Annotated in this window: 41 protein-coding genes and 1 pseudogene (1 of these 42 only partly in view); 13 read left to right on the top strand and 29 right to left on the bottom strand. The window is 44.8% G+C overall.

What is annotated here, in order from left to right:
- Positions 1–70: 70 nt before the first annotated feature.
- The 3 genes from AB4Z50_RS08705 to AB4Z50_RS08695 form a co-directional block, all read right to left on the bottom strand.
- Complete coding sequence (locus AB4Z50_RS08705) at positions 71–916, bottom strand: sulfurtransferase (protein WP_441877995.1); 846 nt, start codon at positions 914–916, stop codon at positions 71–73.
- Between the two features lie 265 nt (positions 917–1,181).
- On the bottom strand, positions 1,182–2,342 hold the full coding sequence (trpB, locus tag AB4Z50_RS08700; protein WP_441877993.1) for a tryptophan synthase subunit beta: 1,161 nt from the start codon (positions 2,340–2,342) through the stop codon (positions 1,182–1,184).
- Between the two features lie 180 nt (positions 2,343–2,522).
- Positions 2,523–3,362: an aminoglycoside phosphotransferase family protein gene (locus AB4Z50_RS08695; protein ID WP_441877991.1), complete on the bottom strand. Its 840-nt coding sequence runs from the start codon at positions 3,360–3,362 to the stop codon at positions 2,523–2,525.
- A gap of 584 nt (positions 3,363–3,946) precedes the next feature.
- On the opposite strand from AB4Z50_RS08695, the gene AB4Z50_RS08690 reads away from it, so the two are divergent.
- Together AB4Z50_RS08690 and AB4Z50_RS08685 are read left to right on the top strand one after the other, a co-directional pair.
- Positions 3,947–4,090, top strand: coding sequence for a hypothetical protein (locus AB4Z50_RS08690; RefSeq protein ID WP_441877989.1), 144 nt, complete (start codon positions 3,947–3,949; stop codon positions 4,088–4,090).
- 122 nt (positions 4,091–4,212) lie between these two features.
- Positions 4,213–6,489, top strand: a complete 2,277-nt coding sequence (locus AB4Z50_RS08685; RefSeq protein WP_441877987.1) for a preprotein translocase subunit SecA — start codon at positions 4,213–4,215, stop codon at positions 6,487–6,489.
- 434 nt (positions 6,490–6,923) lie between these two features.
- Here the strand turns inward: AB4Z50_RS08685 and AB4Z50_RS08680 are convergent, their stop codons facing one another.
- Positions 6,924–8,741: a family 43 glycosylhydrolase gene (locus AB4Z50_RS08680; protein ID WP_441877985.1), complete on the bottom strand. Its 1,818-nt coding sequence runs from the start codon at positions 8,739–8,741 to the stop codon at positions 6,924–6,926.
- 355 nt (positions 8,742–9,096) lie between these two features.
- Between AB4Z50_RS08680 and AB4Z50_RS08675 the strand changes: the two genes are divergently transcribed.
- Positions 9,097–10,176 (top strand): NAD(P)/FAD-dependent oxidoreductase, encoded by a 1,080-nt coding sequence (locus AB4Z50_RS08675; protein WP_441877983.1) that lies wholly within the window; start codon positions 9,097–9,099, stop codon positions 10,174–10,176.
- A gap of 423 nt (positions 10,177–10,599) precedes the next feature.
- Here AB4Z50_RS08675 and AB4Z50_RS08670 read toward each other — a convergent pair whose 3' ends face one another.
- Positions 10,600–11,337, bottom strand: coding sequence for an SDR family NAD(P)-dependent oxidoreductase (locus tag AB4Z50_RS08670; RefSeq protein WP_441877981.1), 738 nt, complete (start codon positions 11,335–11,337; stop codon positions 10,600–10,602).
- A 200-nt stretch (positions 11,338–11,537) separates the two neighbouring features.
- Here AB4Z50_RS08670 and AB4Z50_RS08665 point away from each other — a divergent pair, with 200 nt between their 5' ends.
- Positions 11,538–12,140, top strand: coding sequence for a TetR/AcrR family transcriptional regulator (locus AB4Z50_RS08665; RefSeq protein WP_441877979.1), 603 nt, complete (start codon positions 11,538–11,540; stop codon positions 12,138–12,140).
- A 136-nt stretch (positions 12,141–12,276) separates the two neighbouring features.
- On the opposite strand, the gene AB4Z50_RS08660 is transcribed toward AB4Z50_RS08665, so the two are convergent.
- Positions 12,277–13,083, bottom strand: coding sequence for an aminoglycoside phosphotransferase family protein (locus AB4Z50_RS08660; RefSeq protein ID WP_441877977.1), 807 nt, complete (start codon positions 13,081–13,083; stop codon positions 12,277–12,279).
- A gap of 193 nt (positions 13,084–13,276) precedes the next feature.
- Here AB4Z50_RS08660 and AB4Z50_RS08655 point away from each other — a divergent pair, with 193 nt between their 5' ends.
- The 3 genes and pseudogenes from AB4Z50_RS08655 to AB4Z50_RS08645 all read left to right on the top strand — a co-directional run bounded on the left by AB4Z50_RS08655 (position 13,277) and on the right by AB4Z50_RS08645 (position 14,567).
- Entirely contained in the window at positions 13,277–13,573 is a 297-nt protein-coding gene (locus tag AB4Z50_RS08655; RefSeq protein WP_441877975.1) for a hypothetical protein, read from the top strand.
- Positions 13,519–13,869 (top strand): annotated as a pseudogene (locus AB4Z50_RS08650) (FGGY-family carbohydrate kinase); the annotation flags it as partial. The gene AB4Z50_RS08655 and the pseudogene AB4Z50_RS08650, both read left to right, overlap by 55 nt.
- Before the next feature lie 323 nt (positions 13,870–14,192).
- On the top strand, positions 14,193–14,567 hold the full coding sequence (locus AB4Z50_RS08645) for a hypothetical protein (RefSeq protein WP_441877973.1): 375 nt from the start codon (positions 14,193–14,195) through the stop codon (positions 14,565–14,567).
- 247 nt (positions 14,568–14,814) lie between these two features.
- Here the strand turns inward: AB4Z50_RS08645 and AB4Z50_RS08640 are convergent, their stop codons facing one another.
- Positions 14,815–16,554 (bottom strand): ABC-F family ATP-binding cassette domain-containing protein, encoded by a 1,740-nt coding sequence (locus AB4Z50_RS08640; RefSeq protein ID WP_441877971.1) that lies wholly within the window; start codon positions 16,552–16,554, stop codon positions 14,815–14,817.
- A 252-nt stretch (positions 16,555–16,806) separates the two neighbouring features.
- The gene (locus AB4Z50_RS08635; RefSeq protein ID WP_441877969.1) at positions 16,807–19,950 is read right to left on the bottom strand and encodes an ATP-binding protein; all 3,144 of its coding nucleotides are present in this window, start codon (positions 19,948–19,950) and stop codon (positions 16,807–16,809) included.
- Positions 19,951–20,496: 546 nt separating this feature from the next.
- Between AB4Z50_RS08635 and AB4Z50_RS08630 the strand changes: the two genes are divergently transcribed.
- The gene (locus tag AB4Z50_RS08630) at positions 20,497–20,655 is read left to right on the top strand and encodes a hypothetical protein (RefSeq protein WP_441877967.1); all 159 of its coding nucleotides are present in this window, start codon (positions 20,497–20,499) and stop codon (positions 20,653–20,655) included.
- Between the two features lie 337 nt (positions 20,656–20,992).
- Here the strand turns inward: AB4Z50_RS08630 and AB4Z50_RS08625 are convergent, their stop codons facing one another.
- The 15 genes from AB4Z50_RS08625 to deoB all read right to left on the bottom strand — a co-directional run bounded on the left by AB4Z50_RS08625 (position 20,993) and on the right by deoB (position 41,675).
- Positions 20,993–23,485 carry an RCC1 domain-containing protein gene (locus AB4Z50_RS08625; RefSeq protein ID WP_441877965.1) on the bottom strand — a complete coding sequence of 831 codons (2,493 nt, stop codon included), beginning with the start codon at positions 23,483–23,485 and terminating at the stop codon, positions 20,993–20,995.
- A 213-nt stretch (positions 23,486–23,698) separates the two neighbouring features.
- Positions 23,699–27,970 (bottom strand): AAA family ATPase, encoded by a 4,272-nt coding sequence (locus AB4Z50_RS08620; protein WP_441877963.1) that lies wholly within the window; start codon positions 27,968–27,970, stop codon positions 23,699–23,701.
- A 366-nt stretch (positions 27,971–28,336) separates the two neighbouring features.
- Complete coding sequence (locus tag AB4Z50_RS08615; protein WP_441877961.1) at positions 28,337–28,729, bottom strand: sulfurtransferase; 393 nt, start codon at positions 28,727–28,729, stop codon at positions 28,337–28,339.
- A gap of 132 nt (positions 28,730–28,861) precedes the next feature.
- Positions 28,862–29,194, bottom strand: a complete 333-nt coding sequence (locus AB4Z50_RS08610) for a sulfurtransferase (protein WP_441877959.1) — start codon at positions 29,192–29,194, stop codon at positions 28,862–28,864.
- 103 nt (positions 29,195–29,297) lie between these two features.
- Positions 29,298–30,155, bottom strand: a complete 858-nt coding sequence (locus AB4Z50_RS08605; RefSeq protein WP_441877957.1) for an alpha/beta hydrolase family protein — start codon at positions 30,153–30,155, stop codon at positions 29,298–29,300.
- Between the two features lie 135 nt (positions 30,156–30,290).
- Positions 30,291–31,532, bottom strand: coding sequence for a molybdopterin-dependent oxidoreductase (locus AB4Z50_RS08600; RefSeq protein ID WP_441877955.1), 1,242 nt, complete (start codon positions 31,530–31,532; stop codon positions 30,291–30,293).
- Between the two features lie 3 nt (positions 31,533–31,535).
- Positions 31,536–32,639 carry a sensor histidine kinase gene (locus tag AB4Z50_RS08595; protein WP_441877953.1) on the bottom strand — a complete coding sequence of 368 codons (1,104 nt, stop codon included), beginning with the start codon at positions 32,637–32,639 and terminating at the stop codon, positions 31,536–31,538.
- Positions 32,636–33,376 carry a response regulator transcription factor gene (locus AB4Z50_RS08590; RefSeq protein ID WP_441877951.1) on the bottom strand — a complete coding sequence of 247 codons (741 nt, stop codon included), beginning with the start codon at positions 33,374–33,376 and terminating at the stop codon, positions 32,636–32,638. The genes AB4Z50_RS08595 and AB4Z50_RS08590 overlap by 4 nt, the downstream gene beginning before the upstream one ends.
- A 359-nt stretch (positions 33,377–33,735) precedes the next feature.
- Positions 33,736–34,056, bottom strand: coding sequence for a hypothetical protein (locus AB4Z50_RS08585; protein WP_441877949.1), 321 nt, complete (start codon positions 34,054–34,056; stop codon positions 33,736–33,738).
- Between the two features lie 431 nt (positions 34,057–34,487).
- Positions 34,488–35,774, bottom strand: a complete 1,287-nt coding sequence (locus AB4Z50_RS08580) for an NCS2 family permease (protein WP_441877947.1) — start codon at positions 35,772–35,774, stop codon at positions 34,488–34,490.
- A gap of 15 nt (positions 35,775–35,789) precedes the next feature.
- Positions 35,790–36,743, bottom strand: a complete 954-nt coding sequence (locus tag AB4Z50_RS08575) for an ABC transporter permease (protein WP_441877945.1) — start codon at positions 36,741–36,743, stop codon at positions 35,790–35,792.
- A gap of 3 nt (positions 36,744–36,746) precedes the next feature.
- Complete coding sequence (locus tag AB4Z50_RS08570) at positions 36,747–37,817, bottom strand: ABC transporter permease (protein ID WP_441877943.1); 1,071 nt, start codon at positions 37,815–37,817, stop codon at positions 36,747–36,749.
- The gene (locus AB4Z50_RS08565; protein WP_441877941.1) at positions 37,810–39,345 is read right to left on the bottom strand and encodes an ABC transporter ATP-binding protein; all 1,536 of its coding nucleotides are present in this window, start codon (positions 39,343–39,345) and stop codon (positions 37,810–37,812) included. Before AB4Z50_RS08565 ends, AB4Z50_RS08570 begins: the two co-directional genes overlap by 8 nt.
- A 72-nt stretch (positions 39,346–39,417) precedes the next feature.
- Positions 39,418–40,455, bottom strand: a complete 1,038-nt coding sequence (locus AB4Z50_RS08560; RefSeq protein ID WP_441877939.1) for a BMP family lipoprotein — start codon at positions 40,453–40,455, stop codon at positions 39,418–39,420.
- 20 nt (positions 40,456–40,475) lie between these two features.
- A complete protein-coding gene (gene deoB, locus AB4Z50_RS08555) occupies positions 40,476–41,675 on the bottom strand; it encodes a phosphopentomutase (protein ID WP_441877937.1) in 1,200 nt (399 codons plus the stop codon).
- A gap of 142 nt (positions 41,676–41,817) precedes the next feature.
- Between deoB and AB4Z50_RS08550 the strand changes: the two genes are divergently transcribed.
- The 3 genes from AB4Z50_RS08550 (at position 41,818) to AB4Z50_RS08540 (ending at position 44,688) form a co-directional block, all read left to right on the top strand.
- The gene (locus tag AB4Z50_RS08550) at positions 41,818–42,534 is read left to right on the top strand and encodes a Crp/Fnr family transcriptional regulator (protein ID WP_076271627.1); all 717 of its coding nucleotides are present in this window, start codon (positions 41,818–41,820) and stop codon (positions 42,532–42,534) included.
- 186 nt (positions 42,535–42,720) lie between these two features.
- Positions 42,721–43,425, top strand: coding sequence for a purine-nucleoside phosphorylase (gene deoD, locus AB4Z50_RS08545; RefSeq protein ID WP_076271628.1), 705 nt, complete (start codon positions 42,721–42,723; stop codon positions 43,423–43,425).
- Between the two features lie 282 nt (positions 43,426–43,707).
- Complete coding sequence (locus AB4Z50_RS08540) at positions 43,708–44,688, top strand: alpha/beta fold hydrolase (RefSeq protein WP_441877935.1); 981 nt, start codon at positions 43,708–43,710, stop codon at positions 44,686–44,688.
- Positions 44,689–44,752: 64 nt separating this feature from the next.
- Here AB4Z50_RS08540 and AB4Z50_RS08535 read toward each other — a convergent pair whose 3' ends face one another.
- The 4 genes from AB4Z50_RS08535 to AB4Z50_RS08520 all read right to left on the bottom strand — a co-directional run bounded on the left by AB4Z50_RS08535 (position 44,753) and on the right by AB4Z50_RS08520 (position 50,557).
- A complete protein-coding gene (locus AB4Z50_RS08535; RefSeq protein WP_441878037.1) occupies positions 44,753–46,360 on the bottom strand; it encodes an extracellular solute-binding protein in 1,608 nt (535 codons plus the stop codon).
- Between the two features lie 64 nt (positions 46,361–46,424).
- Entirely contained in the window at positions 46,425–47,318 is an 894-nt protein-coding gene (locus AB4Z50_RS08530) for a carbohydrate ABC transporter permease (RefSeq protein WP_339206543.1), read from the bottom strand.
- 43 nt (positions 47,319–47,361) lie between these two features.
- A complete protein-coding gene (locus AB4Z50_RS08525) occupies positions 47,362–48,285 on the bottom strand; it encodes an ABC transporter permease (RefSeq protein WP_441877932.1) in 924 nt (307 codons plus the stop codon).
- Positions 48,286–48,541: 256 nt separating this feature from the next.
- Positions 48,542–50,557, bottom strand: a complete 2,016-nt coding sequence (locus tag AB4Z50_RS08520; protein ID WP_441877930.1) for a beta-galactosidase — start codon at positions 50,555–50,557, stop codon at positions 48,542–48,544.
- 345 nt (positions 50,558–50,902) lie between these two features.
- Here AB4Z50_RS08520 and AB4Z50_RS08515 point away from each other — a divergent pair, with 345 nt between their 5' ends.
- Entirely contained in the window at positions 50,903–53,146 is a 2,244-nt protein-coding gene (locus tag AB4Z50_RS08515) for an AraC family transcriptional regulator (protein ID WP_441877928.1), read from the top strand.
- Positions 53,147–53,384: 238 nt separating this feature from the next.
- Positions 53,385–54,122 carry a class I SAM-dependent methyltransferase gene (locus AB4Z50_RS08510; RefSeq protein ID WP_339206539.1) on the top strand — a complete coding sequence of 246 codons (738 nt, stop codon included), beginning with the start codon at positions 53,385–53,387 and terminating at the stop codon, positions 54,120–54,122.
- Between the two features lie 1,430 nt (positions 54,123–55,552).
- On the opposite strand, the gene AB4Z50_RS08505 is transcribed toward AB4Z50_RS08510, so the two are convergent.
- Together AB4Z50_RS08505 and AB4Z50_RS08500 are read right to left on the bottom strand one after the other, a co-directional pair.
- On the bottom strand, positions 55,553–56,428 hold the full coding sequence (locus tag AB4Z50_RS08505) for a pentapeptide repeat-containing protein (RefSeq protein ID WP_441877925.1): 876 nt from the start codon (positions 56,426–56,428) through the stop codon (positions 55,553–55,555).
- Between the two features lie 266 nt (positions 56,429–56,694).
- On the bottom strand, positions 56,695–57,671 hold the 3' portion of the coding sequence (locus AB4Z50_RS08500; RefSeq protein ID WP_441877923.1) for an ABC transporter substrate-binding protein. The gene runs 79 nt beyond the window's last position; the window shows 977 of its 1,056 coding nt (coding positions 80–1,056); the start codon falls outside the window, past its right edge — the gene reads right to left on this strand; the stop codon is at positions 56,695–56,697.

Genomic DNA, 57,671 nt, shown 5'->3' with positions numbered 1-57,671 from the left:
CCCGAGCACAACACAAAGAAGTACATCGCCACATGAACGATGTACTTCGAATCTCACACTATTATTTCGATTAAGCCTTCTCTTCGTCACCCGTCGCTACCGGATTCTCCTCATAGCTAATCCAATCACTCCAACTTCCCGCATACAAGCGCACTTTCGTGAAGCCTGCTTCCTGCAGCGCAATGACGTTTGGCGTGGCTGTGACGCCTGATCCGCAATACACGATCAGCTCGCCGTTCTTGTCCAGATCATGGAACCGATCGGATTGAGCGGCGACATCCTTCCAACCGCCGGATTCCGTTAGACCCTCTTGCCAGAAACGATTAATCGCGCCTGGAATGTGGCCTGCGACGCGGTCGATCGGCTCGACCTCTCCGCGGTAGCGTGGAGCTTCGCGCGAGTCGATAAGCGTTACTCCCTCGCTGCCAAGCAGCTCCCTAACCTCATCCATTTCAACTAGCATATTGTGCTGCACCGTTGCAAGGTATGTCGCAGGTTGCACGACTTTGTTTTCGGTTGATACAGGCAACCCTTCATTGGCCCAAGCCGAGAAGCCGTTGTCCAGTACATAAACCTGCTCATGCCCCATATACTTCAGCAGCCACCACAGTCGGGAAGCCATCGCTCCGCCTTGATCGTCATAAGCAACCACAATTGAATCGTTGCTTATGCCCGTCCTGCCGAACGTCACTGTCATTGCAAAAATATCGGGAAGCGGATGGCGTCCGCCATATTCCTCGACCTCACCGGATAGATCCTTCTCCAGATCCATATAAACAGCCCCCGGAATATGGGACTCCTCGTACGCTCTGAGCCCCGCATCGGGATCGTCCAAACGAAAACGGCAATCCGCGATGACGAGTTTCGGCTCACCGAGTTTCTCTTTTAGCCATTCCAACGACACGATGTTATTCATTTTGACTCGCCTCTTTCGTTCATTTATGTAATCCATTATGGAACCTTTAGCCTTAGATCGCTCTATTAGCCTTCATATCTATAGTATATGGTGTGATTCCAATCTTCAATGGAGCTCTTCTGCCAATTATATAACAAAGACCGGGAGTCTCTCCACTTAGGAGGCTCCCGGTCTGCTATTCCAAATTCTAGATCACATCGTTATAATCGTGATTGTTTTCATCGTACCGCACCCGATCTTACATGGATGCAGCCGACAGTTGTTATTATTTAATCATCTGAAATACTTGCTCGACATCTTTGTCTCCGCGTCCGGAAAGGTTAATGATCAAGATCTGTTCTTGATCCATCGTTGGCGCCAGCTTCTTGGCATAGGCAACCGCGTGCGCGCTCTCCAAGGCAGGGATAATTCCTTCCGTACGAGAAAGTTCTTGGAATGCTTCCAGCACTTCCTCATTGGTAACCGTCGCATATTCGGCGCGTCCAGTCACCTTCAAATGGCTATGCTCCGGCCCGATACCCGGATAATCGAGCCCCGCGGCGATTGAATACGTCTTCCGCGGCTCTCCTTCCTCGTCCAGCAGTACCAAGCATTTGAAGCCGTGAATCATACCCGGAACGCCTTCCGTTAAAGTCGGTGCTTGATCGGGTTCAACGCCGATTAAGCGAACGCTCGGCTCGTCGATGTAATGAGCGAATGCGCCAATCGCATTGCTGCCGCCGCCCGCACAGGCTACTACCGCATCAGGCAAACGACCTTCCTTCTCCAAAATCTGCTGCTTCGACTCTTCACTGATGACCGCTTGAAAATGCTTGACCATCGTCGGAAACGGATGTGGACCAACCGCAGAACCGAGCAAGTAAAACGTATTTTTATAATTGCGAACCAGATCGCCCAATGCTTCGTCCACAGCGTCCTTCAGTCGACCCTGACCCTTATCAACCGGCACAACAGTAGCACCGAGCAGTTCCATCCGGAACACGTTGAGCGCCTGGCGGCGCATATCTTCAGCTCCCATATAGATGACGCATTCCATATTAAACATTGCGCAAGCCGTAGCTGTCGCAACTCCATGTTGACCAGCACCAGTCTCGGCGATAATCCGCTTGGCACCCATTCGCTTGGCGAGCAGAATCTGGCCAATGGCGTTGTTGATCTTATGCGCACCAGTATGGTTCAGATCTTCGCGCTTTAAGTAGATCTTGGGTCCTCCCCACGATTTGGACAGCCTCTCCGCATACGTGAGCGGGCTCTTGCGGCCAACATATTCACGCAGGTAATAGCTGAGCTCTTCCTGAAAGTCCGGATCTTCACTGAACTTGTAAAATTGCTCGCTCAAATAGTTTAGCACTTCCTGCAATTCCGGTGGAACGAAGCTTCCTCCGAATTCCCCGAAGTACCCCTCTTGCTGCAACTGTTGGTCCATAAGTAAGCGCCTCCATAAATTAAAATGGTAATCTATCAGAACTATATTACCATAATTTTCTGTAATATTTTATATACGTGTATTGTCAGCCGGTAGAATAATAACACTCTAGCTTGCAGTCATGCTCTGAAAATGACATCCAATCGTAAACTTGTCCTTAACCTATTACAGCCCTCTTCGCTAAAGCACGATACTGAGCTTATCCCTAATCAAAGCAACAAGCTTTTCCGCTTGTACGTCTGATAAGGCACCCGATGCGAGCTGACGAGCGGCGACTGGAACGTACCAAGGGAATATTTCATCTTCTGTCACGCCAGACAGCTTGCAATATTCATCGACGAATATACGGTATGCAGTCTCCCGCGAGGATTCAAAGAATGCGTTAACGTCAGGCGGCGTTTCTGGGGGCAACACAGCATACAGGATCGTCACGCATACTTCCGCGATATCCGCCGCCGGGTTGCCGATTACGGTATGCATCCAATCGATCATAACTGGTATACCTTCTCGCAAAATGAGATTATTGACGTTCGTGTCGCCGTGGCATAGCATTCGTTTATTAGGCAACTGATCCACATAAGCATGGAGGGCAGTTATTTCGTCTTCCGTCAGCAAGGAGGGTCTACCGATGATTACCTTCAAATGCTCCTTTTGCTCAGTAACAATCCCGCTGATGTCTCCATTATGAATGTTATACAGGACGCGAGCAAATTTCCTTAAATCGCTGTCTACATCGTCAAAATCAATTTCATGAAAAGCATGCAGTTGTTCAAAAAAACGATTCACGAATGTCGATCCGACTACTTTCTCGAAGACGATACCAAGGCGGTTATCCCACACGATTTGCTCGAACGGGCGCGCTGCCGGTAGTCCGCTGGACCAAGCAGCAGAACTGTTCCGATATTCGAGTTGAACAGCTTCCAATGGCGTGCCAGCATGAAACAACTTTACTACTTTTCCCTCTTCGCCCCACTCATGCACCTCACAACTGGAGCCAATGCCTATGCATTTGCCTAGCATAATAAATCGTTGCCCCCTTTATCTAATCTAATTTTGTAAAATAATTGAAACTAAACCTATTATTCGTTATAATACCACGCTTCCATTAACCTGAAAATATAAAAATAGAGACGATAGTATTCCATTCATTGCTGAGCATATTGACTACTTAAAAAGGGAATCTGCCTACCAAAATGCCATAGAGTTTTGCAGCTAGTTGAAAGCGAACAAATTTAGGAGGATAAAATATGTACTATATTCGTACTCAACACGAAGCTTAATCAAAGTATTTTCAGATACTCTCCGCCACTGGAATGCAATATATTATTTACATTTTGCAATGGACAAATTACAATATTTTCTAACCAATAACTAGAGACGGTCCCTCGTATGCTTGTTAACAACGATCGTGGACTGAGGGCGCGCTTCAGACGGTTGCAGCAAGACTTAACAAATGTCATTGGAGCGACTCGCCAGACAGAAGGGTTATCGAGAAAGGAGACTACTCCCCTTCGATTACGTTCGCTCTCAAATTTGCCGTAACTTACAAGGTTCCCGTTTAGGAAGTGTTTTATTTAAAGGAGGAGGAGAAGTAAGCTGTTGTCATGGATTATGCATTAGCCATTTATTTCGATTATATTGCTTCTCGAAGTGTCTGGTCTGAGTGGCAGCAATGGGTCACGCTCAAAGCTTATCCAGACTCATCCTCTGCTGGATGGCGGTCAGCTTTGCTTTATAGAGTACGGTGATGACGGTAAGTGCAGTATATGGTTTTGCTTATATGAAATGGATTTAAACCTATTAGGTGACAGATCAGCACAAATATTATCCAAAACTAATCGAATTTCTACCGAGGGGAGATCAAATTCCTATGAATATAGCCGCCAAGCTGATGCAAAAATTCAAAGACCGCGATACCCAGCATAAACTGCAAGTCTATCAGGACAAAGTGGAGCTCATTAGGAAACGGAATTTGGAAGCATGGGACGATGGGCAGCTTCAAGCGGAATCCCTCCGGCTAAGAGAGAAAGCAAAATCGGGTACGCCTTTGGATGAACTGCTTATCGATGCTTATGCGTTAGTCTGTGAGACAGCGAAAAGAACACTCGGATTACAGCCTTACGATGTTCAGATCATCGCTGCCATCGCTCTTCACGAGAGATTTTTGATCGAGCAGCATACCGGTGAAGGAAAAACACTCTCTGCTGTTATGCCTGCTTATCTAAATGCGCTGACAGGCGAAGGCGTTCATGTGCTGACTTTTAACGATTATTTGGCAAATCGAGATGCGGAGTGGATGGGCCCAATCTATCGTTTCCTAGGGTTAACTATAAGCTCGGTTCAAGCGGGAATGGACCTTTCCGAGAAACGTGAAGCGTACGCCGCAGATATAACCTATGTTACAGCCAAGGAGGCTGGATTCGATTATTTGCGAGACACGATCGCACTGGGCGAAGCCGAGACCGTACATCGTCCTTTCCACTACGTCATCGTCGACGAAGCGGATTCACTGCTTCTTGACGAAGCGCGGGTGCCGCTAGTCATCGCCGGCGAGTCGGGCTCTTCCAGCAACGACGGCATTCGTTTCGCAGAAGTGGCTCGGCACCTCGAGCAAGTAGAGCATTTCGACTTCGACGAGTTCGAACGGAACGTATATTTAAATGAAGCAGGCTCTGCGAAAGTGGAATCGCTGCTCGGATGCGGCAATTTGTACGATAGCCATAATAGTCATTTGTTAACGTCATTAAATTGCGCGCTGCATGTTGAATTGTTATTGAAAAAAGACGTCGATTATATCGTTCGGAATGGTAAAATTGAGCTGATCGACGAATATACCGGCCGCGTGGCGGAGAACAGGCATTTGCCGGACGGGCTGCAAGCTGCACTTGCGGCCAAAGAAGGGCTGCAGTCGATATCCGGCGGGGAAATTCTCGGGACGATCACCCTTCAACACTTCCTTAGCCTATATCCGAAGATTTGCGGAATGACGGCTACCGCTTACGCCTCCGCAATGGAATTCGAAGATATTTATGCGCTGCAGGTCGTACAAATAATGCCGAACCGGCCAAACATACGGATCGACCATCCCTACCGGATTTATACTCATAAAGAAGCCAAACTCAAGGCACTTGTAAAAGAAATCATATCCGTCCATGCGACGAGTCGTCCGATTCTCATTGGTACATCAAGCGTCGAGGAGTCTGACATGCTGGCGGAGGCGCTAGCGGTTGCCGGTGTACCTTGCCATGTTCTGAATGCGAAAAACGACGCCAAAGAAGCCGAGATCATAGCCAAAGCAGGAGAAATCGGGGCCGTGACGGTGTCTACGAATATGGCAGGGCGGGGCGTCGACATTCGGCTCGGCGGAGGCAACCCCATGCAAGCAGAAGCTGTCGCCAAGCTAGGTGGGTTGTACGTGATTGGCACACATGTGAACGAAAGCGTGCGGATCGACGACCAACTGCGCGGGCGTTCTGGCCGCCAAGGCGACCCGGGAGCTTCCGTAATTTTCGTAAGCTTGGAGGACGAGTTGCTGCTTCAGTTCGGCATCGATAAAGCGTTTCGCAATCTGAGGCAGGATGAGGCTCTCGAAAAGCCGGGGCTCCGCAGCAAAATCGCGCATATTCAGCGCGTTGCTATGGGGCAAAACTTTCATATCCGCCAGGAACTGAACTGTTATTCGGATATGGTGGAGGATCAGAGGCGGATTCTATACGAGGAGAGGCTCGAAATTTTGAAAGGCGAGAAGCCGATGAGCCCTTCGGAGCAGCGGGTACGACTTTTTTATATCGACGAGTTCTGGGCTGACCATCTGGCATACGTTTCTTACATTCGCGAAGGCATCCACTTGGAGAGCCTTGCTAGCCGCAATCCGATCGACGAATTTCATGTGCAAATCGCCCAAGCCTACGAGCAAATTCCGGCTAAAATAAATAGTGAGTCGGAGAATATGCTTGTAAGACTCGAAGGTTCGAATGATCCGGCGAAGTGGGAAATGTTTGGTCTGAAGAGCCCTACTTCCACTCGGACTTATATTATCAACGATCAATACATCCAGAACAAGCGCAGCTCTTGGACCCCAATGACGATAATGGCTTATTATATTCGCAAGATTTTGCAGCCGGTATTCGGGTGGTCAAAAATTTAATATAGCGTAGCTTATTTAAGGATAATTTCATTTCCGCCCACTCGTGATTACAACACTTGCTTAATTTTATTGAAGCTATTTATTTGCCACCTTGCCTGCTTGGTTTTCTTAATAATAAATCAGAATAGTAGACCGATCATCGACGCCATCGCTTTGGCGTCAATGGTGGTCGAACTATTGCTCCGCATGAAAGCTTGCGCCTGTTCGTGAATGGACGGAAGCAAAAGCGACAAGCGTTCAACAACCACCTGACCCGACTGCTAAACTTTGACTGACTCCGAACCTTCTGCGACTACTCACTTCTCGCTTTGTTTGCAACCTGTTGAAAGGAAAGCCCAAAGAGGGCCGCAACCGGTCACCAACCAGTAACCTGTCACAGCCCCCATCCTGCTTATTGATTAAGCAATTATTTTGTTATTTTAACGGACTCCTGTTTACGGAATCGACGAGACGATGACTCGGCTCACGTTAGCTCCGCCCATGCCGCCGCTCACCCGAATAACGTTGCTGTTGCCTGTATTCAAATCGATGATGCGGCTGGCCCGACCGGTGTAGGCACTCCAGCCTCCCGTGCCAGGCAAAGTAAGCGAATAGCCGTTCCCCGACGGGTCGCCGCTGGCGTTCACTTTAAAGGTTGTTTGAGCGTCCGCTGAAGCATAAACCACGGTCAAAAGCTTCTGGCCGCCCATACCACCGCCAACCCCAGTCAGCTCGAAGTAGGAGCCCGGGATATGCATATTTTCAATGCTTCCACCCGACTTCGTCGCCCCTCCCCCTACGGACACGTTAGTTCCGCTCATTGGATATTCCGCTTCCTGCGTCGTTTGCGGGATCAAGGATACGATGACGCGCGATACGTTAACTCCTCCCATACCGCCGCTTAGCCGGATCTGATTGTTCGTGCCCGAATTCAAATCAATTAGACGGTTCGTTCGGCCGGTGTAATTGCCCCACCCTCCCGTGCCAGGCAGAGAAAGAAAATAACCGTCTCCGGCCGTGTCGCCGCTCGCATCTACCTTAAAGGCTGACCCGCTGTCCCCGGAAGAATAGAGTACGGTTAGAAGCGCCTTTCCGCCTGCGCCGCCATTGATTCCATTCAACTGAATGTAGGAGCCTTGAGTATGCATATTTTCAACATTTGCACCGGATCGGGTCGCCCCTCCTCCTATGGATACGTTGCTCATATTCATGGCATACTCCGTTTTCTGTGTATATGCGTCAAAGCTTTCGTTAATCAAATCGTAGTACTTGACCTCGGTAGCGGTGGAGCGCGGTCCAACAGCTGGTACACCTTCGGACGTCTGTATGACCTTTTGGATTGTCCCGTCGGAATTGAAATACAACCGATCCACGGCGACGGAACGAAGCGTACCGTTCGAGGAAATTTTCGCATTATGATAAAACATATACCAGTTCCCCTTGTATTCCACAACGGACCCATGCGAAGTTTCACTGCCGAATACCGGATCCAGTATGACGCCGCGGTTGGTCCATGGTCCAAGAGGATTGCTGCTGGTTGCATACCGCATCCGGTTCGCGCCAGGATTATTATCGGAGTACATTAAATAATAAACGCTTCCCCGCTTAAACACCCAAGTAGCCTCGTGGAAATCCTCCAGCTCGGTGAACTGCTTGACGGGACCATCTATCGACACCATGTCGCCACCAAGCTTCATCCCGTAGCTGGTACCTCCTCCCCCGGCATACAGGTAATAAGTTCCGTTGTCGTCGCGGAATACGTTAGGATCAATCAAATTGCTGCCAGGAAGCCCCTGTATATACCCTTGAACCTCGAAGTCCTCGGCAGGCTTGTCGCTTGTTGCCACGCCAATCTTCCAAGAGCTATTCCAATTCGTGTCGCTAGGATGCGGAAAATAGAAGTAGTAGGTTCCGTTCTTGTATGCGGCATCCGGAGCCCACATAAAGCCCCCTTCCGGCCGTCCCCACGGCACATCGTCCGCGCTCAGGATCTCTCCTTCGTCCACCCAGTCGACCATATTGTCCGACGAGAAGACGTGATATTTATCCATCAAATCGCTTCCTCTGGAAGGAAAGATATCGTGTGACGCGTACACGTAAATACGTCCGTCATTCCACACTCGAGCAGAAGGATCGGCGGTGAAAATACTAGTAAAAATGGGATTTCCAGAACTGATGATTGGATCCGCGGCTGATGTAGAGGAATTGAATCCAATAAGGACGAACAGCAGCATCGTTACTGACAAGAACAAACTTATAAACCTTTTACGCATAATTGTTACCTCCCATTTCTTAGGTTCGGCTTATACCATTAGCTTGCTTGGCAACCAGACAGCGAAGAGGATTCCAACATCACCCCTAAGTATTCATAATGGAAGAACTGTAAATATAAGGACTACTACTAGCTTACCGTATGAGTAACCTAGTATGTAGTGAGACATTTTTAAACTTTTCCAGTCATTCTTAGCCTTTTGGAACCGTTTTCATGAAAATCGATGAGTGCTGTATCCCCCAAACAAACAGATTCCCCTCTACAGAACTCCAATCACCCCAGCTTCCTGAATATGTAATAACGTCTGATTATCATGACGCCTATGTTACACTAGGGTGATAGAGGGGGAGTCATAATTGAATAAACAAAAAATCGTGATTATTGGCGCAGGAATTGTCGGGGCGTCCATGGCTTATCATCTGGCTAAAAGAAATCAAGATGTAACCGTAATAGAACGACACCCCGCCGCGGCGGGCGAAGTCACTGAAAAATCTTTTGCCTGGATACATACGACGCATAGGGTGGCTCCCGAATACTGGCATTTGTACGATGCAGCTTTAGAAGAATATCATACGCTTCAGCAAGAGGTGCCCGAACTGAACATTCATTGGAATGGAGCGCTGACTTGGGGAACTCCACCCCTAAGGGAGCAACTCCACTTTCAAAAATTAAACCGAGAGCAGCTTGAGGCATTGGAGCCAAATCTGAAAGAATATCCGGATGAAGCGATCTTTGTCAGCGAAGAAGGTGCGTTGGACCCTATAGGGGTAACGAAGCTGCTACTCAGCAAAGCGCGGGAGTACGGAGCAAAGATTCAGTTCGGAACCAACGTTACACAGCTGCATCAAGAAGATTCCCGCTTAGTCGGCATCCATACGTCCAATGGTTTTTTGAAGTCGGATGTCGTGGTAATGGCCGCAGGTACAGGCATACCCGAACTTTGCGACCCCTTAGGTTGTCACGTGCCGGTAACGTCGTCGCCTTCCATTCTAATTCAGATGAAAACTACGAATAAACTGATACGCACATTAATCTCAAATGCGCAATTTGAAGCGCGTCAACTGACAGATCATATACTGTTGGCTGCGGAAGATTATATCGACGAGTCGGAGGAAAACGGACCCGAGGCGGTCGGTAAGCGAGCGTTCGACACGCTGCGTCGCAGTCTGAAGGACGGAAATCAACTGGAACTGGAAAGCATAAAGGTCGGGATGAGACCCATGCCTGAAGACGGCTATCCGATCGTGGGCTTCCACGATCACATAATGGGACTTTATCTGACGGTGATGCATTCTGCGATTACACTGGCGCCGTTGATTGCGCATCTGGCCGCAAGTGAAATAATCGATAAGGAATCAAGGAGTGAATTAGACCCTTGTCGACTCTCCCGATTTTCGGACCACTCGAGGGATATTCCCGTTGCTTCTCGCGCGTGAGGTGAGGGCCAGAACGTAGTATACAGAGCTTTCCAAATTCAACAATACCGTTTTGTAATCATTCACCCCATTCGTTGACTTCACGTTGAATTTTGATACTCCTGAGCACAACGCAAAAGAGTACATCGCCACATGAGCGATGTACTCCAAATTCTGTATATCTGCTTAAGCCTTCTACTCTTCCCCAGTCGCAATAGAATTCTCACTGTAAGAAATCTATCTGCCTAGCTCATCTGCCAGCTGTTGGCCGGCCTGATTTTGATGTCTAAGACGACAACCTTTGCATCCTCTTCGACAAATTCATGCGCATGCATAGCGCCCGTGCCTTGAACCGCTCATGTAATAATGGCTACTCTTTCTACTAATTTTCCCATTTTGGAGCTTGCCACTTTGGTCATGCTAATCACTGCATGTTTAGAGCTATTATTGAGCTGTATATCCACCATCAACGGTTAAGCTATTTCCAGTCATAAATGATGAGTCATCGCATGCCATGAAAAGTACGGCTTTTGCCATTTCTTCCGCTTTACCGAGGCGCTTCATCGGAGTGAGTCCGGCTAATACTTGTTTACTTTCTTCGGGAATAATGGGTGTGTCAATGAAACCTGGGCATAATGAGTTAATGCGGATATTTTGTTCTGCATATTCAAGAGCAAGAGAGCGAGTCAAATTAATCACGCCGCCTTTTGCCGCATTATAGGCTGCCGAGCCGGGCGAACCAACCCAGCCGTACATAGACGCCGTATTTACTATCGTACCTCCGCCCATTTTTAACATTTCGCGGATGGCTTCACGTGCTACCAGGAAGACGCCATCCAAGTCGACATTTACTGTGTTGCGCCACTCGGAGTACTCCAAATCATGCGAAGGATGAACGCGCCCAATCCCTGCATTGTTGAATACAACATCCACTTTGCCGAAGGCTTCAACGGTTTGTTTGAAGATATTGGCGACTTCTTCTTCACTTGTAATATTTGCTTTAACAAATAGTGCTTCAGCATTAAGCGCCTTTAACTCGTTCTCGAACGCCTTTCCTTTTTCTTCATTTAAATCAACAAGAACCACTTTGGCTCCTTCTAAAACGAATAAACGTGCTGTAGCTGCACCGATTCCGGATGCTCCCCCAGTAATCACAGCTACCTTGTTTTGTAGTTTGCCCATCGATGAATCCTCCAGTACAATATTTTTAATAGTACTATTTGCGTTTTTATTAATTAACATTCATTAATAAATATTTGTACTATTTTGTTCGCATCTTAATTGTACTTTTTTGTTCACATTTAACAATCATTAAAGTATTAATATATGTCTAACTAGTAGACACTTACATCAAAATCGTCTTTTTGCGAGGAGATATTTTCATGAGTGATGAACAAAACGTGACATCTGAGCGAAGAAATCGAACAGAAGAACATCTAAAATCAGCCTTTATAAAACTAATAAAAGAGAAGGGTTACCATCTCGTTTCTGTAAAGGACATTGTAGATACAGCCTCCTATAACCGTAGTACTTTCTATGTACATTACCAAGATAAAATTAAATTAGCTGAAGATTTACTTACTTCTATGTTTCAGGGGTTGGAAGATTCCGTAGGAAAACCATATGTTCCTGGACACAAAGTATACACGGAAAGACTCAACGCACCGTCCTTTAATATCGTTTCCTACATTTATCAACACCGGGATTTTTTTGAGTTGATAAAATACGATGATACTTTACCAGGATTGCACACGGGATTCCCTCAAACCATTCTAAAGATCTATAAGGAACAATTTATTTTTGAAACGATTAATAGCATCCCCGTCAACATGGATTATTTTAAGCGTTATACAGCCTATGGCTTTTACGGACTCATTCTGAATTGGATCAAGACTGATTTCAAGGAATCTCGGGAGGGTTTTATCCAGGAAGTGATTGATTTAACGAAAACGCATATTTATTCGGTTAAGTATGTAGGAAAATAATAAAAAGCCACCCGACTAGGTGCCTTTGATACGGTTCACTGCACTATCTGTAACGGCAAGTTTTAAGGCCATCCTTTTGCGGGATGGCCCTTTCTTTGATCTCGATATGTTTTATCGTGATCTGTTAGCGTAATATTTAGTTCTTTATCCAATCATTGAAATGATCTGCTACAAATCGAATCTCGCTCTCATAGTGAGCCAAGTGTCCCTCATCAACCATTTTTTTAAAGGCAAGATTTCCTTCGGCAGCGCCATTTCTCAACGTATCGCACATTGTAGTCAATCGTTGAATAATCCACTGACACAGTTCATTGGGGACGGGAGTTCCATACGATTCAAAAAACAAATGAATTCGTTTACGGCGCTCCGTAGCGTGTATATCCGATTGGTACTTCACCGTTTTTCCCGAAGAATGGTCCGGCTCGAAGCTCGCAAGTGGAACCGATGTATAGAGTGAATAAGCAATGTCCCACATACGTGGACCTGGACCAGCCATATCAAAATCAATGAGTCCCACAGGAATCCCCTTTTGAAAGACCACATTGTACAATGCAGCATCATTATGGCATATCACTTCGTGCTCACGTTCGTTGACATAACTAAGCTGCCATTTGCTCTTCATCATGAGAGTTGATCCTGCAGTCGCATCATGAAACTGGCGTAAAAGACGTGCTAAACCTACAAGCGTTTCATCCGACCACATGTAAGGCTCAAGTTCAGGGTACTCATTCCCTGGAACTTCCCCTGAAATGAATGTTAGTATTTCACGATCAGAATCGTCGATTCCGAGAAAACTTGGTGCTCCCTCAAAGCCTTGCTTCTCTAGATGTTTAAGAAGCTCATGAACACACGGGCTCCAATAACCTGTGGGACGGAGAACAGTATTTTCCCTACGGACAATGTGATTAACATTTCCGCCTTTTAACACTTCTTCCTGAGTCACTATGCCTCACCTACTTATTTCTATGATATTTCTCTCTAATCCTAGTTCACCAAACCAGCTATAGAAATTTTTGGAACATATATCATATTCGTGACTTAAAACCCTGAACCCTTTTCGTGAACGTGAGTTGTGGTAAGGATGGTTGCTCCATGGTGGTCACTACGAAATAAGATAGTTTGCGTTTAAAAGGAGTATGAACGAGCAAAAGTGGAACAAACCAGTCAGGGGAGAAACCTCGCTTGGCATCGAATTTGGAGCCACACGAATTAAGGCTGTACTGATTGATTACAATTTTGAAACAATTGCTTCCAGCAGCTATGAATGGGAAAATCAATTGATTGACGGTTATTGGACCTACCATCTCAATGAAATGATTAATGGGTTGCAAGAAACCTATCACCAATTACAGCAAGAGGTTGAGAATACTTATGACGTAACACTGCAAAAAATCATATTTTGGCGCATGGCGGATTGTTCAAAACGCCGCTAGTCGGTCAAAAAATATGTGCCGCAGCACTGAATGTTCCTGTTTCGGTTATGTCTACGGCTGGTGAGGGCGGCCCATGGGGGATGGCAATTTTGGCATCCTATATGGTTAATAAGGAGCAGCACGAGTGCTTGGCTGATTTCCTTGCCAATAAAGTGTTCCATCATGCAGAAGGACAAGAGGTTTATCCTGACAGCGCAGATGTGAATGGCTTTGCCTTGTTTATGGAGCGTTACACGGAAGGGCTGGCAATTGAGCAGGCAGCGATAAATCATTTGGTGGAAAATTGGAAAAAATGAGAAATGAGAAGCGTGTACCGATTTCACACGTATTGCGTATTATGCGCCGATCTGCAGGTTTAGCATGGATTCTTCAACCTATGCACTCATTGGGTACCTGAACGGCGAATCGCCGTATAGCCAAGCATATATAAGAGGTTGCCCACGATGGGCAACCTCCTTTTAATAGAAAAAAATCCGATAGAAATAGACATACAATTCAAAATTCTAAATATAGTTACTTCTGTTAATTGATGATATATTCATTGCGAGAGCTCTCTGCAAAGGTACATACCCATTTCGGCCGGAACGGGTAAGACGAACCTTAATAGGAGGAATGAATAATGAAGAAGTTATTTTCACTTGTTATGGTCATCGGTTTGCTGCTCGGGATCGCTTCCCAAGCGAGTGCGGCCAATGGGGTCTATGTATTTAACCCGTATCCGAATAGCTACGGCGCGGTTCCGGATTATATCGGTATTACGAAGCCGACTGGAGGTTACCAGTACGAGTTCCGAATACAGGAGATAAACAACGGATCAAGGACCTACTATTCGGGTTTGCTCAACGTGCCGACCAGCGGATACGACATTCATCATACGTTAACAAATAGTACAAAGCTCATGCTGGCAGGCGGAACTTACAATATTGATGCATCGGTTTATGACCGTTGGGGGACTCTCATCGGCAGGGATATCGTCAAGGTTAATTTTCTATAATTACGTAAGGGATGTAATCCCCCCGCAATCGCGATTTCTCGCAGACTGGCCCTTATTCGTTCGGGGCCAGTCTTTTCCCTTCCCTCACATCTCTGCTCCCCTGTCATTCCTACATGACAATTACCATGTTCGAAACCCATGCAATCCCGAATTGATATTTTTCCATCAAGATCATGTTTCATCGTTGAATTCGGACTCATTCACTTTAGCCATATTCTTGTAATCATTTCAATCAGAGGGTTGTAATTTAAAGCAACTTAATCAGCTCTTCTAGCTCATCAACCAATACTTTTGCAAGTTCAAAATTAGTATCTTTTAAAGCCAATTCTATTTTCATTTCAACTGATTTTTTATTTTGTTCAGCTTCTAGATAGCCTTTATCAAAATGACTAGCATAAATCATCTGTCTAAATTCTGGCATACTCATTTTTCTAATCGACATATCGTCAATGATTAAAACATAATCCATACCATTTACAACAGTATAGAAATCGTGAGAAATCATGAGAATCGCGCCTTTATAGTCTTCAATGGCTTTCTCCAGTGCGATTTGTGTATAGGTGTCTAAATGGCTTGTCGGTTCATCAAGAAGCAATACGTTTGCTTTACTGGCTGAAACTTTAGCTAATTGAAGCAAGTTTTTTTCTCCACCAGATAAAGCTTCTATCTTTTGATTAACGATTTCTCCTTCAAAACCATAGTTTGAAAGATACGATCTAACCTCATCATACGTTTTAAACCCAGCATCGATGAATTCTTCTAGTATGGTATTAGAATCCTTTAGCATTTCGCCTTGAATCTGACTTAAATAAGCCACTTTAACATCAGCATTTATTTCAATTGATTCATGATTATTTTTAAAGATATCTCGGAGTAAAGTCGTTTTCCCGGTACCGTTCGCACCAATAATGGCTACTTTATCTGTCGATTTTATCTCAAAGTTAACATTGTCTAAAAGCAACTCATCAAAGGCAACACTATAATTATTAACATTTACAACAATGGTGTCTTCCATTTCATTATCAATACCAAAACTAATATTCGGTTGCTTAATATCAACAAATGGCATTTTAATTCTACGCGTTTCCAATCTTTCTTGAAACCTAACTCTAGCTTTTAACGCTTTCCCTCTAGATGCATGTGAATTATACGTTGCGATAACTCTAAGATTAACGATTGTTTTATCGTTTCTCTTAATTTCTTCATCATCAGCGATTGCGAGTTCTTGCAACTCAACTTTAGTCTGAAGTAATGAGAAGTTATAATCAATATATCGCCCATCAAACTCTTGGATTTCCGTGTTTTCAAGGTGTATAATTTTGTTGAAACAATGATTCAATAGATATCGGTTGTGCGTAACAACTAGCAGTATTCCCTTGTGAGAATTAATAAGATTTTTAAGCGCATTTAGGTTTTCAAAGTCTAAAAATACATCTGGTTCGTCCATAATCATTAAGTCTGGACTATTAAGCATTTCCTTCATCACTTGAATAAGTTTGAATTCTCCACCACTCAGGTCAGATACCCTAATATCTTTTAGCTTCATGAGGTTTGCTTGATTTAGTTTCTTATTAATGTTGCTTTCAAAATCATCCCCACCGATTGCATCAAATGCGTCTAAAGCTAATTGATACTGTTCTAATAACGAATCAATATCCGATGATGTTTCCATTTCAGTACAAATAGATGTTATTTCATTTTGTATCTTAATAAATTTTTCCCCTATATATTCAAAAACTGTTGTTTCTTTCGTTTTGTCTAGTTGTGAGAATTGACTTACATGACCAATTTTACAAGTCGGGTCTATTTCTAACTTGCCCTCGAAAATATATCTTTCTGGATCCATCAGTATATCTATCAATGTACTTTTCCCACTGCCACTTGTTCCTATAAAAGCGCAATGTTGTGCCTCTTCTAACGTAAATGAAATGTTATTATATAGTTCTTTTTGCGGAAATGAGAAGGATAAGTTATCAACTTTTATCATAGTATTACCTTTCTTATAACTAAAATAGTGACTATTATTAGATTTATTGCAAAACATAGATTTTGAGTTTACCTTTGTTAGAGTAACACTGTTTACAATCAACTACAATTGATTTGTATTCCCATCCCTTGAGGGTCAAAGTTCCATGTTGTACAATCAAAACTTGCCGTTACTTATGATACGGTTCAGCTTAACGGATCTATCGGCGAACATTACTAAAGGAGCTGCCAAGGATGCTCCTCTTTAAATCACTTATTTATCACCTAAGCTAGCTTTATCCCCGCTATTCAACCTGTTATATACATGAAAAGTTACCTTTGTCCCTATACCTAACGTACTTTTGATATGAAGTCCTGTTCCGAAGTGCCTTTTTAATCGCTGATCCGTATTTATCAATCCGACACCTGAAAAACTATTTGCTTTTCTTTCTAATATTCGTTGCAATTGAACTTCGTCCATTCCAACCCCATCGTCTTCAACGGTTATCTCTACATGCGTCTCATAGACAGAAATCCGAATAAAAATCTTTCCCCCACGAATGCGCTTCATAACGCCATGTATTATCGCATTTTCAACGAGAGGCTGGATCGTAATAAATGGAACTTTTATTTCCTCGCAGCCATCTATCTCCCAAATAACCTGTAACCTTTCTTCAAACCGAACCTTTTCAATATATAGATAAGAACGCACCAGACTTAGCTCCTCTTCGATCGGAACAAGCCCATCCATATTTTGAAATTTAAATTTATTCCTCAGATAATTGCTGAACTCATCGAGCAAATTACGCATCTTATCCAAATTAATATCGCTTAGAGCTGTTACAGCATTCAACGCATTAAATAAAAAATGAGGCTGGATTTGCGCTTGCAGCCATGCAGCTTCTAATCGCAGTTGTTCCCGAACAGAATGTTTAATCGTAGTTAGCGCCTCGATTCGCGATTTTATTTCTATTGCTTCCACTGGCTTCGTCACATAATCGTTAGCCCCCGCAATAAAACCGCTCTGAATATCTTTCGGTTGGCTTCTTGCGGTAAGGAGCAATACAGGGAGCTCCGTGAGTGTAAACCGCTCGCGGATCAAACGCGTCAGCTCATAACCGGACATCTGCGGCATCATGATATCGGAGATGACCAGATCCCACTCCTTTGTATCCAGTAAAGCCAACGCTTCTTTACCGCTCGTTGCCATCGTTACCTCATATTCGTCTGGCGGTAGTATGGATTCAAGCACTTGAAGATTGATAGGATCATCATCAACAATTAATAGGTGCGGACGATCGTGATCCATTTCTAGTAAAGTTGGTTGTTTCGCAGCTTGCGGGATTCCCACTTTGTCCAAATCGACCGAGGAGGCAATTTCTTGAATCGCCATAGATTGTAATGTATACGGTTTGAAAGAGTTGGATACATCATTTTCTTCTTCCGCTTCCAAGTCTGCTAGCTTTAATGAAAACGTAAATGTTGAGCCTTCTCCTAAAGCAGAGGACACATCTAACGCACCTCCATGAAGCTCAACCAGTTGCTTGCTTATACTTAAACCTAACCCAAAGCCACCTTCAATCATGGTCTCACTCGCGCTCGCTTGCTCGTATGGGCGGAATAGGCGCTTAAGCATGTCCTCGTCCATTCCGATTCCGGTATCGGTAATAACGATATAAGCTCGTCCATCCTTTGCAAAAGCTTGAATCGAAACAACCCCATCATTCGTATATTTCACAGCATTATGAAGTAAATTGAACACGATTTGGATCACCCTATTCTCATCCGCAATTACTGGAGGGAAATCTTCCGAAATTTGATTTGCAATTTGGACAGACTTTACTTCTGTATTAAATTGCAGCATATTCATTACTCCGGTCACGATTGACTGGATAAATACGGCTCTTTTCTGAAGACGCGGATTGCCTTCCCGTAAACTCATCACATCAATCAAATCGTTCAATATCAATGTCAACCGACGTCCTACGGATAATACCGTTTCAAGCTCCTTAATGCTCCGTTCCTGCAATAAATGCTGTTCCCTTTTTAAAACGGATTGTGACATGTTAAGCATGCTATGCAGCGGATTTTTAAATTCATGCGATGTGTTTGCCAGAAATTGATCCTTATGGTCATTCATTCTTTGCAAGGTTGCAGCAAGCTCTTTGGTGTTCGAATGCATGATAAAGTATCCCTTAAACCATTCAGATGCTAAACAACCCATCGCAATAATCATATCGAACGGATAGTAGACAAGACTCAAACTGCTATCTATCAAGATAAACGACCAAAGAGAATGGTTCATCAACGCAAGTAAAGAGAAAAGCAGTAAAAGATTGCTCTTTAAACCTGTGATTACTTTTTTAAACATTGTAATCAACGTGATAACTGCAGCAATACCAATTAATAGATAATAAACCGGAAAGAGCATAATCACTTGAGATGGATCTAAAAACAAAGTGATGCCGACAGTCCCTAGATTCATTACTTTATAGACAGGGTACATCCTACGCCAATATGGAAGCTCGCGATGATTCGTACACTGGAGCAAAGCATAAGCTGCCATAATGAGAGCAATGTTCGTTATCCGAAAATCCCAAACACTTCCAATATAAAATATTTGGTGGAACAACTTCTCATCAACACTAAATACACTCGTGATCGTTACACATAATGCAAGCAAACTGAAATAAAGCAGCTTCATTTCCTTATTTCCTAGTAAATACAAAATAAGTGCATAGACTGCATGCATAATGAATATAATCGCTGCCAAAAGCTGCATAGAAACGGAAGCTTTCATCTCTTTGGCAATGGCTTCTTCTGATCCAAATTTAATGGATCGGACAATGCCCCCGCTTCGACCATCCACATAATTTGCCGCTTGAATGACGAGTTCGATTACACCGTTTTCGTCTGCTGTAAAGGTTGTAGAATAAGGTAGGTCCTTCGGAATATAATCATTCTTTGTTGTCGCCACCTGTCCGGATTTAGTAAGCAATCGACCGTTTACATATAATTCTGATGCAGTGCGTACGCTGGGTACACGAATACTATAATTAAGGTTCTTTGCCGGGTCTACATAAAGACGCAAACGATAAGAACCATACCCGTATGGAGATGGCTTGTCAGCATGCAAAGCTTCACTCCATCCTCCCGGTACCTGAATATGCATTGGCGCATTATCACCTAACAATTGTTTCCGACTAGCATCTATTAACCATTGCGAGGGATAAAACTCCCATTCCCCATCAAGTAAGAGAATACTACCATCTTCTGCATTCCAATTGCGCAAATCGATTTGCCCATTATGAATTGACGCCTGTTTTGAATCATGAAACGTTCCCATCCATAAAATGCGCAAACCGGTTAAAACAACTAATATCAACACTAGCAATAATATAATATAGCTCTTTTTCATTTGATATTTGGATGAGTGAGTTTCCAAGAAGTATTTCTCCCCTAGTCATTTTCTTCTAAGACATTTAGTAAAGAACTTTCCATAACTTACCACAGTTAACATAGCAGAGAAACGGACGAGAGAGATGTCTTTATGTCTATTATATAGCAATACCTACTTGGAAAATTTCGGTTATTCAATTCGGATAAAAAAAGAATGAACAAGGCATGTCATTCGACGATATTGATATTTCGCAGGCTGTTTTCGCCCTATTTGTGATACGGTTCACCGCAATTAATATTCAAATCTAAATGTTGAATTTTTGTTGAATTTCCCTTAACAACTTTCATTTGTTGATTCAATGTAACTCTTTGGTCGAGTATTTCAAAAAATTGTAATACTGCATAAATGAAGACAATCTACACGATGTAAATACTTTTTGAAGTTGGTAATTGACTTCGTGTTGACCTTCGAACCATTAAAAATACACCACCAAGGTATACAATCAACATAGTGATGTTCCTCATTCAGGAGATGAATAACGGATCTAGGACCTACTATTCGGGCATGCTCAACGTGCCGTCCAGCGGATACGACATTCATCATACGTTAACAAACAATACGAAGCTCGTGCTGGCAGGCGGAACTTACAATATTACCGCATTGGTTTATGACAATTGGGGGACTCTTATCGGCAGGGATGTAATCAAGGTTACTTTCCTATAATTACGTAAGTACTTTCAAGGCAGCTGTCAGTTCGGCGTTATTGACTTGAGGTTGAATTCGGATATATACAAAAAGCCGCCATGACCCTCGGGCTACATGGCGGCTTATTTGTCGTTAAGTTACTGTTATACCTTCCTTGGGTTTGCTTCGTCCCCCACCGCAAAAGGATTCCCCTCCACAGAACTCCAATCACTCCAGCTGTCAACTGTTGTATGAAAATGGTTTCAAGGAGAGAACGTTGGGCATGTACAGACAACGAGATTCTCCCAACGACGCAGCTTAGCATCGTCTGTCGCCACGGCAGCTTTCGATTCTGTTATGACCTGTCAGTTGGTCCTCATTTCACCTTTAGCAAATTCATAATCATTGTGATTGCTTCTGCTCTCGTAGCAGTTGCACTAGGCGCAAACACGTTATTTCCAATGCCCGCAACAATTCCCTCTTCTCTAACTGCTAGAATAGCTGGCTTTGCCCATGCCGGAATATCCTTATCATCTACAAAACCTGTAGAATCTACGGTTGCCAGTCTGGCTCCATATGCCCGAGCAATCATTACCGCCAGTTCCGAACGTGTGATGTTAGCGGTTGGACGGAATGTTCCATCGTTATAGCCGGCCACGATCCCTGCAGCTACAGACTGAGCTACCGCATGTTGTGCCCAAGCACCAATCTTGTCGTTATCACTAAAGTTGAGCGCTACGCCGCCTCCTGTCGATTTGAGGGCGTTCATTAACATGACTGTAAATTCAGCACGTGTAATCGCCCCATTCGGTTTGAATGTTTGATCTGAATAACCAGTTACGATCCCTTGGCGTGCAGCTTGCTGGATTCGCTCTTCGGCCCAGTGTCCAGCGATATCGGAAAACTTCAACTCATCAGTTGGAGTAACTGGAGGCATTGGCGATGGCGTTGATGTTGGTGATGATGTTGATATTGGTGTTGATGTTGGTGTTGGTGTTGGTGTTGGTGTTGGTGTTGGTGTTGGTGTTGGTGTTGGTGTTGGTGTTGGTGTCGGGCCGCCACCATTATTGGTCGGTTCAGCAGCACGAGTAACGATGATCGTGTATACCTTTGAATTTCCTTTTTGTGCGTTTACGGTAACGGTAACGGTATTTTCTCCTACCGCAAGATTGGAGTTACCTGCCACTTGAACGGCAGCATCAGGATCGGATGTCGTGTGCGTAATAGTTACTGATGTTTGAGCATATGGGATGCTTACAGGATAGGGACCGGTTTGTCCTGATGAAAAGTTTGTTACCGTTGTTCCATCCACTTGGAGATCAGTCAAGTTAGCATCATCTGGCGCGCTGTCATATATATCAATCGATAAGCTTTTCGATGCACTTGAGCCGAACAAAAAGGTCAAAGTTGCAGATGTGTCCTCTTCTAGCGTACTCAAATATTCCTTTTTAATTGTAACGGTTGAGCCGTCTAATGTGTACTCGCTGTCTTCTTCTAATAAGGTTGATCCATTCGTAATGCCTGTAAATGTATGACCATTCAATTGCATAGTTACCGTTATGTCTGCTTGCTCGGGTACATATTTATCAAACCATGCATAATTAGAGCTAATTCTACTGTCAATTGTAGAAAGCAAGAGCGAATGATCAGATCCAGCAGTTATTGTTGTAACCTTTCTTTGAAAATCAATTTTTTTCGGACTAAGCTCGTTAGCGGCAATGCCATGCCCTAATTGCCCCGCAGCCCCTGCACCAAAGGAATAAACATCACCGTCTGTCGTTAAGACGAGGGAAAAGGTTCCTCCGGCTGAGATCGCTGATACCTCCACATTGTCTAAAGCAGCAATTTTTTTGGGACTGAGCTCATTATTGGTATCGCCATGCCCCAATTGCCCATAGTTCCTGCCAAACGCAATAATGCCACCACCAAAGGAATAGACATCGCCATCCTCTGTTAAGATAAGGGAGTGAGACTCCCCGGCTGCAATCGCTGTTACTTTTACATTGTCTAATGCGTCTATTTTTTTAGGAAGGAACTCGATATCGGTATTGCCATGTCCTAATTGTCCAACGTTAGTACCGAGACCGCCAAAGGAATAGACCTCGCCATCCTCTGTTAAGATAAGGGAATGATATCCCCCAGCCGCGATCGCTGTCACCTTTATATTTTCTAATGCTTCAATTTTTTTAGGACTGAGCTCGCTCGTAGTATCGCCATGCCCTAATTGCCCAAAGCCCCCATCGCCAAAGGAATAGACCGCACCGGTAACTGTTAAGGCAAGAGAATGATACGTACCTGCTGAGATTGCTGAAATCTCCGGTAATCCTTCGATTTTTGTTGGAGTTGTCTTGGCCTCATTATTACCATGCCCTAATTGCCCGTAGCTGTAACCGCCACCACCGCCAAACGAATAGACATCGCCCGTAACCGTTAAGGCGAGGGAGTGATATTGCCCAGCTGCAACAGCTTTCACCTCAGGTAAATCTGTAATCTTTACCGGTCTGCTTCGGTCATTCAAATTACTGCCCAGCCCTAATTGCCCGCGATAGCCACCGCCAAAGGAATAAACCTCTCCTTGTTCGGTTAAGACGAGGGAGTGATAATATCCCGCTCCAATTCCTTTAATATCCGCTACTTCCTCGATCTCTTGAGGAGATGAAGTGTTGTTATAAGCCGCACGTCCTAATTTTCCATTACCAGAATTGCCAAAAGAATAGACACCTTGCACAGATGGCTCCGTATCGGCAGAAACGTACGATGGTGCAATCACCATTGGTTGAACGATACTGATCAGCAATGCGATGATGAGTAATTTTAAGAAAAGTCCCTTGCTAGATTTCTGTACTGCATGATTGTCGAAAATAGACATACTTCTTAGACCTCCTGTGTCGAATAATGCGAATTGTGAATCGTCCATAGTATATAAAAAAGGGGCATGAGAGAAATCAACCGAAAGTTGTAGACAGCCAATAAATGCTGAAAACACAAGCATAAACGGCTATCGCCGTCCCTGGCAGCGTAAGCTAACGTTTCGTGGATACACAAAAAAAGCCGCGGTGAGCGGCTGCTTTCGGAAGTTTATTCAGATTAGACCCAATTCTTTTGCTCGAGCAATTGCCTGACTTCGGCGTCTGACTTCCATCTTTCCATAGATGTTGACAATATGCGTCTTCACCGTGGCTTCGCTTATTCCTAGACGACCGCCGATTTCCTTGTTGGAGAGACCGTCAGCTATCACGATGAGCACATCCATTTCACGAGGCGTAAGCGGTTCGGCCAGCCCTCTTCTTCCCATCTCGCTTCGCGCAGAAGAGGGAGCCGCTTCCCATTCATTCGCCGTACTTTGATTCAGGAATGACATATAAACGGAGCGGCTGACCATCAATTCCAAAATAGTTAAACTTCTTTCCGAGAATACGCCACGCATTTGCGTATTTTCCAAATACAGCAATTGCGGGCGCTGATCCACACCTACATGAACGGGCATGCATAGGATCGCTTGAGGTGTATTCTTCCTGATGTACGCGTCTTTGGCATAAGAGCTTGATGCCGCATGGCCAACGCGGATGGTCTGGCCGGATTGGCACACATGCCGAACGATAGATTCCGCATAGAAGCCATCCCTGCCAGAACGATCGTCTGCTCCGAACGTTTCCGCGATCTGGAAGTCGTCCTCTTTGACATCTATGAGCATGCCACGATCAGCACCAACTTGCCGGCAGGCAGTCTCCAGAAAACTCCGAATGAGCTCCTTAGCATCTCCTTCGACTGTCCAAGTTGAAATCTGCTGAAGAATGATCTCCTCACTGTGCGAAACGGCTTGATCCGTTAGCGGGAGTCGACGTTTCTTGGTCTCAGATTCATTCCTCTCGATCGGCGATTGAGCTTGTATCCCATGCACACCGACTGTCATATGCCATAGTTCCGGTCGTTTTGTTTGGAGTTGATTGACCTTCGCAAGTATACCCCAATCCGAATACGTCATGCAGGCATTCATTAATGAGATAGCCGCGCCGATCGGGCTGCCGATCTCCTCGTATAAGGACGATAAGCGCTCGCTTGCTATCGCTTCCGACAACCCGTGGCCTTCCTCTTTGGCTTTCGAGATAGCTGCTTCATAGGCCAGTAGTGCGGCGCTGGTGCGACCGGTCAGCCGATTACATTCTGCCTGAATCAAGCCATGCATGGCGGAGCTTCTACCAAAAATGCCTGTCCACTTTTTCATTTTTCGAGAGAGTTGTTCCAGCTTGCGTACGATGACGCGCCTTTTCTTCGGAGCTGCTTCCATAGCTAGTCCGGCCAGCGCTAGCGCTTCATAGATGCGCAATTTGCGATTCTGTACCCAATCCAACGAAAATTTGAGATCTCTACCCCGATTGGCCCAAAACAGTGCTTCCTCATGTTTTCCCGCTAAATAAGCAGCTTCCAGCTTGCAAATACACCTATAGTTATCGTCATTCACTCGATCCAGGCGTTCAGGCACGCTCACGTAACGAAGAAGCAAGGATTCATCCTTTAATGCATCGGTATACAATTTGGCTGCTGAGTGAAGTGCCAACGTTTTATCGTCAGGAATCGTCAACGTCTCATCTTGGATGTAAGAAAGGAGTTCATCCAATTCCCGAATGCCCTCGTTATGCGTAATCATGCAAGTGATCATAGCTAAGTTGGCGGTGATTGCGTCCGAGCTTTCTACCGCTCTTCGCATCACCTTCCGTAAATCTTGTGCCGACTCTTTGGGATACTCCAATTGCTTGGACAGCCCTAAGAAAAAAAGGAGCCGATATTGCTGTACGGAACTGACGTCGCTAACCGAGTACAGCGGTTCCATTACTCTCGTTGGCAGCCAATCATACAGGTTAGGGATCGATCTTTGAATAATCATTTCATACATGCAAATCAGGCTGATCAAGGAATCGATCAACCCTTTATTCAAGCCATAACGAATAAACCTGGTCATCAGCCAGATAAACTGCGCGGGATTGTGAATAAGCCACGGAAGGCTCACACTCAATACGATTTCGGCAGTCGTCAAATATGCTTCGTCAGCTTGTCCGTCGGGTAATTGTTTCAGCTTGTTTCGAACGTTTCGCAGAGCGCGCTGCGTCCCGATGATCTCTTTCAGCAGACTAGCTTTAGAGACCGAGCGGGGAACCGTCCAGCCATAGCGAGTCAACGCTTCTAGGCCGCATTGCACCGCTTTCGCATTGTCGACAAGGGCGTTCATATTAATTTGAGAAATGGCAAGGAAAGATCGATCCTTGTCGTTTAACCGATGAGCAAAAGGCAATAGATTCAAATATTGCTCTCTCGATTGCTCAACTTCCGCGCAATAGTAAAGACACGCCGCGTATTGCAGCATCATCCGGCTAGTGAACTCGTCGGGCTCCTCTTCTCTTAAACCCTCCAGCTTCAAGCCCTGTTCATAAAATCGCTTTGCTTCTTGATACTTCTGCAATTGTACCGCTTTCTCGCCGGCACATTCATTTAGCTTTGCCAGTTCTCGCTTTTCCGGGTCTGTCATCCGATTCAAGCCCCGATTCAAATGATCAACCGCTGCGAGAAAAACGGTAGGCTCATCATTGGATAAGCGTTCGTGCATCGCTCTTCCAATCTTGAGATGCCACTTGCCTTGGTCTCCTTCGAGCGTCGTATAGAGAAACTGTTGAAAAGATGAATAAACAAAAGCGTATACGAAACCGCTATGTGCGATTAACGGCGATCCGTCGTCGCGACTTATGATGCCTTGGCTCTCGGCCAGCTTCAAGTGATGTTCCGCTTCCGCCTCGGAACAGTCGCAAATCCGCGCAAGAAGCGACGAATGAAACCGCATGCCCATCACCGATGCAACGGCGAGTATCAGCTTCGTTTGTTCCGAATACATTAGGTAACGAGCCTCGAATAGACGAATGACCTGTATGGATTCATCTGTCCGAACGATGATTTCTTCCTCCCACATCCATTGATGCCGTTTCGTATCATAGTACAGCTTTTTATCTAGATACCAACTCGTCAATAGCCCTTGGAGTCGTTCAGGATTACCCTCCGTCCTGTGATAGGCCGACCTTGCCAGTGTATGCACGCGAGGTGAATCATCGCTGACGATCGCTGAAATCAGTTGTAGAATATCATTATATTGCAAGTTATCCAGCACGATTCGTTCGGCAGGCGCGCCTTGATCGGAACGAGAAGCGGTTACAAGCATCATACCGTTTACGGTACGTTCCTTTGTAAGTCGGTCGACAAGCGCTAACGACCAGAGATCCAGCCATTCTGCATCATCCAAAAATAAAATAAGCGGCGATCCGTTCTGCGCAATGCAGCGCATCAATGTATGCAATATGTCTTCCGTTCGGTTTTCGGATTCTCCCAGGGATAGAGGGACGTTTGTTTCATCCTTCCACAATAGGTTCGCCTCTGGCAGCAGTCCCGCCAATAGGGAAATCTCATTCCCCAATTCACGCTGAAGCCAGCTTTTTATCGCTATAATCTCATTGGCCGGATAGTTCCATATTTGCTTGAACCATTCGGTTACTACGTGAAGAATAGGTTTAAAAGGGACGTTCTGTTGCCCCGTCTCGCATCGCGCTTGAATAAACACCCCGCCAAGCTCATCCACTCTCTGCCGAAAATACGCTGCCAGTGACGTTTTGCCCGTCCCTTTATCTCCCTTTATGGATAGCGAGACGTACTCGCCCTCAAGTGCTCTTCGAAAAGCCGCCTCCAGCTGTCCGAGTTCTGAAGCGCGTCCAAATAGGCTCGCCGGATACTGAAATCGACTGACGAGATCGTATTTTCCAATATCGAACGGGAGTGACGGTGCTTCATCGTTTATATAAGAAGCAAACTGCTTCAAATCCATGAGTAACCCGTAGGCTGTTTGATATCGATCATCAGGGTTCTTAGCTAGCAATTTCCATATCATTACTTCCAATACCGATTCCCGCAAATATGGAGCCGCTTCACGAAGCAAGACCGGTTTATACACGAGATGGACATAGTTCCAGTCTTCGTGCTGCAATGGTTCATAAGGTAAACGGCTCGTCAGCATTTCATAGAAGATCATGCCGAGAGAGTACAGATCGCTTCGTCGGTCCGGTTTGCGAACAATCAGATTTGATTGCTCCGGGGACCGATACGCCTTGTTTTGTGACACACTATCAGTGAGCTTTATCTTAAAAGGAGATGAATCCACGGTGATCGTGGAGGGATTCAAATTGCCGATCGTTTCGTTGTGCTGATGAATTTGATGAACTAATTCGGTCATTTCAATGGATAGTTTCATAAATTCTTCAATTTGCAAAGGGCCGCCCGATAAAATAGCACTTAATTTCCGTTCACTATGAGTCGTCATGTTTGATGTCTCCAACCGGCTGTATTTATATGGAACACAATAGGATTAGTATATTATATCTATTATATATGCGAACTGACAATGGTCCACAGTCTGTGAGTCTGAGATGTTTTTTACAAAGAAGAGTTCGTCACATTATGACAGATCAATCCGAGAACCCCCTTCTTGCTCTGACGCTGATTATCGGGCATAAAAATACATCGCCATGCTGGTCACAAGTACCATGGCGATGTATTCAGCATGTCCATGCTGCTATATTCAGGAACTGCTTGTTGACTCCTGGTTGACTTCGACGTTTCAGATCATAGCACAAAAAGTACATCGCCACATTCGCGATGTACTCCAAGTTACATACTATTATGCCGATTAAGCCTTCTCTTCGTCCCCCACCGCAACCGGATTCCCCTCCACAGAACTCCAATCGCTCCAACTCCCCGCATACAGCTTCACATTGCGGAATCCTGCGTCTTGCAATGCGAATACGTTCGGCGTAGCCGTCACGCCTGAGCCGCAGTACACGATAATCTCATCGTCCTGCGACAATCCGTTGAAGCGAAGCTTCTGCTCCTCTGGCGATTTCCAGCTGCCGTCGGCGCGTTTGCCTTCGTTCCAGAAGCGATTGATCGCGCCTGGAATATGTCCAGCCTTAGGATCAAGCGGTTCTACTTCGCCGCGATAGCGAGGGGCTTCACGGGAATCGATGACCACCGTTCCCGCTTTGCCGACTCGTGCCTTTACATCGGCTTGGCTAACCAGCATCTCATCGCGTACGTTTACAGTGAACTTAATTCCTTCTATTAAAGAAGGGACATCCGTTCTAACCGGATATCCCGCCGCTTGCCAGCCTGCGAATCCGCCTTCTATTAAATAGACTTGTCCATCATGCCCAAGCTATTGCAGCAGCCAGCGCAGACGGGATGCCATCGCGCCGCCTTGATCGTCATATGCGATAACTGTCGTATGATTGCCAATGCCAATCCGCCCAAGGAGATCTGCCAGCACCCGCGGCTCCGGCAATGGATGACGACCGCCTTCTCCATTCGGACGCTTGGGACTGGAGAGATCCTCGCTTAGATTTAAGTAATAAGCACCGGGAATATGAGCTTCTGCATACGCTCGCTTACCCGCTTCAGAATCGTTAAGCGCGTAGCGCGCATCCACAATAACCGTCCCATTCACACCAAGCTGCTCCAGCACCCAATCCGCTTTTTTAAAATAGGTCATCTCATCCATCCCCTCTACTATTTCTAAAATAGTGCTGCCGCTCGCATATCAATCATTTTTATCATCATCTAACGCTCTCTTTTCATCAAAACACTCCGCTCTATCACTCCGATGGCCGCTGCAGCAGCAGCGCAAAAAACGCTCCCGTTATTTCAATCGCCTTCTCCAAATCATCCGTCGTCCCTGCAAAAGGATGCACCGCTCCGAAAGTATGGTTCGCTCCTTCCAGCGGTGAAAAACGATGCTGCGGAGCAGCAGCTTGGAGAAGATAGTATCCTGTAAGCAATCGCCCAGCATCCCCCGTTCCTTGAATGAATAACACAGGCGTTCGAAGTGACGCCGCTTTAGCTGTGATAGCGAAGCGCATTCGATTCCGATCCAAATCCTCGAAAAACGCAGCGTTAATCGGCATTTCCTGCTTTGTCCTTGCATTCGTCACATAGCCTACCCCATCCCGCAATACCTGCTCGCGGAATTCTTCTCCAAACAGATTGGCCTTCGCTATTCCGTTCCATGTTACTACGCCGCGAATTTCCGGATGCTCGGCTGCGAATATTACGCTATTCCCTCCGCCGCGGCTATGCCCTACTATGAAAATTTGCTGCTTATCCATCAGTTCATCAAGCGGAAGCCTTCCCTCGAGCAAGGCTGCAAGCACAGCTGACAAATCCTTTTGCTCCTGCGAGTAGGTGTTCATCCCGAACTTATCTAGCTCGTCAAAATCATGCTCATTAACGCCGTTAAACGAAAAGTTGAACGTAATAACCGCAAAGTCCTGACCCGCGAATTGCTCGGCCGCATAAGGGAAGAACGCCCAATCCTTGAACCCTTTAAAACCATGCACAAAGAGGAGGACCGGCTTGCGTCCCCCATCTTCCTTCACTCTTATATCGCCTCTTACATACACTCCCGGGTCCAGTTCCAACATAAATGTCTGATGCAAAATACTCCCATTACTCAATAACAGCACCTTCCCCGTCAACATATTTCATTCTATAGCAGCTATTCACTCAGTTAATACCATATCTATCTACCCTGATCATATCACCAACGTGCATTATAGAGGCGGGATTACCTGTAAAATAGTACAAAAAAACTACACCCACGCATCGTTCGCATATCCACGCGCTTCCCAGTACCCTACATGCTCGCCTTTAATCAGCTCAATTCGGTTTAACCATTTTACGGACTTATAGGCATACATTTTCGGTACAATGAGACGAACCGGTCCGCCGAGATCACTCGGGATCGGCTTCCCATCATGCATGACCGCCACCATTACATCATCCATGTCGGCCTGCTCAAGTGTAAGGGTATCTGTATATACACCATCACCCGAGTAAAGCTTCACCGTCTCCGCACCGGGCTGCACACCCGCCATTTTCAGCAATTCTTTAAGTGGAATACCCTCCCACGTGTTTTTGTAAACGGACCAACCGGTCACACAGTGAAAATCACTGACCTGCACCGTTCGCTTCAGCGCCACAAACTGTTTCCAATCCCACTTAAATGTCTTATCGACTAACCCGTCTATCGTAAAGTTCCAATCCGCATTTGTAAAAGAGGGAATCGGCGTTACCGTGTATACACGGAACTGTCCAACAGCTCCTCCACCCGTTGGTGGGGCTGAAGCAGGCAGCGGCTGCGGGGCTGGCAGAAGCATATTGGCATCATTTTCGATCAGCTTATCGATGCTCTGGCTTCCGCCTACACTTCCAAGCGAGTTCCCGAGCCATTTCAGAAAAGAAGGCCCGATCGTGACAGCCAAGCCTATGCCAATTGCACCGCGAATGAATGCTTTGCGCGTATACACCGGCTGAGGCGCTCCCGCTGGATGGATGACGCCCTCTTCCTTCTGCTCGTTTTTGACGGTACGGCGATTCGGCTCCTTCAGCCATTTGACCCGCGTGATGGAATGATAAATGATATAAGGAAGACCAACCCATGTAAGGAGATCATGAATGACTAATGCCACATTAGACACGCTTGGCCCGACGGCTCTAAACTGCCACAGCAGCACGCCCGATCCGAACCAGCCCAGCAATAAGCCTAACACGACGAGTACGTTAAATCTTTGCCAAGGCTTTTGCTTCAACTGCTTCCAATGCTTGCCCGCCAGCGCCAGATAATAGACAACAGGCAGGATGGATGCTATACCGACAACGACATGCGCCCACTTTATCCAAACGCGAACCTCCCCAAGAACGCCGCGCCAGAAGCCGCCCACCAGTATAAGCCCGGTTAATGCCAAAATAACGACAATCCAGCCGTTCCAAGCATGCAGCGAAACGAGCTTTTTACCATAACCCTTGCGAAGACGCTCCAACAGTCCACTCATCGGCTAAGCCTCCTCTTCTCCTCTAAGTCTTTTTTTCGAAAAAAACTTATCCGTATCTTCTGCCGCCTCATACAACGTGAACCAAAATAAGCTCCCGTGATGACTAGGCTGCTGCACGCCTATTTCCCCTCCATATTGCTCTACTAATAGCTTAGCGATGGAAAGTCCAAGTCCCGCACCTCCGCTATCCCGGCTTCGTGAACGGTCTGATCGGTAAAACCGCTCGAAGATCCGCTCTCTATCGGCTTCCGGCACACCTTCCCCTTCGTCAATAACGGAAAAGCGGATAAGCTTCTCCTGCTGCCCGTACCATTCTTCTGCTTCTATTAAAATTAAACCGCCTTGCGGCGAATGCCTCACCGCATTTTCGAGCAAGTTTTGTAGTATGCGTTGCAAGTGACGCGGCTGCATCGTTAAACGAAGCGAAAGCTCCGGCAGCTTAACTCTAAGCTGCAACGATTTCTCATCCAAAGGCTTCGTAAACCGCGGCAACAGCTCGACAAGCACATCCTCCACATTCGCTGGTTCAAACACCGCAGGCTCATGCTTCTTCTCATCCAGCGTCGACAATTCGAACAAATCCTGAATTAATTCGCCAAGTCTTACCGTCTCGCTCCGTATCGTCCCCAAATAATACTTGAAAGATTCTTCATCTGAAATGACACCATCCTCTAACGCTTCTACATAGGACTGCACAGAAGCAAGTGGTGTACGCAGATCATGCGCCATGTTCGCAACGAGTTCCCGCTGCGCCGCCTCGACTGCTTTTATTTGCCGGAAGCTTTCCTCCAAGTGGATGCCCATATGATTGAATTGTTCCGCTAGCTGCTTAAACTCCCTCAGACCTGTATGCTTTACCCTAGCCTTCAAGTCTCCTGCCGCAATTAGCCCGGCCCCCTCACCGATCCTTCTAACAGAATCCTCAAGCGGCCTCACGAACAGAAAGTAAAGCATACACGAAACTATACCCGCTCCCACGGTCGCAAGCGTCAACAAAATGAACTGCTCCTTGGACAGTAACATAAACCGGTAGAACACCAGCTGCAAAATAATAATAAACACGATACTGATTGTATTAGCCAGCATGAGGTAAGAGCGAAGCTTCATACAAATGTTCCTTTGCCGTCCAGCTTATAGCCAATTCCCCATACGGTCTTAATCCAGCTTGGATCGGAAGGATTCTCCTCAATTTTCTCCCTCAAACGACGAATAAGCACCGTAACGGTCGTCGTATCGCCATGATAAGCGAAATCCCATATCTGGTTAAGCAGCTGGCTACGGGAGAATACCTTTCCTGGATAAAGTGCAAGCAGATGCAGCAAGTCAAATTCTTTGGCCGTGAGATCTGCCTCCGCTCCATTAACAACAACCCTTCTCTCCTGCGGAAAGATTGATAATCCGTCAAAAAAAAGTGACTGCCCTGACCCCCCGTCACCGCTGCCATTCGTCTCCGTCCCCTGCTTCTTTGCCACGCTGCCGGCCAAAGACCTTCTCAATATATTTTTAATGCGCAGGACCAGCTCCCTCGGACTGAACGGCTTCGTTATATAATCGTCCGCGCCCATCGTTAAGCCTAGCAACCGATCGGCCTCTTCTCCCCGCGCCGTAAGCATGATGATCGGAGTTTCCTCTTCCTGACGAACCCGATCGCATACCTCCAGACCTCCGAACTTTGGCATCATCAAATCGAGAACGAGCAGGTCCGGCCGATGCTCTCGCCATAGCCGCAAAGCCTCCTCGCCGTCTGCCGCTACCCAAACCGTCCATCCCTCACGTTCCAAATAACGCCTACACACATCTCTTATATTCCGTTCATCATCGGCTACTATTATTTTCGCGCTCAATGCGGGTTCACCCCTCTTTCCTAAAACTTATATCCTCTTCTTAAATTATAACGCCGATAGGACACGGATACGAGTATAGCTGTCTTTTATAGCAATAATTCCCCCGCCATGAGGCGGAGGAATTTTTAAAAAAAGCACAACACACCTTAAAGACCATCCAATAATGCTTGCTAGTTCTTATATAGCTTCATCCGTTGCAGTTTGTGCAACCGAATCACCACTCCTATAGCCGCCAAAATCGTACTAACCATTATTTTCATTGCATTTCTGCTATCTAACTTCCAAGTTCGGGTTTTATGTGAGCTTTGCCAAACAGATACTTTGCTGAATCATCTCCCTAGTTATTTCACCAATCCCCATTACATCTTTTCTTCAGTCTTCATCTCATCCGTTTTCATTTCATCTTTCTTCATATCGTCAGTTTTCATTTCATCCGATTTCATCTTGTCTGTCATCATTTCGTCGGACTTCATCTCATCTTTCTTCATATTGTCAGTCTTCATCTCATCAGTCATCATTTCTTCGGACTTCATTTCGTCAGTCTTCATCTCATCGGACTTCATCTCGTCTTTCATTTCCGTTTGAGAGTTTTCTTTGCCCATGTTATCATTATTCGCGTTGCATGCGCTTAACACCAACATGCCCCCTAGTATTAGTGAAGCCAACATACTTTTTTTCAAAATAATCTCCTCCTTGGAATATCCTATTGTTCTTCTACGGACCAATCGTATCGAACATTGCTAACCATCCAAGAACAATACACTTTCGAAATCATTAGTAAACTATTACAAAAGTATTACATCTCCTCTATCCTGAGGGAAGATAAGTCATTTTCGATCTTTTCATTAAAATCTTGGAACCACATCCATATGCTTCGCCCCATTGTCCTTTTTTAGATGCTCTACGTAGGCTACCGGATAATAGCTGTCAGCTTCTATGGAATTAGGAATTTCTTCTAACCTTGAAAGCTCCAAAAATCATGCCAATCCACTGCATCTTTCAACTCCCTGTTGATTCAGAGCATAAAAAAATACACCGCTCAAGGCATATTGCCTACTTAGCGGTGTATTCAAATCCTACATCGTATCTACACTGTTTCCATAATTTCCACTTAAATCGATCCCAAAATAAAATAAAGCAAGAAGAAAAATGCGATGACGTACATCGTTATCGATACTTCTTTCCTTCGGCCTGTGACCAGCTTCAGTATTGGGTAGGCAATGAAGCCAAACGCAATCCCATTCGCGATACTAAAGGATAGCGGCATAACTGCCATCATCAGATAAGCTGGAAAAGCTTCTGTAAAATCATTAAACGGAATCTCCTTAATGCTCTGAAACATCAGGCAGCCAACAATGATGAGTACAGGTGCAATTGCACTGTTTGGGATTATTTTGAAAAGAGGAATCATAAACAAAGCAGGAATAAACAAAATTCCCGTTGTAAATGAGGTTAGCCCCGTTCTCCCGCCTGATGCAATGCCAGTCGCAGACTCAGCTGCTGTCGTCATCGGACTGCAACCCAGAAGCCCTGCACTTATAACCGAAACAGAGTTAGCCTGAAAAGACCTGCGGAACTTCGCCTTGTCTGGAAGCATCCCAAGCTGGGCGCCCATATTTTGAAAAATAATGACCATCGATAACGAAAAAACAGCTGTCCAAAAATTAAGCGTGCCGATCCCGCTAAAGTCCAAGGCAAAAAACAACTCTCCGTACCCATTAAAGGAAATACTAAAATCACGTAAAGTTGAAAAATCGACGATACCGAGCAGCGCACCAATGCCTGTGCCTGCGATAATGGCAATTAAGAAGCTGCCTTTTACATTTCGCATGAAAAGCGGTATCGCAATCAATAAAGTCAATATCGTCGTTAGGGCATAAGGATCACTCAGCTTAGCTAAAGTAACGAAAGTTCCTTCGCTCGCAACGATGATCCCCCCATTTTTCAAACCTAGAAAAGCAATAAAGAGACCAATACCGGCGGTCATGGCGTTAATCATCGACGTCGGGATCGAGCGCGATAAATAGTCGGCTCCTTTCGTTACCGCAGTTAACATAAATACAATACCCGCCAAAAATACTGCTGCAAGTGCTTGCTGCCACGTAAGTCCTAACGAGAATACCAAAGTAAAAACAAAAAATGCATTGTCTCCCATCCCAGGGACAAGAATTAACGGTGATTTCGCCCAAAGTGCCATCAGCATACATCCGATAAAAGAGCAGATTACTGTAACAATCGTAGCTGCTTCATAAGGCATGCCCGCTAGCTGCAAGATGGCGCCATTGACCGCAATGATATAGGCAACCGTCATAAATGAAGTTGTTCCTGCAACTAACTCCGTACGTACCGTCGTGTTTTCTTTTTCAATATGGAACATTTTCTGCAATCGACTTCCCAAGTGTATAACCACCTTTTATCGTTTCCCAACATCATAGGGTTCCCCTAATGCTTTGGGTGAACGAGCTTTCCCTACTGCTCCAATTAATACGAGTAATGTTAAGACGTATGGAAACATATAGAAGAACTCATTTGGAATGCTAGCAGCAAAATCAAAGATTTGCAATTGGTCCTTTGCTGCTTGGGCTAAACCAAAAAATAGTGAAGCAAGCATCACGCCTATCGGATTCCATTTTCCAAAAATAACAGCCGCAAGCGCAATATAGCCTTGTCCTGAAATGGTATTAAAAGCAAAGTTGCCATTTGAGGTAAGAACAATCGTTGCTCCGCCAAGAGCTGCAAGTGATCCGCTTAAAATAACAGCGATGTAGCGCGTGCGATTTACTTTTATTCCAACCGTGTCTGCTGCGCTTGGATGTTCACCAACAGAACGAAGCCTTAGTCCACCTGAGGTCTTAAACAAATAAGTAAATAGGAAGATGACTAATGCAATGGCAATATACGTAGTCGGATAGGCATTGAAGAACACATTGCCAATGAACGGAATGTCGCTTAAATAAGGAATCGTCACCTTATGAAATACAGTCGTTAGAAGCGGTGTTTCTGCTGAGCCGTCAAAAAGTAATTTTACGAAAAAGAACGTTGAGCTTGCAGCGAGAATATTGATAACAACCCCGCTTACAACCTGATTCGCCTTAAACGTAATGGAGGCGACCGCATGAATGCTAGAAAAGATAATGGTAAATAGGAAGGCTCCAAGCAAGCCTAACCAAGGGGAGAAACCGCCAAAACCCGCTATTTCCGCATAATGAGTCGTTATTGCAGAGAAGAAGGCTCCCGATACCATAAACCCTTCCAGTCCAATATTAATGACTCCCGAGCGTTCGGAAATGAGTCCACCGAGTGCAGCAAAGATAAGGGCAGTTGAGAATACGAGCGTCCCATTTAGTAAATTGCCAATTACCTCCATCTGTCACACCTTCTTCTTTGATTTTAGTTTAATCGTCCGGAAAAGCAACTTAACGATGCCTGGTGCAGCAACAAAAAAGATAATAAATGCAATAATCATCCGAATAATTTCGCCTGGCACCTCTGCACCAAAGCTCATGCCTTGCGAACCATAGGTAAGGCCCCCAATGAGGGACGCAGAGAGGAATACGCCAAGTGCGCTATTGCCGCCAAGCAAAGCTACAGCTATACCATCAAAACCTAGGCCAGATGAAACCGAGTTGATAGCCACATAGTTGAACACGCCTAACACTTCAAAGGTACCAATCAAACCGCCAAATACGCCTGAAATAAACATGGTACGAACCATAACATTCGAAACCTTCATTCCTGCATATTTTGCAGCATCAGAATTAAGTCCAACTGCCCGCAGCTCATAACCCCATGTGGTCTTGGTTAAATAGATGTGGTAGAAAATTACCGCAATAATCGCAATCACAAATCCCCAGTGAATACGTGCGCCATCCATCAGCTCTGAGAGCCAGCTAATTTGAATACTAGCGGATTCATGAATCAAGGCGGAGCGTTGCGTACCTGCTTGCGGCATGAACGTCCGAATAATATAATTCGCCAAATAAAGCGCTATGAAATTAAGCATGATGCTGGTAATCACTTCATTAATGCCACGTTTTGCCTTAATATAACCCACTAGCGCTCCCCACATCCCGCCAAGCAAGGCGCCAACTAGGACAGCCAGCAGCGCATGCAGCACAGGCGGCAGACTAAACTGTGTGCCTACAATTAAAGCGCCGAGCGATCCCATAATAATCTGACCGTCTACGCCAATATTAAACATGCCAGAACGAAAAGCAATCGCTACGGCCAAGCCGCTCATCATAAGCGGTACAATCGTACGCATAGCTTCTCCAAAATCGTAACGGCTGCCGAATATTTTATCGATTAGAGATTTATAGGCCAGCATGGGATCGTAGCCGCCAATCCACATAATAATGGCGCCTAACAGCAAACCCATAACAATGGCAACAAGAGGGATAAGTGCAGATTCCCGTTTGAAAATACTCATTATTTTATTCATGGATGCCTTCTCCTTCATGCTTGCCTGCCATCATCATTCCTAATTGCTGATCATTTGTTGTTTCTGGCGTGGTTTCTCCAACAATTTGTCCGCCGAATAGGACCAGAATACGGTCTGCTACATTGAGTATTTCATCCAGCTCAAACGAAATCAGCAAAACAGCTTTGCCTTGATCACGTTCTGCGATTAACTGCTGATGCACAAATTCAATCGCGCCTACGTCCAGCCCTCGCGTGGGCTGAGCCGCAATCAAGACCTGCGGATTTTTATCGATTTCGCGTGCGATAATGATTTTTTGCTGGTTTCCTCCTGACATCGAACGAACGAATGTATCAATACCTGGTGTGCGTATATCAAACTCGTTCACTAACCGCGTTGCCATGTCATCCATCGTTTTCTTATTAATAAAACCGTGCTTGCTTATTTCTGGTTGATAATACGTTTGCAAAATTGTATTTTCACTGACAGAAAAGTCCAGAACGAGTCCATGTTTATGCCGATCCTGCGGAATATGTGACATTCCCGCTTCAGAAATCGTACGCGGAGCAAGATTGGCGATGCTTTTGCCTTGCAGCCAAATTTCACCTGAACGTATGCTTTGCATACCTGTTAAAGCTTCGATTAGCTCTGACTGGCCATTGCCGTCTACACCAGCAATACCGACAATCTCGCCCGCCCTTACGGAGAAGCTGAGATCATTAACAGCAGCCTTGCCGTTACTGCCTGTAACCACTAAATTTTTCACTTCTAATAACGCTTTTTTCGGGTTAGCTGCTCTTTTGGCAGTTTTAAAATTAACTTCTTTGCCTACCATTTTTTCCGCTAATTGCTGCGCATCGCTCGATGCTACTTCCACACTTTCAATCCGCTTACCACGCCGAATAATGGTGCAAGTATCTGCTATTTCCATAATTTCCTTCAGCTTATGAGTAATGAGAATAATAGATTTGCCCTCAGCGACAAGACGCTTCATAATAGCCAATAATTCTGTGATCTCTTGTGGAGTTAACACAGCAGTAGGCTCATCAAAGATTAGAATATCTGCTCCGCGGTATAGTGTTTTTAAAATTTCTACGCGCTGCTGCATCCCTACACTGATCGATTCGATGGTTGCCATTGGATCAACATCAAGCTTATAACGTTCAGATAGCTCTTTTACCTTTTTACTTGCTCCTTTAATATCAATCTTCATCCCTTTTTTGGGTTCCATTCCGAGAATGATATTTTCCGTTACCGTAAAAGGCTCTACCAATTTAAAATGCTGATGCACCATCCCAATTCCGAGCTCAATTGCCTTGTTTGGACTATCCATCAGCTCATGCTTCCCATTTACATGAATCTCGCCTTCGTCTGGCTGATATAATCCGAATACGATACTCATTAGGGTGGATTTCCCTGATCCATTTTCCCCGAGCAAAGCATGAATTTCTCCACGCTTTAGCTGCAAGCTAATCGAATCGTTAGCGACTACGCCGGGGAATCTTTTGGTTATCCCTTTCAGCTCTAACACGACATCTGTCTTAGTCATATAAGACCCTCCCCAAAATATTCGTCCCCTCACTCTATCAAGGACAATGATAGAAGAGGGGACGAAATCGCATTATTTTTCCGGTACGACGATCTCGCCATTTATGATTTTCGTGCGATATTCCTCGACCTTAGCAAGAACTTCCGGCGCTACATTCGTTTTCGAATTTGGAGCAATATCGACTCCATTTTCTTTGAGGCCCATTAATGTCACTTTACCCGCCGGGAAATCGCCTTCAGCTAATTTTTTTGAAGCTTGGTAAACAGCCTCATCTACTTTTTTGATCATCGAAGTTAATGTAACATCATCTCCGAAAGTTAAAGATTGATCTTTATCCACGCCAATGACCCATACTTTTCCGCCCTTGCTATTACGTTCCTTCGCTTCATTAAATACACCATTGCCTGTTAGTCCTGCTGCATGGAATATGATATCTGCACCATCGTTATAGATGGTAGAAGCTGCAGATTTCCCCATATCTACCCGGTTGAATAGCCCTGTATAGTTAACGATTAATTTTGCATCTGGATTTACAGCTTTTATCCCTTCGCGGAAGCCCGCTTCAAACCGTTTAATAACGGGAATATCCATGCCGCCGATAAAGCCGATTTTATTTGTTTTTGTCGTTAAACCTGCGATAACACCAACTAGGAACGAGCCTTCTTGCTCTTTAAAAGAAATAGCGGCTACATTCGGGAGCACAAGGTCAGAATCGACAATTCCAAACATCTTATCTGGATTTTCTTTGGATAGCTGTGTTACTGCATCAGCTAAAGTGAAGGCAGTTGCCCATGTTAAATCATAGTTTGCTTTGACAAATTGATTTAAGTTAGGAACAACATCGCCATCTGTTTTTGGTTCCAGGTACTTCACTTCAAAACCAAAGTCCTTCTTTAATTTCTGCAACGCTTCCCAAGCACTTTGGTTAAAGGATTTGTCATTTACACTGCCAAGGTCAGTAACCATTCCGACTTTCAGCTTTTTAAGCTCTTGTTTATTATCTGTACCTGCAGCCCCTGCGTTGCCCGTATCGTTTTTTTGACCGCATGCTGTTATGACTAACGTAAAAATCAGTATTAAAGGCAATAATGCTTTCATTGTTTTTTTCATTGTAAATTCCCCCTAATGTTTTATTCCTCGTTATTGGTTTGATTTACTAACAATTCCAAGAAGCTTTCCCCGATAGCTGGTTTAGTGACCATGAAATTTTCTGCAATCGTTGCAGCTAAATCAGCAAATGTGCTTCTTGTGCCAATAGAAATGCTGTCCTTTACTAACGATGGGCTGTAAATCAAGATAGGTACATATTCACGGGTATGGTCCGTTCCTGGCGCAGTTGGGTCGTTGCCGTGATCAGCCGTAATGATAAGTAAATCGTTGCCCTCCATTTGCTGCATAAGCTCTGGTACATACTGATCGAACTCTTCAAGGCAGGCTGCGTATCCTTTAGGATCGCGACGATGGCCATATAAAGAATCAAAATCAACTAAGTTTGTGAATAACAATCCGTGGAAAGGCCGATTCAGCAGCTTAATCGTTGCCTTGATGCCATCCAAATTGCTCTTTGTTGGATAGGATTCATTAATTCCTTGCCCTGTGAAAATATCGTTGATCTTCCCGACCGAAATAACATCGAGGCCTTCATTTTTCAGATGATCAAGCACGGTTTCTCCAAATGGCTTGAGTGCATAATCATGCCGATTAGGTGTACGTTTATAAGCTCCCGGCTCACCGATGTAAGGCCTCGCTATGACTCGGCCAACTACATAAGGATCATTCAAAGTTAGCTCACGCGCAATTTCACATGCATGATATAGCTCATTTAATGGAATAACATCCTCATGAGCTGCGATTTGGAATACGCTGTCGCCGGAAGTATAAACAATCCATGCGCCCGTTCGGAGCTGCTCTTCTCCATACTCGTCCAAAATTTCAGTTCCAGAAGCCGGCTTGTTTCCAATCACCTTGCGACCGGTCAAGGCTTCGAACTTCTCAATCAATTCCGCTGGAAATCCATCGGAATAAACTTGAAAGGGCACCTTTACTTCGAGTCCCATGAGTTCCCAATGACCCGTCATCGTATCTTTGCCTACGGATACCTCCGCCATCTTGCCATAAGATGCTAGAGGTTTATCCGCTTTCAAGATGGTAGCCAGTGGGGCAATATTACCTAGACCCATAGCTGTAAGATTTGGTAATTTCATGTCCGGTACTTGCTCGCAAATATGTCCTAAGGTATGGCTGCCTTCATCTCCGAAAGCTGCAGCGTCCGGTAATGCACCGATACCAACACTATCCAGCACAATCACGCTTATTCGCTCGAATTTCATAAATACACCTCATTTTTCAAAAAAAAGCTAAGGCCATACATTGCTATTTTCCACCCAATCCATGCTACAATACGTTTCTAGCCGTTTCGCAATCTCTTACCTAAGAGTTGCTTAAATATTGAAATGCGAAAGGAAAATTCTTATGATCGACAACATCTCAGACATCTCGATTTTCTCGGACATTCCTAAAGATGAATTGCAAAAAATAACCCCATTGCTCAAAGAACGACGGTTCAAGAAGAACCATGTTCTAATGTTTGAAAATGACCAAAGTGACGAGGTTTATCTTATTCGCTCAGGTATGATCAAGATTTATCGCATGTACGAAGGAAAAGAAGTCGTTCTGAGTATTACTAGTGCCGGCGATATCATTGGAGAAGTAGAAGCCCTCTCCAGCGATAATCATCGGATCTCATCCATAGAAGCCTTAGAAGACGTCAACGTTTGGCTGCTGTCAAAACGGGATTTCCTGCAGCTTGTAGATCAATATCCTTCCATCCTGCGAAACGCTTACAAAATTCTTGTAGAGCGAACTCGGATGCTCAATCGCATGATTCGTTATTTGACCTTCCATGACGTACGTGGAAAAGTAGTTAATCTCATTATGGATCTCTATTACAACTATGGAGTCGCCAGTGATAACGCATACAAAATCGATTTAAAAATTAATCAATCCTTGTTCGCCAACATGCTCGGAGTCACGCGAGAATCCATCTCCAAAACGCTGGGTGAGTTTCAAGCCGAAGGACTGATCGACATTCGTGATAAGTACTTATACCTCCTTGATAAGGAAATGATAGAATCGATCTGTAATGAAACCGAAGAGCTTCCTGCAATGCGTAAGTGGCATAACATTTAACGATGCCGTGCACCTAATAATACAAATGACAGCGCTTTATTTCCGTAACTGCGCTAACAGTTATTTTGTGAACCAGTTCACAAAAGTTAAGTAATCCCTTTAACATAATGTGGATATCGAATCATGCTATGCTTCTCGTGCATTCTTTTTTGTGATGCACGATAAGAAACATTGGAGGGAATTCACATGAGTTTTCATATTGAAGCAAAGATTGGCGAAATTGCAGAATCCGTCTTATTACCTGGAGATCCGCTGCGCGCAAAGTATATTGCGGAGACCTTCCTCGAAAATGTCGTCTGTTACAACAATGTACGTGGCATGTTAGGCTTTACAGGCACATATAAGGGCAACCGTGTATCGATTCAAGGTACAGGAATGGGTATGCCTTCTGCGTCCATATATATTCAAGAATTGATCAACGATTATGGTGCCAAAAATCTCGTTCGTATCGGAACATGCGGTGCTATTCAAAATGATGTGAATCTCCGCGATGTTCTTATTGCGCAAGCAGCGGCTACCGATTCCGCTATCATTCGCAACCAATTCCCTGGGTTTGACTTCCCTCAGATTGGAAACTTTGATCTAATTAAAACCGCTTATGAAATTGGAGAGGCCAAAGGCCTTAACCTGCGCGTAGGTAACGTGCTGTCTTCTGATGTTTTCTACACGGAAGACAAAGATGCCGTGACCAAGCTAGGCCGCCATGGCGTATTGGCAGTAGAAATGGAAACAGCCGCACTTTATTATTTAACAGTTAAATTCGGCGTAAAAGGTCTCAGCCTCCTAACGGTAAGTGATCATATTCTTACTGGAGAACAAACGACTGCACAAGAGAGACAAACGACCTTCAACGATATGATTGAAGTCGCACTAGAAACCGTAGCTAAATAGATCCTTAACTAACAGTCAGAACCCTGTCACAGCTCATCAACCTATACATTGGATTTTAAAAAAAGAGCTCGATTCCACTTCGGAATCGAGCTCTTTCTCTGCATAAAGCCCACATGGCGATGAATTCAATTCTTTCATACTACATTACGGCCCTTAGCTCTTACAGTCAGCTGACCAGACCAAAGACGGGGCATCCCCTTTACTAAAGTCCGTTTTAAATTCTTTTAGATCTCTATATATTAGATAAATATGGTAATTTTTATATAGAGGGAGAAGCTAAACATGTGGAGGTTTGTTCGCAAAATTATGTTTTCCCTGCTCGTCATTCTTGTGGTGCTGGCAGGTCTCGGAGCCGCTTATCAATGGTACGGTTCCAAGCAGGACCGAAAAACATATAAACCTACCGGGAAACTGTATAATGTAGCAGGCAGCAAAATGCATCTCTATTCGGAAGGTACAGGTGATGCAACAATCGTCTTCGCTTCAGGGTGGGGAACGACGAATCCCTATGCCGATTTTTATCCTTTGTATGAAGGACTGAAGCAGCATGTGAAGATTGTGGTCTATGACCGTTTCGGTTACGGATACAGTGATATGACAGACAGAAAGCGGGACATCAACATGATTATCGACGAGATTCATGAGCTGCTTCAGGTCTCTGGGCAGAAGCCGCCTTATATTTTTGCCGCCCATTCAATGGGCTCTCTGGAAACTATCCGGTACGCGCAACGTTTTCCAGAAGAAGTGAATGGCATTCTGCTTATAGAGGGCGGAAGTCCTGAATATTACAAGTCCAGCCCGGAGCTTACTCTTATTCCTTGGATGCAAAAAGGACTCCGGACATTTGGCATACTGCGGGCTTTGAATCATATGGATGGCTTCGTAAAATGGCTATCCGATGAAAGCAACGGGGAAAAGCTATTGCCGGAGGAGCTGAAGGAATTAAACCGCAAAGCCTTGCTGCTAAGGACTGGAAACCGAAATATGACGGATGAAATGAGCCAAAGCCGAGAGAATGCCAAAATGGTGCTTGAGGGAGGAAAACCGCTGAAAATTCCCATTACCGTATTGACTGCGGACTATTTTGGCAAGCTGGACGATGATCAGTCATGGGCAGACAGTGAAGCAGCGCTTCCTTCATGGTCTGTTTCCGGCAAGCAAACCATCGTGAAAGGCAGCTCCCATTCCCTCCATAGCTATCAGCCAGGCATTGTTGTTGATGAATTGCTTCAATTGGCGGGTCATGCTGAAGCATTCGAATAGATTAGCTATAACAAAAAAAACAGATCATCCTCCTAAGAGGAATGATCTGTTTTCTTAACTTGTCTTATTTAATGCCTTGCTCAGTTACATAAGCTTGCCATTGTTTCGTGTATTCCGCTTGAATTTTCTCAAGGCCTGCTTGTTTTGCTTTTTCCATGAACGTTTTCACGCCATCTTCTACGTTTTTCACGAGACCTGCATTCAGCGGGAACAAGTATTGTTTCTCTACCTGCTCAAGTGCTGCTCTCTCTGCTTGGTATGGTGTGTAATCTTCTGCGAAACCTGTGAATTTATCAGGCACTTGAATTTTATCAAGCTCATCGAAGATCGCTTTTACGCCATCATAGTTTTTGTCGAACAGCATGAACTCAGGGTTTCTCCAAGCCCAACCGTTCATTCCCTCACGAGGGAAGCCGTTCGAGTTCGAATCGCCGATCATCGAGTAATAACCGTCTTTTACTTCATAGTTTTTGCCTTCTACACCGTATTGCGTAAGCATGTTGTAGCGTTTGTCCGTAACCAGCTTCTCGTAGAACGCAAGCGCGCGCTCAGCGTTTTTGCTGCTAGCTGGAATAGCGAATCCGTTGTGGATTGGGTGAACTGGCGTTGCAATTCCATTTGTTTTTGGGAATGGGTGGTAGCCGAGCTTCCAATCCGGGTGAGTTGCTTGAATTTTGATTACCATATCATTATAGCGAGTCGGGTTGTCCCCAATAATTGCTGCAGCTTTGCCGCTTGTGATTTGATCCTGCAGCGTATCTTTAACAGCCAGCACGTTTTTCACCATGTAGCCGTTATCCTGCCAACGCTTCATTACCGTCAAATCTTGAATTTGCTCATCTGAACCCCAGTAAGAATGTACTTCATTAGGTGTTGCATAGTCGATGCCGATACCGTATGGCAGCGCACCAACTGGAGAATGGGAAATACCAATGAAACGATCCATTAGGTTTGTTTTCACATCCGAGTTCATCGAAAGCGGTGTAACCGTTGGTTCATTTTTCTTGATTCCGTCTAGGTATTGCTCGAACGTTGCAATATCTACTGGTGTAGGCAGATTGTATTTCTCGCGAAGATCCTCACGCCATACAAAACCATCCGTTACATACTCCTTGTACGTAGCTGGAACCGTGTAGATTTGACCGTCGATTTTTACAGCTTCCCACATATCTGCTGGCACGTAAGAGTTAAGCGTAGGCGCTGCTACGGGAAGAATCTTGTCTAGCGCTTGGAAAGCGCCTTTCTTCGCATACGATTGGTATTGCGTCCAATCCGCTGTGAAGATCAAGTCAACCTGTTGGCCTGATCCAAGCAATAGCTTGTACTTTTGATCCCAATCTGTCCAAGACGTGTAGTTAAATTTAACAGTAGCATTCAAATCTTCCAATGCCATTTTGTTGACTTGCTCTTGAATAGAAGCGATATCTTTAGGAGCATCGCCTAACATATAAAATTGCAATTCCACTTTTTTCGACGTATCGATACCTGATTTTTCGCCGCCTTCATTCGTTGCGCCTTCGTTAGTTGTACCCTCTGTGTCTTTTGGAGCATCGGTGGCGCTACTGCCGCTGTTTCCATTGTTATTCGATCCGCAAGCTGCTAGTACTGTAATAAGCACGATGATGGATAGAAACATGGAGACCGCTTTTGCTGCTTTCTTAGTCATGTGAATCCTCCCTTTAATAAGTTCTTATCTATGTTAGCTAAACGTGGAATGATTGATCCCTTGTCTAGTTCTAACCTTTAACCGCACCAATCGTCAATCCTTTTACAAAATAACGCTGCACGAACGGATACAGGAACAGGATTGGTCCTGTAACGATAATGGACATTGCCATCTTCGTTGATTCTGTCGGCATGTCGGAGCCTAGCGAGACGCCAGTTCCCGAGCCCATTTGCGCAACGAAGCTCATCGCATTAATAACGTTGTACAAGTAATATTGCAGCTGGTACTTCGTCGTGTCGTTAATAAACAACGAGGAAGTGAACCAGTCATTCCAATAATGAAGCGCCAAGAATAAACCTACGGTTGCGATGCCCGGCATCGACAGCTGAAGCACAATCCGGCTATAAATGGTAAAGTCGTTTGCGCCATCGATTTTAGCCGATTCAATAACCTCATCCGGTACTGCGGAGCGGATAAAGTTTTTCATCAGAATAATAAGGAAAGGCGTCATAAGACCCGGCAATATCAACACTTCAAGCTTGTCAGTCAGCTTCAAATACTTGGTCATTAGGATGTACCAAGGCACCAGTCCGCCGCCAAACAGCGTCGTGAAATAAATCATAAAAGCAAAGAAATTGCGATATTTGAAATCCTTGCGCTGCAGGACGTATCCAGCCATCGTCATCAGGAACAATCCAAGCGTCGTCCCGATAACCGTGGTTAGCGTGGTCACGCCATAGGCTTGCAATACCTGCTTCGGAAAACGGAACACCGTCGCATAACCCTCAAAAGAAAACACAGTTGGAATGAGATGGTAGCCATCTCTTATAATGGCTTCATTTTGCGTAAAAGAAGCAGATATAATGAGCAGGAACGGAAACAAGCAGGCTACAGTTGAAATGAGGATGACTATAAAAGCGATGAGTCTAAACCATTTCATATAATTGTCGTCTTTGATTTTCATGGGTACCTCCTACAGTTAGCTGATAGCGATTGCTTCAAATCGTTTAGAACAATGCGTACTCGTCGTTGATTTTCTTGATGATATAGTTGACGGTCATGATAAGAACGAAGCCGAATAGCGATTGGTATAGACCAGCGGCTGTCGACATGCCGATATCGAACGTCACTTTCAGTGAACGGTACACATACGTATCGAGAATATCTGTCGTATTGTAAAGCACGCCGTTGTTGCCGATCAGCTGGTAGAACAAGTCGAACTGGCCTTTCATGATACTTCCGAGTGCGAACAGCAGGAGCATAACGAATGTTGTCTTCAGCATCGGAACGGTAATGTACCAGATACGCTGGAAAATGTTCGCACCGTCGATTTTGGCAGCCTCATAATACTCTTCGCTAATTCCAGTAATCGATGCTAGGTAGATAACCATGCTGTACCCGATATTTTTCCATAGGTAGAAGATGATAATGAGGAACACCCACACCCATGGCGTATTGTATACGTCCAATGATTCGTATCCCAATGACTTCAGCGTCGAATTCAGAAATCCGCTCTCATAGTTGAACACGTTGTAAACGATGACACTAAGAATAACGAAGGACACGAAATACGGTAGAAACATGATCGATTGCGTCAGCTTCTTAAACCATTGCAAGCGCAGCTCGCTTAGTAGAATGGCAAGCGCAATAGCGAGCACGTTTCCGAGTAGAATAAATACGATGTTATAGCCGACCGTATTTAAGGTTAGTCTTGCGAGAACCCCCGATTTCCATAAAAACTTGAAGTTGTCGAGTCCAACGAATTGGCTATTGAACAAGCTTGTGTTGAAGTCGAACCTTGTGAAAGCGTAGTAGATACCCACCATTGGAACATACGAGTTAATTAGGAAGAAGATAAGCGCCGGCAATAACATAAGGAAGAGTATACGATTCGTTACAAGCTCCCTAAGCACTCCATTTTTTTTCAACATGCAGATGATGTCTCCTCTCAAAGCGTTCTTTTCTATTTCGTGTTGTCTGCTGTTCTCACTGTACGCCGCCCCTGTTTTGGGAGAAAGAGTAAGATTGCAAAGTCAGTGAACGAATTAGCGAAATGAACAGTGAACGATTTAAACTTTTATGTATTAACAAGCCATTTCACTCGGAATAGGCGTCAAAAAAACCACAAGATCGTCTGCTCGAAGTGTCATTCGAGACGAACGAAATCGTGGTTTTTAGAATCATTGCTTATGCTTTTTGCAAAATCATAACGCCATACGGCTCTATTTCTACCGTTCCACTCACCTGACGATTAGTTAATAGGTCGAAATAGCTCACATTTTCGAGAGAAATCGTCGATTGATGGCTGTTATGGTTCAAAACAAACGTATATACCTGATCCCCTTTGACTCTCTGCGCGAGTTCTACACCTGCTGATGCTGTGAACGGAGCAACAATCTGATGTTTTGCGCACAACGTTTGGATCAGATTCGCTAACAGCTTTTGTTCCGGCGCTGTAGCTACGTAATAGGCTTCACCTGAACCAAATGCGTTTACCGTCAGCGCTGGCATGCCCGCGTAAAAATCTTTGCCATACGTCCCGATTGCTCTCGCTCCCTCAAGATGAAGAAGATCACATAGCAAACCACACTCATATGTTCCTGCTACATGGCCAAATGCCTCGCCAATTTCAACACTATTGCGCATCTCAGGCAGTAGGCTGTCAATCTCCTCCACCCATAGTCCCAGCAAATTGCGGAGCTTGCCCGGGTATCCGCCAAGCGTAACCAGGTCGTTCTCGTTGACGATGCCGCTGAAGAAGGTAGTGATGAAGGTGCCTCCATTTTGTACAAACGCTTCAATTCGCTCAGCAACACCTGGCTTTAACATATATAGCACGGGAGCTACAACAATTTTGTATTTGGAGAAATCGCTCAGCGGACTAAGCACATCGATCGCCACATTCTGATCGTAAAATGCTTTGTAATACTTTTGCGCTTGATCCAAATAATTCAGATCAACACTCGGCCCGCTCGTAATTTCCACTGCGTTCCACGTATCAATATCGAACAATAACGCGACCTCGGCATGAACCTCCGAATCAAGCAAACGATCGCCAAGCTCATCAAGCTCACGCCCGAGCGCAGCACATTCACGAAATACTCGCGTATCCTCGTGACCGACATGCTCGATAACTGCACCATGATATTTCTCGCATGCCCCGAATGAGCGGCGAAGCTGGAAGAACATAACCGTGTCTGCGCCATGCGCAACGGCTTGATAGCTCCAAAGCCGCATTACGCCGGGACGCTTTAAGCTATTATAAGGCTGCCAGTTTTGCTGGCTCGGTGTTTGCTCCATCAGCATGAAGGGCTTGCCGTCCTTTAAGCCGCGCATATAGTCATGGCGCATTGCCACATTGCCCATAGGCTCATTCATTTGCGGATAGCTGTCCCAAGAGACAACATCCATCGCTTCGCCCCATTTTTTCAGATCAAGACCGTTAAATAAGCCCCAAATATTCGTCGTAATCGGAATATCCGGCGTAACCGCCTTCAGCTCCGCATATTCAATTTGGTAGCAGCCGAGAATAGAATCGGACATAAAACGCTTGTAATCAATCGCCATGGGCTGGAAATTACGGTTATCTCCGTTTAAATTGGATGGCGGTACGATTTCCTCCCATTCGTAGACGGTGTGTCCCCAAAAGCTCATATTCCACTCAGCATTCAGCCGCTCAATTGTCTCGTATTTCAACTTCAACCATTCGCGGAATTCCGCCGCACAGCTGCTGCAATAACAATGCGTGCCGTATTCGTTGTTAATATGCCAAATGAGCAGTGCCGAATGATCTTTGTATCGCTCGGCTAATTTACGTGCCAGCTGACCCGATAATCTGCGATAGGTCTTGCTGTTTGGACAAAAGTTCGTACGTGCGCCATGCGTGCGCTTTCTTCCGTCCACATCAACAGGCAGCACATCCTCATATTTGCGCGACATCCATGCCGGCTGTGCAGCGGTTGATGTGGCGAGACAGGCATAAATCCCATTTTCCGCGATGAGGTTCAGCAGCTTGTCCAGCCATCCAAAATCATACGTATCCTCCGATGGCTGCAGCTTCGCCCAGCTGAATACAGGAAGCGTCACTACATTAATTCCCGCTTCTTTAAAAAGACGCATATCCTCATGCCATATCTCCTCCGGCCACTGATCCGGGTTATAATCTCCTCCATACCAAATCTGCTTCAGCTTCGTATTAATCATATCTTCACGGTCCCTTCTGCCATCAGCGCCATATTCCGTGACATTCTAACGGATAAAGCACCCCGTTGTCATCCAACTTCCAGCGTTTCGCCGATAAGTTCACTGTGGTTTATATTGTTCACTCCATAAAATCAAGTTCATTCACCTTCATTTATTTGGTTCATTGCACCAAGCTGCAAGTGAAGATTATAATGTTCCTTGTATCAGCGAGCTGACTAGTGAAATATTCAAACTAATTCCTAAAAGGCATTCGATCAACGTTTGGCTATATAGGGAAGCGCTTACGCTAATACAGCTAACCATGTTAATTCCAAAATGTTCTACATATATAAAGGGGGAGCCAACATGCCAGCTGTTCAATTGAAAAACAACGGAAAACTATACAGTAAGCTGCTGTTCACGATCACTTTGTGCATCGTGCTTACTCTAATGGTATCCTCCTTGTTTAATTTCTTCACTTACATGCAGATCGATTTGAAGAAAGCCTACCAGTCAGACGTCAGCAATCTAACCCAAACGAGTAAAGAAGTTATCAGTATGACCGAGAGTGCACAGTCCCTCTCCTTCCAAATCTATCGAACCTTCAGTGTCTCTAAGCTAATGTTTTACAATGACCCTAACATCTATGATGTAACGGCAGCGATGAACGAATTGAACAACTATTTGAACTCTATGCCGTTCATTGAATCCATTTATGTGTACAATTCGGCCAATGGCTTGTTCTACACTGCCAGCCGTCAAGCCGAAGGGGGCACGTTCAATAAAGAGGAGCTTGCAGATAAAGGGATACTAGATATTCTCGATAACTACCAGGAGTATCGTCCGTTCACGCCTATTCCGAGAACGTATAAAACAGTTAACCTCACCGGTGAGCAGCTTACGAAGGCTTACACCTATTTAGGTTATGATGCTATCGGTCGTACGCAAACGATTAATTCTGCTGTTATTATTAATATTTCTTCCGCTTGGATCAACAAAGACATTGGCGTCAATAAGAGCGACAGCGAGGGTAAATCCTATATTCTCGACAATCAGAACCTTCTGTTATCCGGTGATACCCTTTTACCTAAAAAACTAAGCAACGAGGATAACCAAATCATTAATGAAAAGATTAAAAACAAAGAGTCTGGTTATGTTGTTGCCGACTTTGACGGGAAGAAGTCTCTCATCTCGTATACTTCTCCCGATTCCTTGGACTGGCAATACGTACGTGTGACACCATACAAGCATGTAACTAAAGCTATTTATTCCATCCGAAATACAACGATCATGATTGCTGTCATTATTTTGGTCATCGGCTTATTCATTTCATGGCTGCTCTCCCGTATGCTGTATCGGCCGATTCATCAAATTATGAATAAGATGAACATTCTCGAAACAGAAAAACGCAACAGTTCCTATACCATTAGGCAAAATATGCTGCGCAGCCTTATCCAAGGCTCGCAATCACTGCAAACAAACGCACAGCTGCAGAAGCTGATGGTCAGCGGAATTACTTTCGACTTTCATGCGCGTTACCGCGTCGTCCTCTTAAAAATTGACGAGCTCGCGGCTCTGAAGCAAAATCGCGGTGACGATCTGCATGTTTATAAGTTTGCCATTATGAATATCGCTTCCGAGATTGCTCATAACGATTATCGAGTAGAAACCGTCGACATGGATGCCGATTATGTCATCATGCTTCTAGGCCGGCCCGACGAATCCGATGAGCTTGATGACGAGATGCTTCGAAACATGCTTGCCAAAATTCAGCGTTCCTCGTTGGACTTTTTGAAAATTGGTCTCTCGATTACGTATAGCCCTGAGGCCTTTCAGGCACAGCAGCTCTCTACCCATTACAAGCTGGTGAAGGAAGCATCGCAGCATCGCTTGTTCTATGGTCTTGGCTCTTTAATTAACGGACAGGATATCATATCTCTGAAATCGAAGGAGTATATTTTCCCCGCTGACAAAGAGCGGAAATTGACTGATGCTTTAATGACCTCAAAGACCGAGGAAGCCAAAAAACTGTTTGCAGAAATCGTACAGGAGACGGCGCAATATCCGATCCATGTCGTTCAGCTTGCCATCTCGCATCTAACGATGACCGTCAACAATATTTTGTTCACGATTCAAAAAAACAACAGCTTGGACGTTGAAGCAAGCCTAAGCATCCATATTCCAACGCCGGATCATTTTGAAACGATTAATGAGCTTAATGATGTTTTCTTCTCCTTGTTCGATGACATTCAAATGAAGCTTTCCATGAAGCGCTCCACCAAACAAGGTGATTTGATTCGCAAGATTAATGATCTTATCCAAAAGGAATACGCGAATCCGAATTTGAGCCTGAACTGGATTGCTGATGAATTAGACATGTCCTCCATCTATTTGAGCCGGGTATATAAACAGCAGACGCTGGCTACTATTGTTGATGYCATTAATAATGTACGTATGGAACGTGCGAAGGAGCATTTGGAGAATACCGATTTGTCGATCGTAGATATAGCGGTGAAGAGCGGCTATACGAGCAGCTCCTACTTCCACCGAATGTTTAAAAAGAGCTTTGGCGTAACGCCTTCCGATTATCGTAAAACGAAGCTGGGTTAACACTTTATACTATCTTCGAATAATCGCCACACAGTTAGATTATTTATAATGTACCCCTTTCCTTTGCTTTATATAGAGCAGAAAGGGGTATTTTATTATATTAGGCTAGTAATGCGTGATTTCAACAAAGAGCAGTAGTGTAAAGCAAAGGGAGCATGCTGAGTCATTTATTGATAAATGAGTAAAGTTCAGTTAGCATGTTGGTGAAGGCTATTTTAGTATATGGGGGTACAATGGAATGAAACAAAATAAATATGATGATTCAACTTTCTTCTCACAATATAAGGAAATGGCTCGTTCCACCCATGGACTTGAAGCTGCGGGAGAATGGCATGTATTCAAATCCTTACTGCCAGACTTAAGTGGGAAAAGCGTACTTGATTTAGGCTGCGGCTTCGGCTGGCATTGCCTCTATGCTCGTGAACAGCAAGCAAGCTCAGTCGTAGGTGTTGATATTTCTGAGAACATGCTGCAAAAAGCTCGGGAACAAACGAATGACGCCGCCATTACCTACATACAGATGCCGATTGAAGATATCGCATTCTCAGATTCTCAATTTGATATCGTTATCAGCTCATTAGCTTTTCACTATATCGAATCCTTCGAGGCCCTGTGCAAAAAGATACATGCTTGTCTAAAGCCGGGGGGCTCCTTCATTTTTTCAGTGGAGCATCCTATATTCACTTCTCGTGATGAACAAGATTGGCATTATGATGACCATGGAAACCGTCTGCACTGGCCAGTCGATCAATATCAGTCAGAAGGCTTACGCAAAACCTCCTTCCTAACCGATAATGTGATTAAATATCACCGTACCGTTTCAACATATATGAACGACGTAATTAGCGCTGGCTTTGAGTTAAAAGCTATTAAGGAACCTATGCCTTCAGAGGAAATGATGAATAACCCGCTGATGTTTGATGAGAATCGCAGACCGATGTTCCTGATTATCTCAGCGCAAAAAGCTTCCAACTAGCATTGAAACATTGCACTTATGATGCGACTCAATCACCGAATGTTTCGATTCTTCGGTGTAATAGGCGCTAGAGTCACGTTCGCCACAACTATCGAGCTCAGACCACGTTATTTACACAAAATTGCGTTCATACATGTGGAAAATCGCCGCTATATAGGCGGCTCATTGTTGCTAACGAACTCAGATGACGTTATTTGTCACTTTTAAGACCAATCTCTTTTCTAACGAACCCAAGTCACGTTATTCACACAGAATAGCGTTCAAACGTGTGGGAATTCGCGAAACAAGCGGCACGGCGTTGCTAACGAACTCAGATGACGTTATTTGTTACTTTTGAGACCAATTTGTTTTCTAACGAACTCAGGTCACGTTATTTACACAAAATTTCGTCCAAATGTGTGGAAAATCGCGAAATAAGCGCCGCTGAGTTCGTTAGGTTGAAAAACAGGCAGATTTATCGCAAATAAGGTGTCTGGTGTTCGTTACGCGATTGTAGAATTCATCTTTGAATGATGATGGTTGGTTCTGAGGCATTCGTTTTGCAGATTGTGTCATAACGTTCAAAAGTGTGGGAAGTCGCGAAACAAGTGGCACGTCGTTGCTAACGAACTCTGACGGCGTTATTTGTAGCTTTTAAGACCATTTTCTTTTCTAACGAACTCAGACTTCGTTATTTACACAAAATTGCGTCCAAACGTGTGGTAAATCGCAAAATAAGCGGCGCTGAGTTCGTTAGATTGAAAAACAGGCAAATTTATCACAAATAAGGTGTCTGGTGTTCGTTACGCGATTGTAGAATTCAGAATTCATCTTTGAATGATGATGGTTGGCTCTGAAGCATTCGTTTTGCAGATTGTGTCATAACATTCAAACGTATAGGAAATCGCGAAATAAGCGACACGTCGTTGCTAACGAACTCAGATGACGTTATTTGTGACTTTCAAGACCAATTTCTTTTCTAACGAACTCAGACCACGTTATTTACACAAAATAGCTTTCATCCGTGTGGTAAATCGCAAAATAAGCGGCGCTGAGTTCGTTAGATTGAAAAACAGGCAAATTTATCACAAATAAGGTGTCTGGTGTTCGTTACACGATTGTAGAATTCAGAATTCATCTTTGAATGACGATGGTTGGTTCTGAAGCATTCGTTTTGCAGATTGCGTCGTGTGGTTTGTGGTTTGTGGTTTGTGGTTTGCGGTTTGCGGTTTGCGGTTTGTGGTTTGTGGTTTGTGGTTTGTGGTTTGTGGTTTGTGGTTTGTGGTTTGTGGTTTGTGGAGGCAATTGTTCCATCGGCAACAAACCAATTAAAAGTAAAATGGCTGCCGTACGGCAGCCATTCGTATGATTAGGTCAATTAAAATCTTATGGTTGGCCTTTTTAATATAACCAAAGTGTAATAGCACACTTAGGCATTATTCGTTCATTTTCTATGCTAACCAGTGTGTTGGACGAGTAAGCGTCGGCGGAATTTTTGTATCTGCATTCCCTTTGGCTGCGTTAAGCTGAAACTGCGTGAGAAAGAGACTTTTTGAGAGATTTGCACCACTGAGGTCAGCGTCTCGAAAATCAGCTCCGATAAGGTCAGCCGCTCTAAGATCAGCATCTCTGAGGTCCGCAGCAATCAGATAAGATCCCCTTAAGTTTGCTCCGATAAGATCAGCACCTCTAAGCTTAGCTCCAATGAGATCGGCGCCTCTTTCGTAGGTTTTCTTACGGCCTCGAGTGTTACTCTGCTTATTCGCACGAATGGCTTCCTCGCGTACTAGCTCGCTTGCTTTAAGAAGCAGCTTGTTGATTTCCAAACGATGTGCTGACACATTCAATTCCACCAATGAATCCGGGCTCAGGCGAGTGAACCGTTCTGTTTCTTCGAGCATAAATCTAAGCTCATCGTGAATCGATTGCGTCGTTTCCAGTGCAAGCGCCTCGTTTAAATACCAAAGCAGCTCATGGATTTGCCGCATGACCCGGAATACCTCGAACATTTGCTCCGCGGTATCTGGTACCTGCCGCCAATCTTGTCCGTTATAGGTTACCTGAGAAACCTGTTGTCCAGCTCCAAAACAATCGTAAACTGTACAACCTTTAAATCCCCGCTCCCTAAGACTTTGATGAATGCCACAGCGAAAGTTCGATTGCAAATTGCTGCATGGCTGACCGGCGTCTTTATCGATCGCAAAATCTATAGAAGCTGTGAACGGCAATGAAACACAGCATAAACCAAAACAATTCTCGCAGTCAGCGTGCAGACTGCCTCTATCCCATTCAGGAATGGATTGTGAAAATTCGTGTATCACAGACAAAGCAAGACCTCCTAACCAATACTTGGTGCAGTTAAATGAACTTTTATCTATATAAACAGATTGTTTTTATCCCAGTTCTTATATCCTATTACTGTAAATCCCTTCAGTCAATACCGACAGCGGCGCATGTGCACGGAAAAAATCATTTAAACTAAACTTTACCAAAATAGCAGAAGTTTCGTATCGAAAAGCTATATTCTCACATGAAAAAAGGATACAGATCACGGCAACGTGTCTGCATCCCTTTTTATAAATCTATCCACTTATCATTTACCAGGCAAAAATTCCGTCGTAAATATCTCCTTGGCGTCGAACTTATTTTTGAGCAGCCCTAGATCAGCAAGCTGATTGATCAGCGTCGACCAACGCTCCTCTGTCATATAGCCAAATCCATGCTCAGCAGCATCCCCGCCATAAACAAACTCCTTCTGAGCTTGATCCTCAAAATCGATCGCATCAAGATCAATATTCGGATTAGCTGCATGAATAGCGGCATTCACTTCCTTAGAAGTATCCTTATAAGACATCCAGCCCTCGGAGAAGGCAGCGACAAAATTTCCAACGGTCTCTTTATTTTTCTCCAAATACTCTTTTGTGACGAACAATACTACATTGTATGGATTATAACCAGATTCCGAAATAAGTAGAGTTTTTGTTTTTACGCCTTCCTTCTCCATGAAGAACGGCTCTGAAGTTAGGAATGCTTGAGTGACCGATTCTGGATCAGCAAGAAAATTGACATGCTGGCCAGTGTAGGTCATTTCTTTTGCTCCGCTCAAATCATATTTGCTCTTCAAAAAGTCCCAATACGTAATGCCCGGCTGAATAAATACGGTTCTGCCATTGAGGTCCTCGAAGCTATTTACTTCCGCACTTTCTTGAAACATGAACGCTTGCGGGCTGCCTTGAAGCGCCGCTGCTACGACAACCAAATCAATCCCCTGATTTTTAGCGATAACGATTTGATCCGCATGAGCAAGACCGAATTCCGCTTTTCCAGAAGCGACGATTTGTACAGCTGAAACCTGCGGGCCTCCCGGCTCTAACGTAACATCAAAACCATGCTTCTCAAAAATTCCCTGCTCCTTGGCCGCATATACCCCGCCATGCTGTGCCTTCGGGAACCAGTTCAGAACAAGCTTTGCTTTCTTCGTTTCTACAGGAGCTTTGGGAGCTACTGTAGCAGCCGTTTCTGCAGTTGGTGAATTCTCTGTTGTATTTGCCGGTGTGTTATTTTCAGACT

The organism is Paenibacillus sp. 2TAB26 (genome assembly GCF_052115145.1).
Taxonomy (GTDB): domain Bacteria; phylum Bacillota; class Bacilli; order Paenibacillales; family Paenibacillaceae; genus Pristimantibacillus.
Note: the sequence above shows the minus strand (reverse complement) of the source record. Positions and strands in the feature narration are given on the sequence as shown.

Excerpts from the sequence above, each read along its gene's own strand:
- AB4Z50_RS08550 (WP_076271627.1), top strand. The coding sequence starts at position 41,818 with ATGATCGACAACATCTCAGACATCTCGATTTTCTCGGACATTCCTAAA.
- AB4Z50_RS08540 (WP_441877935.1), top strand. The coding sequence starts at position 43,708 with ATGTGGAGGTTTGTTCGCAAAATTATGTTTTCCCTGCTCGTCATTCTT.
- deoD (WP_076271628.1), top strand. The coding sequence starts at position 42,721 with ATGAGTTTTCATATTGAAGCAAAGATTGGCGAAATTGCAGAATCCGTC.
- AB4Z50_RS08530 (WP_339206543.1), bottom strand. The coding sequence starts at position 47,318 with ATGAAAATCAAAGACGACAATTATATGAAATGGTTTAGACTCATCGCT.
- AB4Z50_RS08705 (WP_441877995.1), bottom strand. The coding sequence starts at position 916 with ATGAATAACATCGTGTCGTTGGAATGGCTAAAAGAGAAACTCGGTGAG.
- AB4Z50_RS08575 (WP_441877945.1), bottom strand. The coding sequence starts at position 36,743 with ATGGAGGTAATTGGCAATTTACTAAATGGGACGCTCGTATTCTCAACT.
- AB4Z50_RS08525 (WP_441877932.1), bottom strand. The coding sequence starts at position 48,285 with ATGTTGAAAAAAAATGGAGTGCTTAGGGAGCTTGTAACGAATCGTATA.
- AB4Z50_RS08565 (WP_441877941.1), bottom strand. The coding sequence starts at position 39,345 with ATGACTAAGACAGATGTCGTGTTAGAGCTGAAAGGGATAACCAAAAGA.
- AB4Z50_RS08570 (WP_441877943.1), bottom strand. The coding sequence starts at position 37,817 with ATGAATAAAATAATGAGTATTTTCAAACGGGAATCTGCACTTATCCCT.
- AB4Z50_RS08615 (WP_441877961.1), bottom strand. The coding sequence starts at position 28,729 with ATGCTGGTTAGCCAAGCCGATGTAAAGGCACGAGTCGGCAAAGCGGGA.
- AB4Z50_RS08510 (WP_339206539.1), top strand. The coding sequence starts at position 53,385 with ATGAAACAAAATAAATATGATGATTCAACTTTCTTCTCACAATATAAG.
- AB4Z50_RS08610 (WP_441877959.1), bottom strand. The coding sequence starts at position 29,194 with ATGACCTATTTTAAAAAAGCGGATTGGGTGCTGGAGCAGCTTGGTGTG.
- AB4Z50_RS08670 (WP_441877981.1), bottom strand. The coding sequence starts at position 11,337 with ATGGGCAAACTACAAAACAAGGTAGCTGTGATTACTGGGGGAGCATCC.
- AB4Z50_RS08655 (WP_441877975.1), top strand. The coding sequence starts at position 13,277 with ATGAACGAGCAAAAGTGGAACAAACCAGTCAGGGGAGAAACCTCGCTT.
- AB4Z50_RS08520 (WP_441877930.1), bottom strand. The coding sequence starts at position 50,557 with ATGATTAATACGAAGCTGAAGCAGATTTGGTATGGAGGAGATTATAAC.
- AB4Z50_RS08640 (WP_441877971.1), bottom strand. The coding sequence starts at position 16,554 with ATGATAAAAGTTGATAACTTATCCTTCTCATTTCCGCAAAAAGAACTA.
- AB4Z50_RS08645 (WP_441877973.1), top strand. The coding sequence starts at position 14,193 with ATGAAGAAGTTATTTTCACTTGTTATGGTCATCGGTTTGCTGCTCGGG.
- AB4Z50_RS08665 (WP_441877979.1), top strand. The coding sequence starts at position 11,538 with ATGAGTGATGAACAAAACGTGACATCTGAGCGAAGAAATCGAACAGAA.
- trpB (WP_441877993.1), bottom strand. The coding sequence starts at position 2,342 with ATGGACCAACAGTTGCAGCAAGAGGGGTACTTCGGGGAATTCGGAGGA.
- AB4Z50_RS08695 (WP_441877991.1), bottom strand. The coding sequence starts at position 3,362 with ATGCTAGGCAAATGCATAGGCATTGGCTCCAGTTGTGAGGTGCATGAG.
- AB4Z50_RS08620 (WP_441877963.1), bottom strand. The coding sequence starts at position 27,970 with ATGACGACTCATAGTGAACGGAAATTAAGTGCTATTTTATCGGGCGGC.
- AB4Z50_RS08625 (WP_441877965.1), bottom strand. The coding sequence starts at position 23,485 with ATGTCTATTTTCGACAATCATGCAGTACAGAAATCTAGCAAGGGACTT.
- AB4Z50_RS08560 (WP_441877939.1), bottom strand. The coding sequence starts at position 40,455 with ATGAAAAAAACAATGAAAGCATTATTGCCTTTAATACTGATTTTTACG.
- AB4Z50_RS08600 (WP_441877955.1), bottom strand. The coding sequence starts at position 31,532 with ATGAGTGGACTGTTGGAGCGTCTTCGCAAGGGTTATGGTAAAAAGCTC.
- AB4Z50_RS08635 (WP_441877969.1), bottom strand. The coding sequence starts at position 19,950 with ATGAAAAAGAGCTATATTATATTATTGCTAGTGTTGATATTAGTTGTT.
- AB4Z50_RS08630 (WP_441877967.1), top strand. The coding sequence starts at position 20,497 with ATGCTCAACGTGCCGTCCAGCGGATACGACATTCATCATACGTTAACA.
- AB4Z50_RS08680 (WP_441877985.1), bottom strand. The coding sequence starts at position 8,741 with ATGCGTAAAAGGTTTATAAGTTTGTTCTTGTCAGTAACGATGCTGCTG.
- AB4Z50_RS08685 (WP_441877987.1), top strand. The coding sequence starts at position 4,213 with ATGAATATAGCCGCCAAGCTGATGCAAAAATTCAAAGACCGCGATACC.
- deoB (WP_441877937.1), bottom strand. The coding sequence starts at position 41,675 with ATGAAATTCGAGCGAATAAGCGTGATTGTGCTGGATAGTGTTGGTATC.
- AB4Z50_RS08690 (WP_441877989.1), top strand. The coding sequence starts at position 3,947 with ATGGATTATGCATTAGCCATTTATTTCGATTATATTGCTTCTCGAAGT.
- AB4Z50_RS08595 (WP_441877953.1), bottom strand. The coding sequence starts at position 32,639 with ATGAAGCTTCGCTCTTACCTCATGCTGGCTAATACAATCAGTATCGTG.